The 57671-nt window shown below is 55.9% G+C and carries 54 protein-coding genes (2 of these 54 cut by a window edge); 28 read left to right on the forward strand and 26 right to left on the reverse strand.

The genetic code is table 11. The annotated features are described in order from the left end of the window. Positions 1 to 74, reverse strand: the 5' portion of a protein-coding gene (locus R8G34_09405; protein ID MDW3223083.1) for a MarR family transcriptional regulator. 373 nt of this gene lie to the left of the window's left edge; the window shows 74 of its 447 coding nt (coding positions 1–74); the start codon lies at positions 72 to 74; its stop codon lies beyond the left edge, outside the window. Between the two features lie 85 nt (positions 75 to 159). Here R8G34_09405 and R8G34_09410 point away from each other — a divergent pair, with 85 nt between their 5' ends. Then, complete coding sequence (locus tag R8G34_09410; GenBank protein ID MDW3223084.1) at positions 160 to 588, forward strand: ABA4-like family protein; 429 nt, start codon at positions 160 to 162, stop codon at positions 586 to 588. 7 nt (positions 589 to 595) lie between these two features. On the opposite strand, the gene R8G34_09415 is transcribed toward R8G34_09410, so the two are convergent. Beyond that, a complete protein-coding gene (locus tag R8G34_09415; GenBank protein ID MDW3223085.1) occupies positions 596 to 1498 on the reverse strand; it encodes a LysR family transcriptional regulator in 903 nt (300 codons plus the stop codon). Positions 1499 to 1539: 41 nt separating this feature from the next. On the opposite strand from R8G34_09415, the gene R8G34_09420 reads away from it, so the two are divergent. After that, positions 1540 to 2412: a methyltransferase domain-containing protein gene (locus R8G34_09420; GenBank protein MDW3223086.1), complete on the forward strand. Its 873-nt coding sequence runs from the start codon at positions 1540 to 1542 to the stop codon at positions 2410 to 2412. Continuing rightward, on the forward strand, positions 2409 to 3116 hold the full coding sequence (locus R8G34_09425; GenBank protein MDW3223087.1) for a DUF2306 domain-containing protein: 708 nt from the start codon (positions 2409 to 2411) through the stop codon (positions 3114 to 3116). Before R8G34_09420 ends, R8G34_09425 begins: the two co-directional genes overlap by 4 nt. Positions 3117 to 3541: 425 nt before the next feature. Here the strand turns inward: R8G34_09425 and R8G34_09430 are convergent, their stop codons facing one another. The 4 genes from R8G34_09430 to R8G34_09445 form a co-directional block, all read right to left on the reverse strand. After that, positions 3542 to 6673, reverse strand: coding sequence for a multidrug efflux RND transporter permease subunit (locus R8G34_09430; protein MDW3223088.1), 3132 nt, complete (start codon positions 6671 to 6673; stop codon positions 3542 to 3544). 3 nt (positions 6674 to 6676) lie between these two features. Then, complete coding sequence (locus R8G34_09435) at positions 6677 to 7840, reverse strand: efflux RND transporter periplasmic adaptor subunit (protein ID MDW3223089.1); 1164 nt, start codon at positions 7838 to 7840, stop codon at positions 6677 to 6679. A 359-nt stretch (positions 7841 to 8199) separates the two neighbouring features. Then, entirely contained in the window at positions 8200 to 9726 is a 1527-nt protein-coding gene (locus R8G34_09440; protein ID MDW3223090.1) for a cryptochrome/photolyase family protein, read from the reverse strand. Beyond that, entirely contained in the window at positions 9723 to 10388 is a 666-nt protein-coding gene (locus R8G34_09445) for an SDR family NAD(P)-dependent oxidoreductase (protein MDW3223091.1), read from the reverse strand. The genes R8G34_09440 and R8G34_09445 overlap by 4 nt, the downstream gene beginning before the upstream one ends. Positions 10389 to 10647: 259 nt before the next feature. On the opposite strand from R8G34_09445, the gene R8G34_09450 reads away from it, so the two are divergent. From R8G34_09450 to R8G34_09485, 8 genes are all read left to right on the forward strand, one after another. Continuing rightward, a complete protein-coding gene (locus tag R8G34_09450) occupies positions 10648 to 12216 on the forward strand; it encodes a 2-isopropylmalate synthase (protein ID MDW3223092.1) in 1569 nt (522 codons plus the stop codon). A gap of 144 nt (positions 12217 to 12360) precedes the next feature. Beyond that, the gene (locus R8G34_09455) at positions 12361 to 13200 is read left to right on the forward strand and encodes an amino acid ABC transporter substrate-binding protein (GenBank protein ID MDW3223093.1); all 840 of its coding nucleotides are present in this window, start codon (positions 12361 to 12363) and stop codon (positions 13198 to 13200) included. 178 nt (positions 13201 to 13378) lie between these two features. Then, positions 13379 to 14425: a rod shape-determining protein gene (locus tag R8G34_09460; protein MDW3223094.1), complete on the forward strand. Its 1047-nt coding sequence runs from the start codon at positions 13379 to 13381 to the stop codon at positions 14423 to 14425. Positions 14426 to 14495: 70 nt separating this feature from the next. After that, positions 14496 to 15398: a rod shape-determining protein MreC gene (mreC, locus tag R8G34_09465; protein MDW3223095.1), complete on the forward strand. Its 903-nt coding sequence runs from the start codon at positions 14496 to 14498 to the stop codon at positions 15396 to 15398. Continuing rightward, entirely contained in the window at positions 15395 to 15934 is a 540-nt protein-coding gene (locus R8G34_09470) for a rod shape-determining protein MreD (GenBank protein ID MDW3223096.1), read from the forward strand. The genes mreC and R8G34_09470 overlap by 4 nt, the downstream gene beginning before the upstream one ends. A 32-nt stretch (positions 15935 to 15966) precedes the next feature. Continuing rightward, positions 15967 to 17910: a penicillin-binding protein 2 gene (mrdA, locus tag R8G34_09475; GenBank protein ID MDW3223097.1), complete on the forward strand. Its 1944-nt coding sequence runs from the start codon at positions 15967 to 15969 to the stop codon at positions 17908 to 17910. After that, positions 17907 to 19046: a rod shape-determining protein RodA gene (gene rodA, locus R8G34_09480; GenBank protein ID MDW3223098.1), complete on the forward strand. Its 1140-nt coding sequence runs from the start codon at positions 17907 to 17909 to the stop codon at positions 19044 to 19046. Before mrdA ends, rodA begins: the two co-directional genes overlap by 4 nt. A gap of 6 nt (positions 19047 to 19052) precedes the next feature. Next, entirely contained in the window at positions 19053 to 19985 is a 933-nt protein-coding gene (locus tag R8G34_09485) for a glyoxylate/hydroxypyruvate reductase A (GenBank protein ID MDW3223099.1), read from the forward strand. Here the strand turns inward: R8G34_09485 and R8G34_09490 are convergent. From R8G34_09490 to R8G34_09515, 6 genes are all read right to left on the reverse strand, one after another. Further along, the gene (locus R8G34_09490) at positions 19979 to 21991 is read right to left on the reverse strand and encodes a M3 family metallopeptidase (GenBank protein ID MDW3223100.1); all 2013 of its coding nucleotides are present in this window, start codon (positions 21989 to 21991) and stop codon (positions 19979 to 19981) included. The two genes, R8G34_09485 and R8G34_09490, sit on opposite strands and share 7 nt — an antisense overlap. A gap of 86 nt (positions 21992 to 22077) precedes the next feature. Further along, positions 22078 to 23139: a molybdopterin-synthase adenylyltransferase MoeB gene (gene moeB / locus R8G34_09495; protein ID MDW3223101.1), complete on the reverse strand. Its 1062-nt coding sequence runs from the start codon at positions 23137 to 23139 to the stop codon at positions 22078 to 22080. Continuing rightward, complete coding sequence (gene dut / locus R8G34_09500; protein ID MDW3223102.1) at positions 23139 to 23591, reverse strand: dUTP diphosphatase; 453 nt, start codon at positions 23589 to 23591, stop codon at positions 23139 to 23141. Before dut ends, moeB begins: the two co-directional genes overlap by 1 nt. 23 nt (positions 23592 to 23614) lie before the next feature. Next, complete coding sequence (gene coaBC / locus R8G34_09505; protein MDW3223103.1) at positions 23615 to 24808, reverse strand: bifunctional phosphopantothenoylcysteine decarboxylase/phosphopantothenate--cysteine ligase CoaBC; 1194 nt, start codon at positions 24806 to 24808, stop codon at positions 23615 to 23617. Positions 24809 to 24879: 71 nt separating this feature from the next. Continuing rightward, complete coding sequence (locus tag R8G34_09510; GenBank protein ID MDW3223104.1) at positions 24880 to 25692, reverse strand: ChaN family lipoprotein; 813 nt, start codon at positions 25690 to 25692, stop codon at positions 24880 to 24882. Then, positions 25689 to 26567, reverse strand: coding sequence for an RNA polymerase factor sigma-32 (locus tag R8G34_09515; GenBank protein MDW3223105.1), 879 nt, complete (start codon positions 26565 to 26567; stop codon positions 25689 to 25691). Before R8G34_09515 ends, R8G34_09510 begins: the two co-directional genes overlap by 4 nt. Positions 26568 to 26663: 96 nt before the next feature. On the opposite strand from R8G34_09515, the gene cobU reads away from it, so the two are divergent. The 4 genes from cobU (at position 26664) to R8G34_09535 (ending at position 30088) form a co-directional block, all read left to right on the forward strand. Beyond that, on the forward strand, positions 26664 to 27185 hold the full coding sequence (gene cobU / locus R8G34_09520; GenBank protein MDW3223106.1) for a bifunctional adenosylcobinamide kinase/adenosylcobinamide-phosphate guanylyltransferase: 522 nt from the start codon (positions 26664 to 26666) through the stop codon (positions 27183 to 27185). Beyond that, positions 27182 to 27763 carry a histidine phosphatase family protein gene (locus R8G34_09525; GenBank protein ID MDW3223107.1) on the forward strand — a complete coding sequence of 194 codons (582 nt, stop codon included), beginning with the start codon at positions 27182 to 27184 and terminating at the stop codon, positions 27761 to 27763. The genes cobU and R8G34_09525 overlap by 4 nt, the downstream gene beginning before the upstream one ends. 59 nt (positions 27764 to 27822) lie before the next feature. After that, a complete protein-coding gene (locus R8G34_09530; GenBank protein ID MDW3223108.1) occupies positions 27823 to 28503 on the forward strand; it encodes a glutathione S-transferase in 681 nt (226 codons plus the stop codon). A gap of 70 nt (positions 28504 to 28573) precedes the next feature. Continuing rightward, the gene (locus R8G34_09535; protein ID MDW3223109.1) at positions 28574 to 30088 is read left to right on the forward strand and encodes a YifB family Mg chelatase-like AAA ATPase; all 1515 of its coding nucleotides are present in this window, start codon (positions 28574 to 28576) and stop codon (positions 30086 to 30088) included. Here R8G34_09535 and gshB read toward each other — a convergent pair. From gshB to rsmI, 3 genes are all read right to left on the reverse strand, one after another. Then, positions 30085 to 31020 carry a glutathione synthase gene (gene gshB / locus R8G34_09540; protein ID MDW3223110.1) on the reverse strand — a complete coding sequence of 312 codons (936 nt, stop codon included), beginning with the start codon at positions 31018 to 31020 and terminating at the stop codon, positions 30085 to 30087. The genes R8G34_09535 and gshB overlap by 4 nt on opposite strands. A 71-nt stretch (positions 31021 to 31091) precedes the next feature. Further along, entirely contained in the window at positions 31092 to 31472 is a 381-nt protein-coding gene (locus R8G34_09545; protein ID MDW3223111.1) for a YraN family protein, read from the reverse strand. A 4-nt stretch (positions 31473 to 31476) separates the two neighbouring features. Beyond that, the gene (gene rsmI / locus R8G34_09550; protein MDW3223112.1) at positions 31477 to 32334 is read right to left on the reverse strand and encodes a 16S rRNA (cytidine(1402)-2'-O)-methyltransferase; all 858 of its coding nucleotides are present in this window, start codon (positions 32332 to 32334) and stop codon (positions 31477 to 31479) included. An 84-nt stretch (positions 32335 to 32418) separates the two neighbouring features. On the opposite strand from rsmI, the gene R8G34_09555 reads away from it, so the two are divergent. From R8G34_09555 to murJ, 3 genes are read left to right on the forward strand one after another with little or no spacing between them, the layout of a single operon-like run. Further along, positions 32419 to 33600 carry a penicillin-binding protein activator gene (locus R8G34_09555; protein ID MDW3223113.1) on the forward strand — a complete coding sequence of 394 codons (1182 nt, stop codon included), beginning with the start codon at positions 32419 to 32421 and terminating at the stop codon, positions 33598 to 33600. 9 nt (positions 33601 to 33609) lie between these two features. Beyond that, the gene (locus R8G34_09560; protein ID MDW3223114.1) at positions 33610 to 36387 is read left to right on the forward strand and encodes a [protein-PII] uridylyltransferase; all 2778 of its coding nucleotides are present in this window, start codon (positions 33610 to 33612) and stop codon (positions 36385 to 36387) included. Next, on the forward strand, positions 36384 to 37928 hold the full coding sequence (gene murJ, locus R8G34_09565) for a murein biosynthesis integral membrane protein MurJ (GenBank protein ID MDW3223115.1): 1545 nt from the start codon (positions 36384 to 36386) through the stop codon (positions 37926 to 37928). The genes R8G34_09560 and murJ overlap by 4 nt, the downstream gene beginning before the upstream one ends. 4 nt (positions 37929 to 37932) lie before the next feature. On the opposite strand, the gene R8G34_09570 is transcribed toward murJ, so the two are convergent. Beyond that, positions 37933 to 38619 (reverse strand): rhomboid family intramembrane serine protease, encoded by a 687-nt coding sequence (locus R8G34_09570; GenBank protein ID MDW3223116.1) that lies wholly within the window; start codon positions 38617 to 38619, stop codon positions 37933 to 37935. 77 nt (positions 38620 to 38696) lie between these two features. Here R8G34_09570 and trpS point away from each other — a divergent pair, with 77 nt between their 5' ends. The 5 genes from trpS to R8G34_09595 all read left to right on the forward strand — a co-directional run bounded on the left by trpS (position 38697) and on the right by R8G34_09595 (position 42779). Next, the gene (gene trpS, locus R8G34_09575; protein ID MDW3223117.1) at positions 38697 to 39713 is read left to right on the forward strand and encodes a tryptophan--tRNA ligase; all 1017 of its coding nucleotides are present in this window, start codon (positions 38697 to 38699) and stop codon (positions 39711 to 39713) included. 110 nt (positions 39714 to 39823) lie between these two features. After that, positions 39824 to 40303: a VOC family protein gene (locus R8G34_09580; GenBank protein ID MDW3223118.1), complete on the forward strand. Its 480-nt coding sequence runs from the start codon at positions 39824 to 39826 to the stop codon at positions 40301 to 40303. 81 nt (positions 40304 to 40384) lie between these two features. Beyond that, positions 40385 to 41485 (forward strand): class II histone deacetylase, encoded by a 1101-nt coding sequence (locus R8G34_09585; protein MDW3223119.1) that lies wholly within the window; start codon positions 40385 to 40387, stop codon positions 41483 to 41485. 17 nt (positions 41486 to 41502) lie between these two features. Next, complete coding sequence (locus tag R8G34_09590) at positions 41503 to 42081, forward strand: nitroreductase (GenBank protein ID MDW3223120.1); 579 nt, start codon at positions 41503 to 41505, stop codon at positions 42079 to 42081. Next, positions 42078 to 42779, forward strand: coding sequence for an EI24 domain-containing protein (locus R8G34_09595; protein MDW3223121.1), 702 nt, complete (start codon positions 42078 to 42080; stop codon positions 42777 to 42779). The genes R8G34_09590 and R8G34_09595 overlap by 4 nt, the downstream gene beginning before the upstream one ends. Here R8G34_09595 and R8G34_09600 read toward each other — a convergent pair. Together R8G34_09600 and mce are read right to left on the reverse strand one after the other, a co-directional pair. After that, positions 42733 to 43029, reverse strand: coding sequence for a DUF1467 family protein (locus tag R8G34_09600; GenBank protein MDW3223122.1), 297 nt, complete (start codon positions 43027 to 43029; stop codon positions 42733 to 42735). The two genes, R8G34_09595 and R8G34_09600, sit on opposite strands and share 47 nt — an antisense overlap. Before the next feature lie 15 nt (positions 43030 to 43044). Beyond that, complete coding sequence (gene mce / locus R8G34_09605) at positions 43045 to 43449, reverse strand: methylmalonyl-CoA epimerase (GenBank protein ID MDW3223123.1); 405 nt, start codon at positions 43447 to 43449, stop codon at positions 43045 to 43047. A 158-nt stretch (positions 43450 to 43607) separates the two neighbouring features. On the opposite strand from mce, the gene R8G34_09610 reads away from it, so the two are divergent. Continuing rightward, positions 43608 to 44327, forward strand: coding sequence for a response regulator (locus tag R8G34_09610; protein ID MDW3223124.1), 720 nt, complete (start codon positions 43608 to 43610; stop codon positions 44325 to 44327). On the opposite strand, the gene R8G34_09615 is transcribed toward R8G34_09610, so the two are convergent. From R8G34_09615 to R8G34_09645, 7 genes are all read right to left on the reverse strand, one after another. Next, positions 44324 to 45034 carry a GNAT family protein gene (locus R8G34_09615; GenBank protein MDW3223125.1) on the reverse strand — a complete coding sequence of 237 codons (711 nt, stop codon included), beginning with the start codon at positions 45032 to 45034 and terminating at the stop codon, positions 44324 to 44326. The genes R8G34_09610 and R8G34_09615 overlap by 4 nt on opposite strands. Positions 45035 to 45092: 58 nt before the next feature. Next, a complete protein-coding gene (aspS, locus tag R8G34_09620) occupies positions 45093 to 46868 on the reverse strand; it encodes an aspartate--tRNA ligase (GenBank protein MDW3223126.1) in 1776 nt (591 codons plus the stop codon). Between the two features lie 338 nt (positions 46869 to 47206). Beyond that, the gene (locus tag R8G34_09625; protein ID MDW3223127.1) at positions 47207 to 48055 is read right to left on the reverse strand and encodes a glycosyltransferase family 2 protein; all 849 of its coding nucleotides are present in this window, start codon (positions 48053 to 48055) and stop codon (positions 47207 to 47209) included. Between the two features lie 106 nt (positions 48056 to 48161). After that, positions 48162 to 48833, reverse strand: a complete 672-nt coding sequence (locus tag R8G34_09630; GenBank protein ID MDW3223128.1) for a GntR family transcriptional regulator — start codon at positions 48831 to 48833, stop codon at positions 48162 to 48164. 119 nt (positions 48834 to 48952) lie between these two features. Further along, complete coding sequence (locus R8G34_09635) at positions 48953 to 50368, reverse strand: tetratricopeptide repeat protein (GenBank protein MDW3223129.1); 1416 nt, start codon at positions 50366 to 50368, stop codon at positions 48953 to 48955. Positions 50369 to 50488: 120 nt separating this feature from the next. Continuing rightward, positions 50489 to 51724, reverse strand: a complete 1236-nt coding sequence (gene acdA / locus R8G34_09640; protein MDW3223130.1) for a 3-sulfinopropanoyl-CoA desulfinase — start codon at positions 51722 to 51724, stop codon at positions 50489 to 50491. Between the two features lie 96 nt (positions 51725 to 51820). Next, entirely contained in the window at positions 51821 to 52669 is an 849-nt protein-coding gene (locus R8G34_09645) for a LysR family transcriptional regulator (protein MDW3223131.1), read from the reverse strand. A gap of 199 nt (positions 52670 to 52868) precedes the next feature. Here R8G34_09645 and R8G34_09650 point away from each other — a divergent pair, with 199 nt between their 5' ends. The 4 genes from R8G34_09650 (at position 52869) to R8G34_09665 (ending at position 56731) form a co-directional block, all read left to right on the forward strand. Further along, positions 52869 to 54062, forward strand: coding sequence for a YcaO-like family protein (locus R8G34_09650; GenBank protein MDW3223132.1), 1194 nt, complete (start codon positions 52869 to 52871; stop codon positions 54060 to 54062). Next, a complete protein-coding gene (locus R8G34_09655; GenBank protein ID MDW3223133.1) occupies positions 54059 to 54850 on the forward strand; it encodes a TfuA-like protein in 792 nt (263 codons plus the stop codon). Before R8G34_09650 ends, R8G34_09655 begins: the two co-directional genes overlap by 4 nt. A gap of 183 nt (positions 54851 to 55033) precedes the next feature. Further along, complete coding sequence (locus tag R8G34_09660) at positions 55034 to 56167, forward strand: hypothetical protein (protein ID MDW3223134.1); 1134 nt, start codon at positions 55034 to 55036, stop codon at positions 56165 to 56167. A gap of 75 nt (positions 56168 to 56242) precedes the next feature. Beyond that, positions 56243 to 56731, forward strand: coding sequence for a hypothetical protein (locus R8G34_09665; protein ID MDW3223135.1), 489 nt, complete (start codon positions 56243 to 56245; stop codon positions 56729 to 56731). A gap of 19 nt (positions 56732 to 56750) precedes the next feature. On the opposite strand, the gene R8G34_09670 is transcribed toward R8G34_09665, so the two are convergent. Continuing rightward, positions 56751 to 57671, reverse strand: the 3' portion of a protein-coding gene (locus R8G34_09670) for a tetratricopeptide repeat protein (GenBank protein MDW3223136.1). The gene runs 870 nt beyond the window's last position; only the last 921 of its 1791 coding nucleotides appear in the window; its start codon lies beyond the right edge, outside the window — the gene reads right to left on this strand; the stop codon is at positions 56751 to 56753.

The raw sequence follows: 57671 nt of genomic DNA on the forward strand, positions 1-57671 counted from the left end.
CCTGACAGACGGGCGCGGAATGCGTCAGCGGACTGCAGAAGCCGCAAGGCATTTATACTGGATATATCATTCATGCTGCAGTTATGAACCGAATCGCTTGCATGTGCAAGCAATATGCGTCATGCCACGCAAAACCGCCCTTCTGCTATTGGAGCCATCATGGATTTCGAACTAATTTTTTCTCTTGCCGGAATGACAGCATTTGTCGGCTGGGGCTTTCTGGTGATCTCACCCTGGGCGCCGCTCTGGTCTGATCGCATCGCCGGCATCTTGCTCCCGTCGCTTCTGGCACTTGGATACGCCGTGCTTTTGCTGTTTTTCCCGGCAGAAAGCGGCGGCTTTGGCAGCTTCGCGGAGGTTCAGATGCTGTTCAACAGCGCGAGCGCCCTTATGGCGGGATGGATCCACTTTCTGGCTTTTGACCTTGTTGTAGGGGCCTGGATCTGTCGCGCCGCGCGGCGTCAGGGGATCCCTTTTTGGCTGGTTTTGCCGTGCTTGCCCCTGACCTTCCTGTTTGGACCAGCCGGTTTTCTCGCATTCATGCTGGTGCGTGGCCTGCGATCAAATCTTGCAGTGGCCTCGCACTGAACCGGGATTATGGCGCGGGCTGCGGTGTGCCAAGACAGTCCGCCAAGAGGTCGAACACCAACCGAATTCTGAGGTTTGTCTTCAGTTCCCGGTGCGCGACGAGCCAGGATTCGATTCTCATGGGTTCAAAATCCGGATAGGGGTTCTCCAGTTCGGGATAGGCGGCACCGACCTCGATGGGCAGGATGCCAATCCCCAACCCCTTGCGCATGAGTTCCACGGACATGGTCACACTTGCCGTGGAATAGTTGAACTGCGCGACCGTCAGATCAAGGCCGCGCGATGCCATGAGCCCCAGCATGCGCTCGGGGAACTCAGCCCCGATAAACTGCAGCTTTGCAATATCCGCCGGATCGGTAGGGCGGCCAACGGCATCGAGATAGTCTGAGGCGGCAAAAAGATGCGCCGTGGTGTCTCTCAGGCGTTTGGCGAAAAGATTTGCATCCTGCGGGCGCGCGTGCCGGATCGCAATATCCGCTTCCCGCCGTCGCAAATCGCTCAAGGCGTTGGACGCGATGATTTCGATCTGAAGATCTGGTGCTGCAAGCTGCAGTTTCTTGAGAATCTCGGGGAGGAAATACGTCGCCATGGCATTGGTACAGGCGATTGCCACATGTCCCGTCACCGCTTCGGATTGCCCTGTGGCTGCAATGGAAACACGGTTGGCCGCCTCCCCCATGCTTTGAAAGTGCTCAAGCAACTGCGTGCCGGCCTGGGTCAGCAGCAGCGCGCGTGAGGTTCTTTCAAACAGCGTCACACCCAGCGTTTCTTCAAGACCGGCAACCTGTCGGCTCAGGGTCGGCTGCGTGAGCCCAAGCGCGCGCGCAGCAGCAGAAAGCGACCCTTCTTCCGCCGTGGCAAGAAAGGCCCGCGCCTGATTCCAGTCAAAAGCTGATCTTTTCCACTCCATTATTTACGCATACCAAAAATACGGAAATATGCAATTTTGCAATGCCAACCGACCGATTAGAAGGGCGCGAACAAGACGCAACACTCAAGGGTTCGGTCAAAATGCATATCCTCAAGCCGTCGCCGGGCGCGTCGGTTGATCTATCACATCAGCCGACAATTCCGATGTCCAATTATCGTTTTGGCTCATGGCAGGTTGCGATCAGCCGGCACCCAAGAACGGCACAGGACTTGACGGATCAATACGATGCAGCCTCGCGCAAGTGGCAGAAAGTGGCGCGGCGTTACGGGCTGGACGCTGCATACCGACGACCTTTGCTGGCATCGGGCATGGGCGCGATACTTGAACAGGCCGGACCCGCGGCCAGGGTTCTGGATTGCGGCATCGGGAATGGCGCCCTTGCGGTTGCGCTGCAGCGGAGTTTCCCGAAAACCCCCGCGTTCTGCGGCATTGATCTGTCGCCTGAGATGTTGGTCCGGGCGGATGCTGAACTGCGCCAGGCCGGGGTGACACCGGAACTGAAGCGCGCGGATGTTCTTTCGATACCCTACGCGGATGCCTCCTTTGATGTTGTGATGGCCGCCCACGTCCTTGAACATCTGGCCGAACCGCAACGCGCATTGAAAGAGATGGTGCGGGTGCTGAAACCGGGGGGGATGCTCTTTGTCTGTTTGGTCCGCCGCTCCGGTTTTGGCGCCTTGATCCAGATGCGCTGGCGGACGTGGGCGGTGACCGAACAGCAAGGCCTCGCCTGGCTGAAGGCCTGCCATCTGGAACATCCTGAATTCCAGACAATCCGTCTTGGATCCTGCGCGGGGCATGCCAGCACCGCATTCTGGGCGCGGCGACAGGGCGAGGCGGCACATGCACCCGAACCCGGAACCGCAACGGCCTTAGAGGGGGTCCTGTCGTGAAAACCCTGCGCAAATCCGAGTGGGTGATCCTTGTCGGCCTCCTTGTTTACAGCTTCATACCGACCTTTGGCGGCCTGTTCCGCGTGCTGGAATTGGCCGGCGGACCGACAATCGCGCCAGACAATCCACGCGCGACGGCTATGCCGTTCCCGATTGTTCTGCACATCCTTTGCAGTTTCCTGTTTTGCCTCCTCGGCGCGCTCCAGTTCCTGCCAAGCCTCAGGCGAAACCATCCCCGCGCGCACCGCATCATGGGGCGCATGGTTGCGGTCGCGGGTTGCCTTTCTGCAGGAAGCGGGGTGTGGATGGCTCATTTCTACAGCTTTCCGACAAGCCTCCAGGGGAACATGCTGTATGGCGCGCGGATGATCCTCGGCTGTCTGATGATCGCGTTTATCCTCAGATCCGTGCTTGCCATCCGAGCCCGGAATGTCTTTCGGCACAGCGCTTTTATGCTGCGTGCCTATGCAATCGCTCAGGGCGCATCCACGCAAACCTTCCTCGGCATGGGATGGATGATCCTCCACGGGGAACAGGCCACAGGAATTCCGCGTGACGTCCTGATGGTATTTGCCTGGGGCATCAACCTGTTGGTCGCCGAGGTCTTGATTTGGGCGGTACTGGCACCGAAACGGCTGCCGACCGCCCATGTCCCGCCGCAGGCTATGGCCCGGCGCAGCACGCACAGCGGGTCACTCATGTGACGGTTCGCAATCAGAACCGCGCGCGGCGGACATGGGGACACTGCCCGGTATCTCGGGATTTTGACGGGAACGGATTCATGGTCCACTCCCCTCTATCAGGGCGCTCCCCCTACCGTGAGAACCGGACGCTCCTTGATGGTGAAGCATCGCACATTTTGCCCGTTACGTCGCCAAATCCACGTGAAACGACACCGCTTTACCTCTGAAGGTCAGCCGCAAAAATCTTCGCACAGTCCAGACATGCGGCCGGGCGGGATCAGTCACAATAAGCAAACCCGCGCGGTGCAGATGCCGGGCTCTGCCGTGCCGCAACCGCGCTACGCCCACCATATACGGGAAACAGGGTCGCGTTCGGACATGATCCGGAATGCGCGCGACCTGTTGCCGTCCAAAAAAAACACCGTGCGCTTGCGTGGGCGGGTCTGTCACCCCACCTGCGCCGGGTCCTTGCCAAAGCCACCCTTGACCCGTTCGCGCAACCCTTGCAGCAGCACATAAAGCACCGGCACGATGATCACCCCGATCACTGTGGCGCAGAGCATGCCGCCAAAGACCGCGATCCCGATGGCCTTTTGGCTGGCCGCCCCCGCACCGGAGGCGGCAATCAGCGGCACAACCCCCAGAAGGAACGACAGCGCGGTCATCATCACCGCGCGGAACCTCTGGCGCGCCGCTTCCAGCGCGGCCTCGCGGATGCTCGCCCCCTGAGCGCGTTGCTCCATGGCGAATTCGACAATCAGGATCGCGTTTTTCGAGGCCAGCCCGATCAGCATGATCATCCCGATCTGTGTATAGAGGTTCACATCCCCGGCCGTGACCATGACCGCCGCCAACGCCCCGAAAAGCGCCACCGTCACGGACAACAAAATGCCCACCGGCATGGTCCAGCTTTCATATTGTGCCACCAGAAACAGGTAACCAAAGATCACCGCAGCGGCGAGCACGAAAATCACCGTATTGCCCGCGCTCAACTGCTGTTGCGCGGTGCCGGTCCATTCATAGGCATAGCCGGGCGGCAGGGCGGTGACGGCCTCCTCTTGCAACACATTGATCGCATCACCGGTGGAAAACCCCGGTGCCGGAACAGCCGTGACCGTAGCCGAGCGGAACAGATTGAAGCGGTTGAGCAGCACCGGACCCAGCACCGTTTGCACGTCAATCAAGGTGGACAAGGGCACCATCTCACCGTCCCCGCTGCGCACATAGAGCCGCCCGATGTCATCAATGCTGTCACGGTAATCGCCCTCGGCCTGGATCATTACGCGGTAGACTTTGCCAAAAAGATTGAGGTCATTGACATAAATCGAGCCCAGATGCGCTTGCAATGTCTGGAAAACATCACTTACCGGAATGCCCAGCGTCTGTGATTTCTCGCGGTCCAGATCGACAAAAACCTTGGGCACATTGGCGCTGAAGGTGGTGTAGGCCTGCGCAATCTCGGGGCGCTGATTGGCGGCAAAGACAAGCGATCCAACCGCGGCAGAGAGGTCAGAGGCCTCCCCGCCCCCGGTTTGCTGTACCTTCATTTCAACCCCGGCACTGGTGCCCAGCCCGGTGATGGGCGGTGGGCTGAACGAGATCACCTTGGCTGACACTTCCTGACCGGCGATGCCGAAAATCTGTGCCAGAATGCCATCCGCGCTCAATTCGGGCGTGTTGCGTTCTTCCCAATTGTCCAGATTGACGATGATCATGGCCGAATTGGACCCCTGTCCGTTCAACAGACCATACCCGTTGACCTGCACCGTATTAGCCACACCGGGCAGCGCGCGGATCTGTTCATTGACGCGATCCGACACAACCTCCGTGCGCTCCAGCGCCGCGGCATCAGGCAGTTGAATGTCCACAAAAAGATAGCCGTTGTCTTCCAGCGGCAGGAACCCTTTGGGCAGCGAGCCCATCATCGACCCCGACGCAATTCCCAGCACGATCAGGATCACAAAGCCCAGGATCGGCAGGCTGATCAGGCGGCCAACAATGCCCGCGTAAGCATCGCGCGTCCCACCGATGACTTTCTCAAAGGCGGCCAGCAACCCTTTGGGCGGGCCGGAGCGTGGCTTGAGCACAATCGCGCATAAAGCAGGCGACAAGGTCAAAGCGTTTACGGACGAAATCACCACGGCCACCGAAATCGTCACCGCAAATTGCGAAAACAACTGGCCGGATATGCCCGGCATGAAGGTCACGGGCACAAACACCGCCAGCAACACCAGCGTGGTGGCAATGACCGGTGTGGTGATCTGCGTCATCGCCTTGGCGGTCGCCTCGCGCGGATCAAGCCCCTCATCCGCGATCAGCCGTTCAACGTTTTCCACCACCACAATCGCGTCATCCACCACAATCCCGATGGCCAGTACCAGCGCAAACAGCGAGATCGTGTTCAGCGTCATACCCATCAGCAGCAAGAACGCAAATGTCCCGATCAGGGAGACCGGGATCGCCACCGCCGGGATCAGCGTGGCGCGGAAATTCCCCAAGAATACAAAGACAACCGAGATCACCAGAATGAACGTCAGAATAAGCGTCGAGACCACATCGTTCAGCGACTGCTGCACGAAATCCGTACTGTCAAAGGGCACCTCATAGGTCACGTCCTGTGGAAAGGCGCGCGACAAACGTTCCAGTTCCGCATAAACACCCGCGGCCACGGCCAGCGCGTTTTCACCCGGCGCCTGATAGACCGCCAGCACCGTTGCCGGATTGCCTTCATAACGCCCGGACACCCCGTAATAACTCGACCCCAACTCGACCCGCGCCACGTCGCGCACGCGCAATACACTGCCAGACTCGCCGGTGCGCACGATGATGTTTTCGAACTCCTCAACGCTTGCCAGACGGCCCTGCGCGGTCACGGAATACTGAAACTGCTGCCCGGTTGGCGAGGGCGGTGCGCCGATCTGACCGGCGGATACCGTCACGTTTTGCTGCTGAATGGCGTTGATCACATCCGTCGGTGTCACCCCCAGCCCGGTCATCCGGTCCGGATCCATCCACAACCGCATCGCATAGGCGAAATCGGTCATGACATCGGCCTTGCCCACGCCCGGCACCCGCGCCAGCGCGTCCTTGAGGTTTATCGAGGCATAGTTCGACAGAAACACCTCGTCATAGGTACCCTCGGGCGAAAACAGCGTCATCACCATCAACATGCTGGTCGATGATTTCTCGGTGACAACCCCGGTCGATGTGACCTCCACGGGCAATCCGGATGTGGCCTGCGTCACCCGGTTTTGCACGTTCACCGTGGCGATGGTCGGGTCCGTGCCCACGTCAAACGTGACCGACAAAGTATAATTGCCCGAATCCGAACTGTCCGAGGACATGTAAATCATATCCTCCACGCCGTTCACTTCCGCCTCAATCGGGGCGGCGACGGTTTTCTCAACCGTTTCTGCATCCGCCCCGGTGTAGGTGGCCGTCACATTCACAACCGGCGGCGTGATGTTTGGAAATTGCTCTACCGGCAAAGCCAGATAACCGATCAGACCCATCAGGGTCAGAACAGTGGAAATGACGATGGCCATTTTCGGGCGGTTGATAAAGACGCTGGAGAGCATCGCTTAATTCCCCTCAGCCGTGCCGGCCAGAACGGCATCAACCTCGACGCCGGGGCGCACCTTCTGAAGCCCTTCCACGATCACACTTTCCCCCGCGCGCAGCCCGTCCGTGACAATCACCGCCGTTTCAATCTGCGCGCCCAGTACAACGTAACGCTGCTCCACCAACTGCTGATCCGTGACCACCAGAACGAAATCGCCGCGCTGATCCCGTTGCACCGCGTTTTGCGGGATAAGCACACTCAAGGTCGGTTCCAGCGCTTCGATCACCACGGACACAAAGCTGCCATCCAGGATCATCTGGCGGGTGTTTTCAAATTCGGCCCGTACCGAAATTGTCCCGGTTGAGGGATCAATGCGGTTGTCCAGAAACACGATTTTGCCGGGCTCTTCCAACATCGTGCCGCTGGGCAGGCTGACAAACACATTGGGCGTGTTGTCGTTTTCGATCAGCTCGGTCATCCCCGCATCAAGCCGTTCCAGAACGCGCAGCAACTGCGGTTCAGACAGCGAAAACGTCACATACATCGGCGACTGGCGCACCAGCGTTGAAAGCGCGCCCGTGGTGGGCCCGACCACCGTGCCGAGGCTGATGTTGGATTTACCGATGCGCCCGTCAAAAGGCGCGCGGATTTCGGTGCGTTCCAGATCCAGTTCCGCGCTTTGCAGGGCCGCTTTGGCAGCCCCCATATCCGCCTCCGCGACCTCGGCATTGGCCACCGCGATGTCGAGTTCGGATTCCGCAATGGCGCCGCGGTCCAACAGTTGCTGTTTACGGTCCCGCTCGATATGGGCCAGTGTCAGGTTGGCTTCGGCACGACTGACTGACGCTTGCTGCGCGGCAACGGACGCGGCGTAACTGTCCGGATCAATTCGGTAAATCAGGTCACCTGCGGCGACGCTTGTGCCATCCTCCACAGTAATTTCCGTCACGGTCCCGGTCACCTGAGCCACCAGATCCGTTTTGGCCGAAGCTTCACCGCGTCCCACAAAGGTGGTTTCCAGCGTGATTTCCTCGCTATAGGCGGCGGCGATCAGAACCTTGGGCGCGGCGGGCGTGGCTTGCTGGGCGAGCACGGCAAAACCAAAGGTGACGGCGATAAGAACGAGCCCGATAAAAAGACCCACCTTCTGAACGAAGACTGCTGACTGCTGTGTTTTGACCATCTTGATGTGCCCTGTTGTGACCTGCCTGCTGTCACCTTGACGGGTTTCGTGACGAGTAACAACTGCAAGTGGCCAAAACCGCGCTCGTAACGGCGTCGCATCGGCATTTTCTGCCCGGCCGTCTGGCGTGTCGTCGCCCGGTTCCGCGCCCCTCGCCCGCGTTACCCCGCGATGACCGACCCGCGCGTCAAGTTAATCCGGAGCACCGCACGCCCTGTTCATCCTGCGCCGGGGTGCACGGTCGGTGTACGGGGTGTGTACAGCTTGTGTACGGGTGGTGCATCGCGAATCGCCCTGTTTTTAAGAGCGTTAACCTTTTGAGCGTCAAAGCGCGGTTTTTGGCGTCTGTGCTGCGGGCGTCAGACCCTCTCGCCCGCCTCCAGCCGGTCGAGGAAATCCTGCGCCTCGGACAAAACGGTTTCGCGTTTGTCCCCATCCATCCGGTCCCAGGTGCGGTACATGTTGCCCATGCGCGCATTGCTTTTGAACCGCTCGCGATGCCGGTCCAGAAAGTGCCAATAGAGCAGGTTGAACGGACAGGCCCCCTCGCCCGTCTTCTTGCTCACCTTATAGGCGCAGCCCTTGCAGTAATCCGACATCCGATTGATGTAGGCGCCCGAGGACACATAGGGTTTGGAGGCGATGATCCCGCCATCGGCAAACTGGCTCATCCCCACTGTATTCGGGGCCTCGACCCATTCAAACGCATCCATGTACACGGCGAGATACCATTGATGCACAGCGGTCGGGTCGATCCCCGCCAACAGCGCGAAATTCCCTGTGATCATAAGACGTTGGATGTGATGCGCATAGGCCTCTTGCTGGGTCTGTTCGACCGCTTTGGACAGGCACCGCATATCTGTGTCACCACCCCAGAACAGATCCGGCAGATCGCGCGTATGGCCCAGCGCATTGCGCTCCGGATACTCAGGCCCTTCCAGGAAATAGATGCCGCGCATGTATTCCCGCCAACCGATGATCTGACGGATGAACCCCTCGGCGGCATTGATCGGCACGTCGCCTGCCGCGTGGGCCTCAGCGACCTTCTCGCAGACTTCCAGCGGGTCGAGCAAACCGATGTTGATATAGGCCGAAACCACCGCGTGATAGAGGAACCGGTTGTCCGACAGCATCGCGTCCTGATAGTCCCCGAACTTGGCCAAGGCGTTGGAAACAAAGTGTTCCAGGGCGTCAAGCGCCTGGCTCCGCGTGGTCGCAAACCAGAACGGATCAAGCGTGCCAAAGTGATCGCCAAAGCGCGCTTGCACCAGCGCCAGCACCTGCTGCACCGTCTCATCCGGCTCAAAGCGCAGGGGACCCTCAAAGGCGATATCATCCGGCGCGGGCTTGCGGTTATCGTGATCGAAATTCCACTTGTCGCCGGTGGGTTTATCGTCCTCCATCAGCAGACCAGTCTTGCGCCGCATCTCGCGATAGAAATACTCCATGCGCAGCTGCTTGCGCCCCTCAGCCCAATCCTCAAACTCTTGATGTGACGCGATAAATCTGTCATCGGGCAGGATGTGCACTTTCATCGGCGCGTGTTTGAGTTTGTTGATCAAACGCCATTCACCCGGCTCTGTCGCCAGCACCTCAGAGGCGCCGGTTTCCTCCGCACGGCGCAGCAATTCACCCACGATGGATCCTGCGTTTTCGGTGTCATCCAACTGGGCATACCGCACGTCCCAACCCGCGCATGACAGGCGTGTTGCGAACTGGCGCATGGCCGCCAGCACCAGCGCGATTTTCTTGGGGTGGTGAGTGACATAGGTGGCTTCCTCCACCACCTCCGCCATGACCACGATGTCGCGGTCCTTATCCGCTTCGCGCAGTGCTGAAAGCGCTTCGCTCAACTGATCACCCAGCACCAGAACAAGACGGCTCACCACACCACCTCCTTGCCCGCCCAGTCAAAGAACCCGCCGGTTTGATCCGGGGTTAAATCGCTCATTACGTTCAACAAATTATCAGCCGCCTCATGTGCGGGAACCGCCGGATGCCGCCCCAGGTACTTCTTTGTAAAGGGCGTGGCAACGGTGCCCGGATGCAGCGCCACGCAGGTGGATTGCTTATGCGTACGCGCCAGTTCAATCGCCGTGGTATGCACGATCTGATTCACAGCGGCCTTGGCACTTCGGTAGCTCACCCAACCGCCAATCCGATTGTCCCCGATGGAGCCCACACGGGCCGACAAGACGGCAATGCACGCAGGCCTGTCGCGCGGCAACAAATCACCCGCGTGACGCAGCACAAGCGCAGGCCCAAGCGCATTCACTGCGAACTGATCCATCATCGCTTTGGCGCTGACCGCCTTGATGGATTTCTCCGGTTCCGCACCGTCAATCTCCAACGCACCAGTGGCCACAAACACCAGATCGAACACACCCTCCAAACCGCCCAGATGCGCGGCAACACTGGCCTCATCGGTGATCTCGAACCCATCTGCGCTGCGTGACAGGCCCACCACGTCATCGCCTCGGGCACGGCATGCGGCCGCAACCGCAACGCCGACACCTCCCGAAGCCCCCAATATCAAAACTCTTTTCATCGCCAGCGATCTAGCCGCACAAAACCGTGCTTCAAGCCACCGATAACAATTGTCGCAAAAACTGTCTTTCCATTTGTGCGCGGCGCGGTATAACTGCTCTCATGGCCCAGGCACTACATAATCCCGTTCCGCGCACCCCATTGCGCCCTGCCGCCGCTCTGCTGCTGCTAACCCGCCTCTGAGCGTGCCTTCCGGCGCGCCCGCTCAGGGGAATGTGCAGCGCGCCAAGAAAATCAGCAGATAATCGAAAGAACCAGACATGACAGATCAAGCCAAACAGGACCGTGTCCTGATATTTGACACCACCTTGCGGGACGGCGAACAATCCCCCGGGGCCACCATGACCCATGCCGAAAAACTCGAAATCGCCGGGCTTCTGGATGAGATGGGTGTGGACATTATCGAGGCCGGATTTCCCATCGCCTCAGAGGGCGATTTTGCCGCCGTTTCCGAAATAGCAAAGCTTGCGAAAACCTCCATCATCTGCGGCTTGGCGCGCGCGCAACTGGGGGATATCGACCGTTGCTGGGATGCGGTGAAACACGCAAAACATCCGCGTATTCACACGTTTATCGGCACGTCCCCGCTGCACCGCGCCATCCCAAACCTCGATATGGATCAGATGGCCGAACGGATTGAACAGACCGTCACCCATGCCCGTAACTTGTGTGACAACGTGCAATGGTCCCCCATGGATGCCACCCGCACAGAGGAGGATTACCTGTGCCGCGTGGTGGAAATCGCGATCAAATCCGGGGCGACAACGATCAACATTCCCGACACCGTGGGCTATACGGCACCGCGCGAATCCGCCGCCCTGATCGCGATGCTGCTGGAACGGGTGCCGGGCGCGGATGAGATCATTTTCGCCACCCATTGCCACAATGATCTTGGCATGGCGACCGCCAACAGTCTGGCGGCCGTCGAGGCTGGCGCGCGCCAGATCGAGTGCACAATCAACGGCTTGGGCGAACGTGCCGGCAATACAGCCCTCGAAGAGGTCGTCATGGCCCTCAAGGTGCGCAATGACATCATGCCTTTCCAAACAGGTGTGGACAGCACCAAAATCATGAACATCTCGCGCCGCGTTGCGACCGTTTCCGGCTTTCCGGTGCAGTTCAACAAGGCGATTGTGGGCAAGAACGCCTTTGCGCATGAAAGTGGTATTCATCAGGATGGGATGCTGAAAAACGCCGAAACCTTCGAGATCATGCGCCCCGAAGATGTGGGTTTGTCAGAGACCAATATTGTAATGGGCAAACACTCCGGACGTGCGGCGCTGCGCTCCAAGCTTGAGGATCTTGGCTTTGAATTGGGCGATAACCAGCTCAAGGATGTGTTTGTGCGGTTCAAGGAGTTGGCGGATCGGAAAAAGGAAATCTACGACGATGACCTGATCGCCTTGATGCGCACCTCATCTGATGCGGAAAATGACCGGCTCAAACTGACATCTCTGAGGGTGGTCTGTGGCACGGACGGGCCGCAACAGGCCGATCTGACCATGGAGATTGACGGGCAGGAGCAGCAGACCACCCAGACCGGTGATGGCCCCGTGGATGCGTCCTTCAATGCGATCAAGGCGCTGGTGCCGCATGACGCGAGGCTGCAGCTCTATCAGGTGCATGCGGTGACTGAGGGCACGGACGCACAGGCCACCGTTTCCGTGCGTATGGAAGAGGATGGGCGGATCGTGACCGGGCAATCGGCCAATACCGATACGGTGGTTGCTTCAGCACTTGCCTATATACATGCGCTGAACCGACTTTTGGTCCGGCGGGAAAAAGCCGGTACCGACAAGCGCGAAATCAGCTACAAAGACGTCGGTTGATCAAAAACCGCGCGGGTCCTTTTACCCACATGACCCGCGCGAAACAATCCGGCGAAAACATGCGAATTTAGGGGCGGCGTGAGACAATAACTCTGCTAGACTCTATCCAAGACTTGACCGATGCAAAACGATAGGGAACCCAAAATGCGTTCGTTTCTACTCATACTCATTGCTGCTTTGATCATGCCGTTGGCGCTACAGGCCCAGACCCTCGAGCGCATCAAATCATCTGGCGAAATCAAATTCGGCTATCGCACCGATGCCGCACCACTGTCGTTTGAGAATGACGCAGGCCGCCCGCAGGGGTATTCGCCGATTGTCTGCTTCGCCATGGCGGAGCGGTTGGGGGCTGAACTGGGCCTGGAAGAACTCGATATCGTGTTTGAACGGGTCGATACGTCAAACCGCTTCGACAAAGTCGCGAGTGGAGAGATCGATTTGCTATGCGGTGCCGCAACGATAACGCTAAGCCGTCGCGAACTTGTCGACTTTTCGGTGCCGACCTACGTGGACGGCACCACAGTGTTGCTGCAGCGCGATGGTGTTTCGAGTTTGGCAGAGCTTTCTGGCAAGAAAGTGGGCGTCAGAGGAAATACAACTACTGAAGAAGCGCTCAACAACTCTTTGGCGGCAGACGGGATTGATGCCGAAGTGGTGACATATGACGATCACGCAGACGCCATCACAGCGATGGAGAACCGCGAGATAGATGGCTATTTTGCGGACCAGTCCATCCTGATCAATCTGCTTCTGGCGAGCGAGAAACAAGATCAGTTCAAAGTCTTCGACGGCATTCTGACCGTAGAAAAGCATGGTTTTGCGATGGCGCGGGGCGACACGGACTTCCGATTGGCAGTGGATACTGTGCTTTCAGAGCTTTTTCTTGATGGCTCTATGGCGCGGGCTTTTGAAAAAGCTCTGCCCGGCGCCGAAGCCGGTGGCGCTCTGGAGGCCTTGTTTTTATTGTCGCCTACCCTTCCCTGATGCGGTTTGGCAATTGGGTGGGCAGGTGATTCGTCTCAGGTCAGCAAAATTAACACGACGCGCAACATCATGCTGAGATCATCGTTAACGCCCCTTTCACCATTCCACGCCTAAGCATATAACATGAGCAAAGCCCGCCTTGAAAAAGTGCGGGCTAATACAAAATCGGGCAAGGTTAATTGCAATGTTTGACAAAATTCGCGGGATGTTCTCATCCGATATGGCCATCGACCTCGGCACAGCGAACACATTGGTCTATGTAAAAGGCAAAGGTGTGGTTCTTTCCGAACCTTCAGTCGTTGCCTATCACATCAAGGACGGGGTGAAAAAAGTTCTCGCGGTGGGCGAGGACGCAAAACTCATGCTCGGACGAACCCCAGGCAGCATCGAAGCCATCCGCCCTATGCGGGAAGGGGTCATCGCGGATTTTGATACCGCCGAAGAGATGATCAAACACTTCATTCGCAAAGTGCACAAACGTTCGACTTTTTCCAAACCCAAGATCATCGTCTGTGTCCCGCATGGTGCAACCCCCGTCGAAAAACGCGCCATTCGTCAATCTGTTCTGAGCGCGGGTGCGCGTCGAGCGGGCCTGATTGCAGAACCCATTGCCGCGGCCATTGGGGCGGGCATGCCAATTACGGATCCGACAGGTAATATGGTGGTTGATATTGGTGGCGGGACCACAGAGGTCGCCGTATTGAGCCTTGGCGATATTGTTTATGCGCGCTCTGTGCGGGTTGGTGGTGATCGGATGGACGAAGCCATCATCAGTTATTTGCGACGCCAACAAAACCTCTTGGTCGGTGAAACGACCGCCGAACGGATCAAGACGTCTATCGGTACTGCAAGGATGCCCGATGATGGGCGTGGCACCTCCATGCAAATACGTGGCCGGGATCTGTTGAACGGTGTCCCCAAGGAAATTGAGGTCACCCAAGCCCAAATCGCCGAAGCTCTGGCAGAACCGGTTCAGCAGATTTGCGAAGCCGTTATGACCGCACTGGAAACAACCCCACCGGACCTTGCGGCTGACATTGTCGACAGAGGCGTTATGTTGACGGGAGGTGGTGCTTTGCTGGGTGATCTGGATCTAGCTCTGCGAGAACAGACCGGCCTTGCCGTTTCGATTGCGGATGAATCGCTTAATTGCGTGGCTCTTGGGACCGGCAAGGCTTTGGAATTCGAAAAACAACTACGTCATGCGATCGATTATGATAGCTGAAATGGCATAGTTAACGATCCCGTCAGCGGCAGGTTTGCCCTGCCTGTTCAGGTCAGGAGACGACCAAAACATGGCAAAAGAACAAACAAATGGCAGCGAATATACCGGCCCGGTACGCCGGCTGCTGATTGCTGTTCTTGTTCTTTGTTTATTAAGCACGTTTCTGGTGTGGCGGATCGACAGCCCTCGCGTGGAACGCTTTCGCGCGCAGGTTACGGACCGCTTTGTCCCGGGCCTTGATTGGGCCATGTCCCCTGTTACCGGCATCATCAACCTGCTCAAGGATTTTCAAAGCTATCAGCGTCTGGCTGAGCAAAACGGCGAGCTGCGTTCCGAATTGCGCCGTATGCAAGCATGGAAAGAAGCCGCGCTGCAACTTGAGCAGGAAAACGCGCGGTTGCTTGATCTCAACAAGGTGCGTCTGGATCCGCGCCTGACCTATATCACCGGGGTTGTTCTGGCTGACAGTGGCTCGCCATTTCGCCAGTCAGTGTTGCTGAACGTTGGCGCACGTGACGGCATTATTGATGGCTGGGCAACGATGGATGGGATCGGCGTCGTTGGACGCATTTCCGGCGTAGGCGAAAATACTTCTCGGGTTATCTTGCTGACGGATGCATCCAGTCGCATTCCTGCGCTCATTCAACCATCCGGTCAACGTGTAATCGTCTCTGGTGATAACTCTGCGGCACCGCCGATTGAGTTTCTGGAAGACAGTGATGTGGTGCGCCCCGGACACCGCGTGATCAGTTCAGGCGATGGTGGCGTGTTCCCTGCCGGGCTTCTGATTGGCCAGGTTGCGGCGGACCCGACGGGTAAGCTACGCGTCAGACTGGCAGCCGATTATCAGCGCCTGGAATTTCTACGCGTGTTGCGACACCATGGCACCGATCCGGTTTCCGATACGGCCAATATTATCGGACCACAATTGCCCCAGCCGCCAATAGTCGCACAAGAACAGGTCAACCAATGACGGAACTGCCTCTGACACGGTTGTGGACGATGCGGCTTGGTTTTGCGCTGTTGGTTTGCGTCATTCTGTTCTTTCACCTGCTGCCTTTACAGACTACGCCGCAGCGCTGGGTCGGCCCTGATCTGCTCCTCGCTTTTGCTTTTGCCTGGTCTTCACGACGTCCCGAATACGTGCCTGCCCTCGCGCTGGCCGGTCTGTTTTTGTTGGCCGACCTCTTAATGCAGCGGCCACCCGGGCTTTGGGCAATGCTCGCCCTGTTGGCATGCGAACATCTCAAGGCGCGCGCGCGAGGTCTGCGGGACGCCAACTTTGCCGCAGAGTGGTTGAGTGTTTGTATTTTAATTGCAGCGATCGCCATGGGATATCGCGTTGTTTTGATGGTCACTGCAGTTGATTTGCCACAGTTTAGCTTGACCCTTTTCGAAACGCTTATGACAATGTTGTTCTACCCTGTGATTGTCCCAGTTACGCATGGAATAATGAGAGTACGCAAAGCAACACCAGGCGATCTGGAACCGTCCGGAAGTCGATCATGAGCTGGTCCCAGTACGCTTCAGAAGGTTGAAAGATGAAGAAAACGCGCGCTGAAACAGACTTTAGTCACCGCCTTATTTCGCGGCGGGCTGCGTTGTTGGGTGGGGCACAGTTGCTGTTTATCGGGGGCCTTGCCGCCCGAATGCGGTTTTTGCAGGTCGACCAGGCGGATCAGTTTCGCCTTCTGGCAGAAGAAAACCGGATCAACGTGCGGCTGATCCCACCCTCGCGTGGCGAAGTTTTTGATCGAAATGGCATCCGTCTGGCGCAAAACGCACCGTCGTATCGTATCGTGATTGTGCGCGAGGATGCGGGCGACACGGACGCTGTTCTGGACCGCCTGTCAACGATAGTCGCCTTGGATGCGGAAACCCTTGAGCGGACCAAACTGGAGTTGAAACGGTCCCCATCCTTTTTGCCGGTGACGATCGCCGAGGATGTCAGCTGGGACGATATTAGCCGTGTTTCCGTCAACGCGCCGGCTCTGCCCGGTGTAACGCCAGAAGTCGGGCTCAGCAGAATTTATCCGCAAGGATCTGATTTTGCTCATGTCTTGGGATATGTCGGACCAGTATCAGACTATGACCTGGAAAAAATCGATGATCCGGAACCTGTTTTACGCATTCCTCGCTTTCAGATTGGCAAGGTCGGGGTTGAAACAAAACTGGAACCTATGTTGCGCGGCAAGGCAGGCGCAAAGCGCGTTGAGGTAAACGCAGCAGGTCGGGTGATGCGCGAATTGGACCGGGTCGAGGGGACTCCCGGGTCAGACTTACAACTCACCATTGATGCCACTTTACAGGGATATGTTCAGGCGCGGTTGAGCGAGGAAAGCGCCAGCGCGGTTGTCATTGATTGCGACAATGGCGACGTCGTTGCGTGCTCTTCTGCGCCGACCTACGATCCAAATCTCTTTGTGCGCGGTATTTCTGTTAAGGATTACAACGCACTGACAGGTAATAAATATCGGCCCCTGGCAAGTAAAACCGTACAGGGCCTCTACCCACCGGGCTCAACTTTCAAGATGATGACAGCCATGGCCGCCCTTGAAGCCGGCATGATTGGCCCCGATGAGACTGTCTATTGCCCCGGTCATCTGACAGTATCGGGGCGGCGCTTCCATTGTTGGAAGCGTGCGGGGCATGGCTGGGTTGATTTACAGACCTCGTTGAAACGGTCCTGCGACGTCTATTATTATGATCTGGCGGTCAAGATTGGCATTGAGAAAATCTCCGCCATGGCCAAGCGGTTTGGTTTGGGCGTCAAACACGATGTGCCGATGTCCGCCGTTGCTCAGGGCCTCGCACCGACGATGGACTGGAAATCTTCGACTTACGGGCAAAACTGGCGTGTCGGCGACACGGTCAATGTCTCAATTGGGCAAGGATTTATGCTGGCGTCTCCTATGCAACTGGCGATCATGACAGCACGGCTTGCGACGGGTCGCGCTGTTGAACCAAGGCTGATCAAATCCATTGATGGCGTTGAAACCCCCCAACGGGGTGGCGAGAGCATGGGTATGAACGAGAACAACTTGCGCAAAATGCGGCGCGCCATGAACGCGGTGGTCAATGATCGTCGGGGCACTGCGTATGGTTCGCGCATCATCGATGATACCATGCGCATGGCCGGCAAAACCGGAACCAGCCAGGTGCGCAACATTACGGCCGCTGAACGCCGCGCCGGGGTCATCAGAAACGAGGATCTGCCGTGGGAGCGGAGAGATCATGCACTGTTTGTTAATTTCGCACCTGTTGAAAATCCTAAATACGCCGTTGCCGTCGTTGTGGAGCATGGTGGTGGTGGGTCGAAAGCCGCCGCGCCGATTGCGCGTGACATTACTCTTCAGGCGATGGCTGGCGGTGCGCCTCCGCTAGAAGCCTATCCCGCAAAAGATCGCGAAAAAATCGAGTTACAACAGGAAAAACTGCGGGCCATGCAACCACAGGCGGCGTTTTCAGGGCGGGATCAGGCATGAGCTATCTTGAATATGCCGTAAAATCCGCACCTTCGGGTTTGCGCAAGATATTCTATCTGAACTGGCCCGTCGCCTTGCTGCTCGCGTCTGTTTCCGGGGCCGGCTTCTTGATGCTTTATTCCGTGGCAGGCGGATCATTCACCCCTTGGGCCGAACCGCAGATGAAGCGTTTTGCCATGGGCTTTACTCTGATGATATGCGTCGCGATGGTACCCATCTGGTTCTGGCGCTCGCTGTCCGGCCTCGCGTATTTGGGCACGCTGGCATTGTTGGTGGCCGTAGAACTGTTTGGAACGGTCGGCATGGGCGCGCAGCGCTGGATTGATCTGGGGTTCATGCGCCTGCAACCATCCGAGTTGATGAAAATCACACTGGTGATGTTTCTGGCCGCCTACTACGACTGGTTACCAGCAAAACGTACCTCACATCCGTTTTGGGTGCTGTTGCCAGTATTGATTATTCTGATCCCCACATTTCTGGTGTTGCGCCAACCTGACCTTGGAACATCAATTCTTTTGCTCGCTGCCGGTGGCGGTCTGATGTTTCTGGCTGGGGTTCACTGGGCTTATTTCGCTGCGGTCGTCGCCAGCGCAATAGGATTGATCACGACCGTTTTCCAATCTCGCGGGACGCCATGGCAACTCATAAAAGACTATCAGTTCCGGCGGATTGATACCTTTCTCGACCCCAGTACCGACCCCCTCGGTGCGGGCTATCACATCACTCAGTCTAAAATCGCACTTGGATCCGGTGGCTGGACAGGACGCGGATTCATGCAAGGCACGCAAAGCCGATTGAACTTTCTGCCCGAAAAACACACCGATTTTATCTTTACGACTCTGGCCGAAGAGTTCGGCTTTCTTGGCGGTGTCTGGCTCCTTGGGCTTTATGCGCTCATCATTATCTTTTGCATCTGGTCAGCTCTGATGAACAAGGATCGCTTTTCCTCGCTCCTGACTCTCGGCATCGCATTGAATTTCTTTTTATTCTTTGCAGTAAATATGTCGATGGTCATGGGGATGGCACCGGTTGTCGGTGTTCCGCTGCCGCTGGTCAGCTATGGTGGGTCCGCAATGCTCGTCTTGATGCTGGCTTTTGGGCTCATGCAAAGCGCTCACGTGCATCGACCGAGGTAGTCTTCAATGTCCATCAAAGTCTTGTTTGCTGCTCACTCTGAACGGTGGGATATATACAAACCCGCTTTGGAACAGGCCTTTGCCGCCCTTGCGCTGGATGTTCATCTTGCGACTGACATCCCCTCGAAAGATGTGGACTACATCGTCTACGCGCCCAATTCTCCGCTGCAGGATTTCACGCCATTCACCCGCGCCAAGGCCGTATTGAACCTCTGGGCAGGTGTCGAGGCCGTCACAAATAACGCAACCCTTAGTATCCCGCTCGCTCGGATGGTGGATCCAGGGATGACAAAGTCCATGTGCGAATGGGTCGCCGGGCACGTCATGCGATATCACCTCGGCATGGACCGGCACATTGTGAACCCGGATCAAAAATGGCAGCCTCATACACCACCGTTGGCTTCAGAGCGCTCTGTCTGCATTCTGGGCATGGGCGCACTGGGCACAGCCGTTGCCAAGGTTCTTAACGCGCTTCATTTCAAAGTCAGCGGCTGGAGCAGACGCGAGAAAATAGTTGCTGGCGTGACGATGTATTATGGGGACGACGGATTGAAAGATGCGCTGGCCAATGCCGAGATACTGGTCTTGCTGCTGCCGGATACCAAGGAGACAGCAAACACCCTCAACACCGAGAGCCTCGCCCTACTCCCCAAGGGAGCTTTTGTCATCAACCCCGGCCGCGGTCCTCTGATTGATGATCAAGCTCTCCTGGAAGCACTTGATAACGGACAGGTGGCACAGGCCACTCTGGATGTATTTCGCGTCGAACCCTTGCCGCAGGATCACCCATTCTGGTCCGATCCAAGGGTAACTGTCACGCCGCATATTGCCGCAGAAACCCGCGAACACACGGCGTCACAGGTTATTGCCGAAAACGTACGGCGGGGAGAGGCTGGCGAAGAATTCTTACACCTCGTGGATCGCAAAAGCGGCTATTGAGCCAGTCCGCGCCCCTTCAACAGCGCCTCGACGCCCGGCAACCGCCCCCTGAAAGCAGTATAAAGCTCAGCCGCATCTCGACTGCCGCCCGTGGACAGGATGTGTTCTTCCAGCGCCGCTGCTCGTTCTGGATCAAACGCACCGTTTGCCTCTTCGAAGGCTTCAAACGCATCCGCGTCCATGACTTCTGACCACATGTAACTGTAATACCCACTGGAATACCCGTCCCCGGCAAAGACATGTGCAAACTGCGGGGTGGCATGGCGCATGGTGATGGCCGACGGCATTCCCACGTCTTTTAATACCTCTTCCTGGCGTGCCATAGGGTCTTTGGCCACTGGCCCGTCATGAAAGGACAGATCGACCAACGCGGAAGCCACATATTCTACTGTCTGGAACCCCATATCATAAGTGGCCGCCGCCAGTACTCTTTCCAGCATATCCTGCGGCATTGCGGCCCCGGTTTCCGCATGTGTCGCAAATTCGGACAGCACCTCAGGTACTTCCAGCCAATGTTCATAAAGCTGACTTGGCAGTTCCACAAAATCGCGCGCAACCGACGTCCCGGAGATGCTTTCATAGGTGACGTTTGACAACATCTGGTGCAGGGCGTGACCAAACTCGTGAAACAACGTTCGCGCATCGTCATAAGACAAAAGCGCCGGATCGCCTTTGGCGAAATTGCACACATTGATGACGACAGGCGATTGTTTTTCGGGGAATTTCGCCTGCGAGCGCATGGCCGAACACCAAGCCCCGGAACGTTTTGAGCCGCGCGCAAAGTAATCCCCGATAAAAACGGCCACATGTTCGCCGTTTCGGGTCACTTCCCATGCCCGGCAATCCGGATGGTACAGCGGTACATCCAGCGGTTTGAAAGCCAGCCCGAAAAGCCGGGTGGCACAGGCAAAGGACGCCTCAATCATCCGGTCGAGCTGGAAGTAAGGCTTAAGCGCTGCTTCATCCAAGTCATGTTCCGCTACCCTGCGTTTTTCGGAATAGTACCGCCAATCCCACGGTTCCAACGGGCCATTTACGCCATCTGCCTGCATCATCTTGGTCAGAACCTCAGCATCAGAATTGGCTTGGTTTTTCGCAGGCTCCCACACGGCCATCAAGAGATCACGCACGGCTCCAGGCGTCTTGGCCATTTCGGTTTCAAGCTTGTACTCTGCGAAACTGTCATAACCCAAGAGATGGGCACGCTCTTCGCGCAGAGCCAGCGTCTCGGCTGCAATCGCGCGGTTGTCCGTCTTTCCACCATTGGCGCCTCTTGCTGCCCATGCTTTAAACGCTTTTTCACGCAGGTCGCGACGGGAGGAGAATTGCAAGAACGGAACAATCAAGGAACGCGACAGGGTCACGACAGGCCCGCCTGCCGTTTTTTCTTCGCCCGCGTTTCTTGCAGCGTTCACCACAAAGTCTGGCAATCCCTGCAAATCGTCCTCCTCCAACGGCATGAACCAATCACGCTCGTCCGCCAGCAGATTTTGGGTAAAATCCGTACCCAACACGGCGAGACGCGCTTTGATCTCTTTCATCCGCTGCTCTGGCGCACCATCAAGCGCAGCACCAGCGCGCACGAACCCGCGATGTGTCAGCATCAGCACACGCTCTTGCTCGGAGGACAGATTCCATTGGTCTTTTTGGTCCCATACTTCTGCCACTCGGGCGAAAAGCGCCTTATTCCCGGAAATCTCCGAAAAATGCGCCGCCAACTCAGGTGAAAATTGGCGCTGCAAATCCTCGCGGGCTGGATTGCTATCTGCTCCGGCGACTGTAAAAAACACGCTAAGGACCTTGTCCAACGCTTTCCCGGCTGCTTCCAATGCTTCGATCGTATTGGCAAAACTTGCAGGCTCTTTTGAGGTGGCAATCGCGTCAATCTGATCGCGATGTTGTTTAAGCGCATCCTCCATGGCCGGCGCGAAATCGCCGTCGCTGATCAGATCAAACGGCGCGATCTCAAATGGGGTTTTCCAATCTTGCAGCAACGGGTTGGTCATAGCGGCTCTCCTTTGCATGACAAGCTAGGTTTGCACCGGGGGATGCACAACCGCCGGTGGCACGACAAATAGCATTTTTATCCCGATCAACTGGCTTCCGCGCGCGCCTGACCACATGTCGCGCAATCGGGTCGACGCGCAATGGAAATTGTACGGCTCTCCCCATAAAGCGCGTCGTATATGACCATTTGGCCGCGCAAGACTTGACCCGCACCTGTGATGATCTTGATCGCTTCAGCGGCCATCATCGCCCCGATCACACCCGGAAGCGGGCTCAAGACCCCAGCTTCTGCGCAGGACGGTGCAAGTTCAGGAGCAGGCGCTTGTGGGAAAATGCACCGGTAACAGGGCGCACCGGATTCAGGATCAAAGACGCTCAGCTGCCCTTCCCATTGGCTCAGAGCGCCGGAAATCAGAGGCATGCTTTGCGCTGTTGCGACTTTATTGACCAGATAGCGCGTTTCGAAATTATCTGTCCCATCCAAGACCAGATCATATTCTGAAAACAAATCATCTGCGATATCCTCGCTCAACCGGCGATGATAGGGGCGCACATCCACATAAGGGTTTTGCGCGAGCATTTCAGATTGCGCCGAGAAAACCTTGGGCATGCCGATCGCTTGGTCTTTGTGAATGACCTGACGGGCGAGATTGGCATTCTCGACGACATCATCGTCAATAACACCGATCTGACCAACGCCTGCGGCCGCGAGATATTGTAAGGCTGGCGCGCCCAAGCCTCCCGCACCAATGATCAGAACCCTTGCTTCTTTAAGTTTTTTTTGTCCCGGTCCGCCAATTTCACGCAGCACGATATGTCGGGCGTATCGGTTGAGTTCGGCATCGCTGAAACCCGATCTAGGGGTTTCCTGCGTCTCTGCTTCTTCTTTGCGCGCAGCACGCCTGCGCAAAGCCAACAAGCCGCGCCGATAAGAGAAAATGAGGGCAGCAAATCCACCAAGTAGTAGCCAAGGCGCGGGACTTTCACCTGTCGCCAATCGCAAAGGAGTTCCAGCAGGCAAGGTGAACTGGATGATCAATACACCGACATAGAACACGCCAATCGCCGTTGCGCGTGTTGCGCGGGGAACTCCCATGAAACCGCCCAACCCCCAGACAGCTGCCGCCAAGATGACAACCAACAGCATCAGGTTTTCCCGGTCGAGCCAAACCCGGCGGCGCCACGGTCTGTTTCGCTCAGGCGCTCGGCATACGCGAAATCTGCCTGCAGCACGGGCGCGAGAACCAGCTGAGCAATCCGCATGCCATGCGTCACTTCGAATGCGTCTCGCCCCGCATTTATGACAATGACTCCCACGGGGCCACGGTAATCGCTGTCAATTGTGCCGGGGCTGTTCACCAGCATGAGCCCGTGTTTGAGTGCCAATCCAGAACGCGGGCGCACTTGCATTTCATACCCCAAAGGGATCTCCATCTTCAGACCTGTCGGGATCAATGCGCGCTCCCCGGGCGCAATCGTCAAGGCACCGCAGGGTAGATTTGCCCGGACATCCGCGCCCGCAGCGCCCGACGTCTGATAAAGGGGCAAGTCTACCGTTTGATCGGCATTCTGTGCCCATGTCAGTTTGATCTGAACCAATCTGTTGCCCCTTGGCCTGCGTTTCAAGTTAAGGATTGTACGATGCGGTCCGCCAATCTTTCGGCGACCTCTGCCTTGGTCATTTTGGGCCAGTTCTCCGAACCATTGTCATCGATCACAGTCACAGTGTTCTCGCTGCCCCCCATAACGCCGCTTGATACGGACACATCATTAGCAACAATCCAATCGCACCCTTTACGGTCCCTTTTGGCAGTTGCGTTCCTGATGACATCGTGCGTTTCCGCTGCAAAACCAATCACCAGTTGCGGACGGTTGGTTTCTGCCTGTGCCACCTGTTGCAAGATATCCGGGTTTTCGGTGAATTCCAGGTGCGGCACCCCTTCTTTGGACTTTTTCAGTTTGTGATCAACCGCCCCGGTCACACGCCAATCGGCCACCGCCGCTGCGAACACGCCTGCGTCAACTGGCAAGCTCGCCTCTACGGCCTTCAGCATCTCCTGTGCAGTTTGCACATTGATGACCTCCACGTCTTGCGGCGGTGGAACATCGGCAGGACCGCTCACAAACACCACATGCGCGCCCTGTGCCGCAAGGGCGCGCGCAATGGCTGTACCCTGTGCGCCAGAGGATCTGTTGGCGATGTATCGGACCGGATCGATTGGTTCATGGGTAGGCCCGGACGTGACCAGAATACGTTTTCCATTCAGTGGCCCATTCACCAGGCGTGACTCAATCGCGGCGACGATTTCCAGCGGCTCGGCCATGCGCCCCGGTCCAAATTCACCACAGGCCATGTCTCCTTCATTTGGCCCAATCAGAAAGACCCCGTCTTTTTCGAGTTTCGTAAGGTTGCGCCGCGTCGCGGCATGTTCCCACATGCGCACGTTCATTGCCGGCGCGATCAAGACAGGCGTGTCCGTCGCCAATAGCAATGTACTGGCAAGATCATTTGCAAAACCACCCGCCATTTTTGCCATCAGGTCGGCCGTGGCGGGCGCGACCACGACCAAATCAGCCACGCGGCTGAGCTGAATATGACCCATTTCTGCTTCATCTGTGAGGTCGAATAAATCCCGGTAAACCTTGGCTCCAGCCAAAGCAGACACCGATAACGGCGTCACAAATTCTTCGCCCGCCTTCGTCAAAACCGGTGTGACCGAAGCTCCTCGCTCGCGCAGACGACGGATCAGATCAAGTGACTTGAACGCGGCAATACCACCACCGATGATCAGCAAAATATGTTTTCCAGTCAGCATGATGCGCCTTTGAAGGGGAATACTCCGACCCAACCATAAGCCGAGTGCTGTGTGACTGCCAGCCCCTCAAATCATCTGAAAGCATCACAGGGATCACCACGGTCCACAGTTGGACCGTCCAGCGTAACATTGAAAACACCATCAGGCTCATTTCCAGCTTCACCCTGCCCCAATGCGAAAACGGTGATCTCAGGAGCCGCCTTGGCGACGAGAAACGGCGCGCCCCAATCTGCCCGCGCATGGCCGTTTCCTGTAATCACCAGGACCGGACCGCCGGTTTCATCCAAAGCTTCCAGCGCGGTTCGCGCCAACACGGCATCGCGGAGTCGCTGCACCGAAACCATCATCGGCAGCAGATCCGCAGGCAAAGCATCACAATGGGCCAGGCGTTGCAAATTTTCGCGGGCTGCTTGCTGAGCATCCGACAGCGGCTGATCCAAGCCGAACCGCTGCGCATCCTGTACGTCAAACGCTTCTTCCAAAGGCTTTTCCATCAACTGGCGCACCTGGGCGCGCGGCACTCCGGCCCCGAAAATCTGCGCGGTGGGCGCAGCGGCGAAAATAGGATAGTACATGGCAAAATCAGGCCAGCCGGCGTCCTCCCAGTTCAGCGCAGTCGACAATTCCTGTTCGGACAGGCGATTTAATGGCGTGACAGCCGCAGCCTGATCAGGTGTCAACATTTCAAAAACCAAGGCCGAAGGCGCCAAAGCAACGGCCCATTCTGCCTGCACGGTGTGATGAGCAAGGTTGTCATGTTGTTCGCCAAGGAAGACAATTTGCGCCGAACCAGCCTCTGATGGCAGGCCATTGGCAAACGAAAAGGGAGCGGCCAAAGTGACCACTCCAAACAATAGTGTTGCTGACAACTGACGCTGGATCACATCAGGAAATGGTGCACTTCACGCGATTGGTTTTCCAAAGACTTCCGCATCTTGCCGAAAGCTGCGGCCTCAAGCTGGCGCACCCGCTCCTTACTGAGAGACAATTCCTGTCCCAGGCTTTCAAGGGTGCGGGGCTGGTCGCGCAACTTTCGTTCTCTTACGATAAAGCGCTCGCGATCATTGAGATCGTTCATCGCCTGAAGTAGCCACGCGCGCAACTGCTCTGTGTCGTGGCGATGTTCGACCGCCTCGGCTGCCTGCTCGCTGTCGTCTTCCAGCGCATCGATCCACTCACGCCCCTCATCTTCTGTCGATTGGGTTGCATTGAGAGAGTAGTCGGAGCCAGAAAGCCGCCCTTCCATCATTTCGACGTCATGCAATGGCACACCGATTTCAGTTGAAATCATTTGACGCAATTGATGGCGATCCAGTGTCTCGCCCGCTGCCGCACTTTCTCTTTCAAGCCTCGCCTGAACACGGCGCATGTTGAAAAACAGCGATTTTTGCGATGAAGTCGATCCAGTACGAACCATCGACCAGTTACGCATGACATGGTCTTGGATCGATGCTTTGATCCACCAAACCGCGTATGTCGAAAAGCGAACTCCGCGATCTGGGTCGAATTTGTCCGCGGCCTTCATCAGTCCAAGACCCGCTTCCTGGATCAGATCGTTCATAGGGGCGCCATATCGTTTAAACTTGGAAGCCATTGAAATAGCCAGCCTCATGTAAGCTGTAATCAGACGGTGCAGCGACTTTTCGCAGCGTTCATCACGCCACGCATAAGCGAGACGCAATTCTGTCTCCGCGTCCAATAGTTCCGCTTTCATCGCCTTACGCGACAACGTCATATCTCGTGCAGTATCCAAAGCCATAGCGACATCTCCCAGTCAGATGAAGCACACCTTGCCGTGTACATTGATATAGTTACGCATCATACACGCGTTTGGTTCACTTCAAAGGTTGATAAAATGTTGCCAAAACTGACTTTGGTGCTAGGTGGGGCGGCTTCTGGTAAATCCGTTTGGGCTGAAAACTATTTGTTAAGCAATTGCTTAACGCCTGCTTACCTTGCGACATCACGCGTATTTGACGACGAAATAAAACTGCGTGTGGAGGTCCACAAATCGCGCAGATGTGACCGTTGGACTAATTTTGAGGCAGATTTAGACTTGGCACCAACCTTGTCGCGCCTTGAACCTGACCAAGCTGTATTAATTGACTGCGCCACAATGTGGTTGAGCAATCAAATGTTGGACGAACGGGACATAAGTGCGGCCCAGAATGACCTGTTGAGCGCGCTGTCCCTGTCCAAGGCGCCTGTTGTTATCGTCTCAAACGAAGTCGGTCACGGAATTGTGCCGGATAACGCGCTCGCCCGGCATTTTCGCGAAGCGCAAGGTCGGTTAAACATTGCTTTGGCCGCACAGAGCGACGTGACGGTGATGGTCACCGCAGGCCTACCCATGATATTGAAAGGGACCCTATCATGACCACTTGGCACTGGGTCCGCCATGGTCCCACACATGAAAAAAACTTCGTCGGTTGGCGCGATGTACCCGCAGATTTATCCGATATAGATCAAATTGCGCGCCTCCGGGCGCATTTGCCGCAGACTGGTCTGGTAGTCACGTCCGACTTGATCCGCGCATCTGCAACTGGTGATGTCGTACAAGGGCCCGCGCATACGCGATTGCCGAACACACCTGAAATCCGAGAGTTTAATTTCGGTGTTTGGGATGGCATGCATTTCACCGAGGTCGCCGAACGTGACCCCGATCTAAGCCGCGCCTATTGGGAAAAACCGGGAGATGTATCGCCGCCGGAGGGAGAGAGTTGGAATGCAGCAGCAGCCCGCGTGAATAATTTTGTCGACAAAATCAACGAAACCCACCCTGGCAATCATGTCATTGCCGTTGCGCACATCGGTGTGATCCTGACGCAGGTTCAGCGTGGTTTGGGCGTAAGCGCTTATGAAGCGCTATCCCACAAAATAGACAACCTTTCCGCCACGCGCATCACATGGATGGATGATAAGGCGACCGTGGAACTGATCAATCATTGTCCGTGATATAGAACACCACAATTCATTGTTTGATGCCGAAGCGTCGCGCCAGTTAGCCTAACCACATGACTTATGACCTTTATATCGGCGATCGTACCTTCTCCAGCTGGTCTTTGCGCGGCTGGCTGATGTTGGAAAAATTCGGCCTGCCTTACAGGGCCAATATGGTTGGGCTCTACAATGGCACCATGGCAGAGGAACTCGCCCCGCTCGCCCCTGCGCGTCTCGTACCCGCGCTGAAAACACCCGATGGAGACATCATCGGCGAGTCGCTTGCCATGGCGGAAACGCTGGCCGAGCGTCATCCCGACGTCGGGCTCTGGCCAAAAGACGCGCGTTTGCGCATGCGTGCAAGATGGCTCTGCGCAGAAATGGCCTCTGGATTCATGGCGCTTCGTGCTGCCTGTCCCATGCAATTGCAACATGTAGATGCTGGTTTTGAACCCACACAAGAAGTGCGTGCCGATCTTGAGCGGCTCGAACAGATTTGGGACAGTGCCCGCGATCTAACGGGAGGCGACAGCGTTTGGTTGTTGGGCAACTATTCCTTGGCAGATGTCTTTTACGCCCCAGTGGCTGCACGAATAATCGGTTATGACTTACCTGTTTCGAAAACCACACGCGCCTATTGCCACGCTACAATACAAGACCCAACCTTCAAGGCGTGGCGATCTGAGGGTCTCAAAAAGACCTATGATCCGTTTCCTTATCCGGTTGCCGACGCGCGCGGTGCGTGGCCTGCATAATGCCGCGACATTAACCCTTCATAAAGACCCCTCAAGTACCGATTAACCACAATTGGTGAGAGGGCGAACATTGATTTCATTGGCACATTCCGTTGCGTTCCGTGGTGTCGAAGCTTGTCTCGTTGAGGTGCAATGTTCACTGTCTCCCGGATTGCCGGGCTTCAGCATCGTTGGTCTTCCCGACAAAGCTGTATCTGAAGCCAAGGAACGGGTGCGCGCGGCACTCGCGTGCATGGCAATTGCGTTTCCTTCCAAAAAAGTAACGATCAATCTCAGCCCCGCTGATTTACCCAAAGAAGGCAGCCACTTTGACCTGCCAATTGCCCTCTCGCTTCTGGCAGCATTGGAAATTATTCCCCGCGATATCACACAAACAGTGATCGCCCTGGGAGAACTGTCGCTGGATGGCAAAATTGTGCCCGTGACCGGTGCCTTACCGGCGGCGATGACGGCCGCCTCCGAAGGGTTAGATCTTTTTTGCCCTGAGCCTTGCGGCAAGGAGGCCGCGTGGGTGAGCGATGCCAATGTTATTGCTGCAAAAACACTGGGCGATGTCGTGCGTCACTTTAGTGGCCAAGTGCCGATTCCATCCGCGCACCCCGGCGAAATTCCAGCCTCACCACTCGCCAAAGATCTCAGCGAAGTCAAAGGACAGGAACGCGCCAAACGCGCGCTTGAAATCGCCGCTGCAGGCCGTCACCACCTGATTTTTGTCGGTACGCCCGGGTCCGGCAAGTCCATGCTGGCACAGCGTTTACCCGGTATCCTGCCCCCGATGACCGCAATCGAGGCTTTGGAAACTTCGATGATCCATTCGGTCGCTGGCGAATTGGACGAAGGCGGCATTACGCGAGATCGCCCGTTTCGCGATCCTCATCACACCTCCTCCATGGCGGCTATCATCGGTGGCGGACGCATGGCCAAACCAGGTGAAGTTTCATTGGCGCACAATGGCGTGCTGTTCATGGACGAATTCCCTGAATATCAACGCAATGTGCTTGAAACACTGCGCCAACCTTTGGAAACAGCCGAAGTGATGGTGTCACGCGCCAATGCGCATGTCCGTTACCCCTGCCGTTTTATGTTGGTAGCCGCAGCCAACCCCTGCAAATGCGGCTATCTTTCTGACCCAGAACGCGCCTGCGCCCGCGTGCCTCAATGCGGTGCGGATTACCTCGGTCGAATCTCTGGCCCGTTGATGGACCGTTTTGATCTACGCGTGGACGTACCACCTGTTGCCTACCGCGATCTTGATCTGCCAGCTAACGGTGAAAAGTCCATAACGGTGGCCGCACGGGTTGAAACGGCAAGGGCGGTACAACAGAACCGGTTTGCCGAGCGGGCAGAAATGCGCACAAATGCCGATGCCGAAGGCGAGGCTTTGGAAGAGATTGCATTGCCAGACGCCGAAGGTCGCGATTTGCTGTTACGCGCTGCGGAAAAGTTCAACCTCTCTGCACGCGGATATCACCGGGTCATGCGCGTGGCCCGCACGATCGCCGATCTTGACGGTTCCGAAGCAGTCCATCGCCCTCACATCGCAGAAGCCATCAGCTTCAGGCTTGTTACCCCTGTAGACGCCTAGGCGCGCCGCGCTTCAATGGCCTCCCAAATCTTCGCAGCAATGTTTACCCCGTCAAACCGCTCCAGTTCCTGAATGCCAGTAGGCGATGTAACGTTAATTTCGGTCAGATACTCACCGATAACGTCAATGCCCACAAAAATCTGGCCTTTCTCTTTCAACAAAGGCCCGATCGCGGCGCAAATTTCCAAGTCACGCTCAGACAGGCCAATTTTTTCCGGCCGCCCGCCAACGTGCATGTTGGATCGCGTCTCACCAGCAGCGGGCACTCGGTTGATCGCGCCCACAGGTTCACCATCCACCAAGATCACCCGCTTGTCGCCCTTTGACACATCCGGCAGAAACTTCTGCACAATCAGAGGTTCACGCGAGAAACTGACAAACAATTCGTGGAGCGAACTGAGATTGCGATCATTCACATCCAGGCGGAACACCCCGGCACCACCATTGCCGTAAAGCGGCTTCAGAATGATATCCCCATGCTTCTCTTTGAATGCTTTGATCGTGGTCAGATCACGCGCAATGCTTGTGGGTGGTGTAAGATCCGGAAAATCCAGCACCAGCAGTTTTTCAGGGTAATTTCGCACCCAAAACGGATCATTGACCACCAAAGTGCCCGGCGCAAGACGATCCAAAAGATGCGTGGAGGTGATGTAATGCATGTCAAACGGCGGGTCTTGGCGCAGCCAGACCACATCGAAATCCGCCAGATCAACTTCACGCGCGTGCCCAAGCTGTGCATGATCCCCCTGAACACGCTGCACACGCAGGTCATGGCCGCGCGCAGTAATGCGCCCTTCCTGATACGCCAGATGATCAGGCGAATAGAAGAACAGGTCATGACCACGCGCCTGCGCCTCTTCGGCGAGTCGGAACGAACTGTCTGCATTGATGTCAATGTTCCCAATCGGGTCCATCTGAAAGGCGATCTTCATGGCCACTCCTGCTTTGCTTGCCCTTAAATGGCGCAAGGATGACAAAGGTGCAATGACGTGGCGCGCCAGACCTAAGCTTCGCCGAATGCATTCTCGATAATGTGGACGACACCCTGCCCGTCCACCAGCGCAACATCAAAGCGCGCTTCGGTTAAAGCGCCTCGTGGTTGCAATCCAAGATATTCTTCGGCGGTGGCATAAATTCGTTGCATCTGACGGGGGCTGATGCGCCCGGCTGCACGCGCAATATTTGCAGCGTGTTTTACCTCCACAAAGACCAAGGCAACCCCATCGCTCAGAATCAAATCGATTTCACCACCCGAACCACGCCAACGGCTCTCGACAACGGAACATCCGCAGTTCTGATAATGGCGCGCCACGCCATCTTCCGCTGCATTTCCAGCATGAAAGGATCGTTGCCCTCGCAATGCGCGCTGGTCTTTTACGGCCATGATCTTACCCTTTGGCAAGCTCCAGCGCCAATTGATAGACTTGGCGGCGAGGCAAATTGTGGGCCTTGGATACCATATCGACCGCATCGCGCATCGTTGTGGCCTCCATCGCCCGAACAAGGTCAGTTTTTAGATGATCTTGACTAACAGACTCTGAACGATTGCGATCAATCAGCACCACGACCTCGCCCTTGACCGATTTCTGATCGTATTCTCGCGCCAAATCCGCCAGGCTTCCGCGTCTGACTTCTTCAAATTTTTTGGTGAGTTCCCGACAAACAGCTGCCTTGCGCTCCGCACCCAGAATGGCCTCGGCATCCGATAGCATTGCGCCCAATCGTTTGGGGGATTCATAGAATACTAAGGTCCCGGGCACTTCCCGTAGATCTTCCAGACCAGACCGGCGGGCCGCTTTGGCGTTTGGTAAAAACCCCGCGAAGTGAAATGCATCCGTGGGTAGCCCGGCCAGAACGAGCGCTGTCAGAATAGCAGAAGGGCCCGGTGCACAAGTCACAAGACATCCCGCCTCAGCTGCCGCGCGGCTGAGCTCAAACCCGGGATCGGCAATGAGAGGCATACCCGCCTCCGATGCATAAGCCACCGATTTGCCCGCCGCGACTGCCTCCAGCAGTCGATTGATCACTCCAGCGCCGGAGTGATCATGCAGCGCGACAAGCCGGCGCCCGGCCAGTGGTACACCATGAATGTCCATCAAACGGCGCAGACTGCGCGTGTCTTCAGCCGCCAGAATATCAGCTGAGGCCAGAATATCCAAAGCGCGCAGTGTAATGTCACGCGCTGTTCCAATTGGCACACCTACGAAGTAAAGACCCGCGCCCAAGGGCACCTTTTGGAAATTCAACGCTGGACCCGCCTTTCGTGACGTTTATGATCACACCAACCGCGCCACAGTGCGCATGGACCTTGATGACTGGAGTGTTCACCTATGTTTGCTGTTTTCCCATCTGCCCGCAAGGTATTGCATATGCTAGCGCTGCCGATAATTGCGCTGACACTTGCGGCCTGTGATGCGGTGCCCGGCGGCGGTTTTGGAGGCGGGCCCAGCATCGACACCAGCGAAGCTGTCCCAGTTGCGCTCCTTGTCCCCGGCGGATCAGGTCTGACCACTGACGAACTTTTGGCTCAGAGCCTTGAAAATGCTGCGCGCCTGGCGATGCGTGACTTGAACGGTGCCAGTATCGACCTGCGCGTGTACCAAACCGGGGGCGATGCGAATAGGGCAGCGGCCCGTGCGAAACAAGCCGTCGACGAGGGCGCAAAGATTATCCTTGGCCCGGTCTACGCGGCCTCGGCCAATGCCGTCGGCAATGCTGTGGCAAGCCAGAACATCAGCGTGCTGTCATTTTCCAACAACGCCGCGATCGCAGGGGGGAACGTTTTCGTATTGGGGCCAACCTTCCAGAACACGTCTGATCGGATGATCAGTTACGCGTTGTCACAAGGAAAACAGCGTTTTGTGCTTGTGCATGGGCAGGATTCTGCTGGCATCGCGGGGCGTGACGCCATTAACAGATCAATCCAAACGCAAGGGGCCTCGGTTGTCGGGTCCGTCAGTTATGCCTTGTCTCAGCAGGATGTAATCGCGGCCATTCCTGCGATTAAGACTGCGGTCCAAAGCAACGCAGCTGACGCCGTCTTTATGACAACAGACACCGCAAGCGCGCTGCCCCTGTTGTCGCAGCTCTTGCCCGAGGCCGGTGTGACGTCGGAGACATCACAATTCATGGGACTGACACGTTGGGATATTCCCGCCCAAACGCTCAGCTTACCAGGCGTACAGGGTGGATGGTTCGCTATTCCTGACCCTTCTGCTTCCGCGACTTTCAGTTCACAGTATCAGAACGCCTACGGGAGCGTACCGCATCCCATCGGTGGGCTTGCCTTTGACGGTATCGCAGCCATCGGTGCCCTGGTCAGCCAAGGCCAGTCAAACGCCCTGAGCGGTGCCGCCTTGACACAGGGCGCTGGATTTCGCGGGGCCAGCGGTATCTTCAGGCTGCTGCCGGATGGTTCAAATCAACGCGGTCTAGCTGTGGCGACGATCAACGAGGCACAGGTGTCAATCCTGAGCCCTGCCCCGCAGTCTTTCCGCGGCGTGGGCTTCTGAGGAACACACATGTCGTTTTCCGCAGCGCAGGTCGATGCACCTCTGGCAGAGGCGCTCGTATGCGCGCCCTCGCTGATTTTTGATTCCACCGGATTTGCCGAGGACCTGACCGACGCAACCGCCGGGCTGACTGCGCATAGTGACATCCGCGGCGCTGTTGTGAAACTTCTGCGCGCCCGTCAAAAGGAGGGGCGCGCGCAGATTGCTCAGGCTTTCGCCGAACGCCCGTTTGATGCCCGTCCCATGACACGGGCATATACCTACTTGACCGACAAACTGGTGATATCAGCCCTGCATGTCGCGCAAAACATTTTGCACCCGAAACCCAATCCAACAGCCAGCGAACATCTCGCTGTCATCGCAGTGGGCGGCTATGGGCGGGGTGAGATGGCACCGTTTTCAGATGTCGACCTACTCTTTCTGACGCCCTACAAGATTACCGCCTGGGCGGAGAGCGTGATTGAATCCATGCTCTACATCCTGTGGGACCTCAAGCTGAAGGTTGGCCACGCCAGCCGAACCGTCAAGGAGTGCCTGCGCCTCGGGTCAGAGGATTTTACAATCCGAACAAGCCTGCTCGAACAACGTTTCCTGGTCGGTGATGTCGCCCTGGCCCAAAAGCTTACACAACGCTTGCGCACAGATTTATTTGCAGGTTCGGGTCGACAGTTTGTCGAGGCGAAACTCGGCGAGCGTGAATCCCGCCACAGGAAATACGGACAACGCTATGTTGTCGAACCAAACGTCAAGGAGGGCAAAGGCGGTTTGCGCGATCTGCAATCGCTTTTTTGGATCGCGAAATACATTCACAACGTAAAGGATGCCGCGGATCTGGTGGGACTGGGTGTCTTCACAAGTGAGGAATTCCGCGGTTTTGTCGCAGCCGAAGATTTCTTGTGGGCGGTTCGGGGGCACCTTCATCTGATCAACAACCGCGCATCGGAACAGTTGACATTTGATATGCAGGTCATGGTTGCGGAGGCCATGGGTTATAAGGATACCAAAGGCCGACGTGCGGTTGAGGTTTTCATGCAGGCGTATTTTCTGCATGCAACCGAAGTGGGTGACCTGACGCGGATCTTTCTCACAAAGCTGGAAGCTGATCACGTAAAGGCCGAACCAATACTCGACCGAATTTTCAGACGTCGCCGCAAGGTTAAAGACGGCTACGTCGTTGTTAACAACAGGATTGGGATTGAGGACGACGCAGTTTTTCTGTCCGACAAACTGAACTTGCTCCGCCTTTTCGAGGAGGCCCTCAGAACCGGCATGCTGATCCATCCAGACGCGATGCGCCTTATCAAAGCCAACCTGAATCTGATCGACGAAGAAGTGCGGACCAACCCTGAGGCGAGACGCATTTTCTTTGATCTGCTACTGAAACACGGCAATCCGGAACGCGCTCTGAGGCGGATGAATGAGCTCGGCGTGCTATCTGCCTTCTTGCCGGAATTTGAACCCATCGTCGCAATGATGCAATTCAACATGTATCATAGCTACACGGTTGATGAACACATCATTCAGTGCATCAAGAACCTCAGCCAAATTGAGCGCGGTGAGCTTGAGGAGGATCTGCCGGTTGCCTCCTCCATTCTGAAGCGCGGCGTGGATCGCAAAGTCCTTTATACCGCCCTTTTGCTCCACGATATTGGCAAGGGCCGTCCCGAAGACCATTCAATCCTTGGGGCTCACATGGCGCGCAAAATCGCCCCGCGCCTGGGGCTGAGCCAAGCCGACACCGATACGGTCGAATGGCTGGTGCGCTACCATCTGCTGATGTCGGATATGGCGCAGAAACGTGATATCGCCGACCCCCGAACGGTGCGTGATTTCGCCAAGGCCGTGCAGACCGTGAAACGGCTGGACCTACTGTGTGTGCTGACGGTTTGCGACATTCGGGGCGTTGGACCCACCACGTGGAATAACTGGAAAGCCGTTCTGATCCGGGCACTTTATCGTCAGACCAAACGCGCGCTGGAAACCGGTCTTGAGGATCTCAATCGCGAAAACCGCGGCACAGAAGCGAAACGCGCGCTGCGCGAGGCGCTCAGCGGATGGCCCCGCAAGGATCTGCAAGCCGAAACGGGCCGTCATTACGCACCCTATTGGCAGGCACTGCATCTGACCGCCCATGTTACCTTCGCCAAAATGCTGCGGGATGTGACGGATGAAGACATCCTGATTGACCTGCACCCGGACGAAGAACGCGATGCCACGCGCGCCTGTTTTGTGATGGTGGATCATCCGGGTATTTTTGCCAGGTTATCAGGTGCTTTGGCGCTTGTGGGGGCGAATGTCGTCGATGCCCGAAGCTACACGACCAAAGATGGCATGGTCACGGATGCCTATTGGATACAGGACAGCGATGGAAACCCCTATGACGCCGCGCGTCTGCCACGACTGCGTCAGATGATCGAAAAAACGCTGCGCGGTGAAGTCGTGGCACGTGACGCACTGAAATCCCGTGACAAAGTGAAAAAACGCGAGCGGGCCTTCAAGGTCCCAACGCATATCACCTTCGACAATGAAGGGTCCGAAATCTATACTATCATCGAAGTCGACACGCGCGATCGTCCGGGCTTGCTCTATGATCTTGCGCGCGCACTGGCAGCAGCCAATGTGTACATCGCCAATGCGGTGATCGCGACATATGGTGAACAAGTGGTCGATACCTTCTATGTCAAAGACATGTTCGGGTTGAAATACTACTCTGAAACCAAACAACGCACGCTTGAAAAGAAATTGCGTCAGGCCATTACCGATGGTGTCGAAAGGGCCAAAGAGTGAGGCCCATCCGACTGATGTCCGGTTTTTTCACCGTTGGCGGCTGGACTCTGATGAGCCGCATTCTGGGCTTTGTACGTGACGCGATGATCCTGGCCTACCTTGGAACCGGACCGCTTTATCAAGCCTATGTCGTTGCCTTCCGCCTGCCCAATATGTTCCGACGGTTTTTCGCAGAGGGCGCATTCAACATGGCCTTTGTGCCAATGTTCTCAAAACGCCTTGAGGGGGGTGATGACCCGGATAACTTCGCCTCTGATGCCTTTGCAGGATTAGCCTCGATCCTGATCTTGTTGACGCTGGTGGCAATGGCCGCAATGCCATGGTTGATTTACGGATTGGCTTCCGGATTTGCGGGGCAGGAACAGTTCGATCTATCTGTCGAATTTGGCCGCATAGCGTTCCCCTACATCCTGTTTATCTCACTGGCCGCGCTTCTGTCGGGTATGCTGAACGCAGCGGGACGGTTTGCGGCAGCCGCTGCGGCCCCCGTTCTGCTCAACATTCTTTTGGTCGCTGCGATGGCCGGTGCTGCATGGATGGGCGGCGACGTCGCGCGCGCATTGATTTGGGGCATTCCGATTGCTGGTGTCGTGCAATTTGCGCTGCTTTGGGTCGCGGCACGACGCGCCGGGTTCACGTTGCAACTCAAACGCCCGCGCTTGACGCCCGACATGCGCCGCCTCATTCGCGTGGCGATCCCTGCGGCTTTGGCGGGCGGTGTTGTACAGGTCAATTTGCTCGTCGGCCAACAGGTGGCGAGCTACTTTGACAAGGCCGTGGGGTGGCTTTTTGCGGCGGACAGGTTGTACCAATTGCCGTTGGGTGTGGTTGGCATCGCCGTAGGCATCGTTTTGCTCCCGGACCTGTCTCGCCGTCTTCAGGCGCGTGACGATGAGGGCGCGAAATTTGCCTTGAGCCGCGCCGCAGAAATTTCGCTCGCTCTTACAATACCCGCCGCCGTCGCGTTGATTGTCATCCCTTTCCCGCTTGTCTCAGTGCTTTTTGAACGGGGCGCGGCAACGGTAGATGACACCGCCGCCATTGCGGTTGCCGTGGCGATCTACGGGCTTGGGTTGCCTGCTTTCGTTTTGCAAAAAGTCCTCCAACCGGTCTTCTTTGCTCGCGAGGACACGCGGCGTCCGTTCCATTACGCTTTGATTTCAATGGTTGTGAATGCAGGGCTCGCCATTGGTCTCGCACCGGTGATCGGGTGGATTGCACCCGCCATTGCGACGACATTGGCAGCCTGGGTCATGGTGGCGTCGCTCGGCATTGGCATCCGGCGTTTTGGGGACGTCGCGCGCTTTGATCGACGCTTTCACGGACGCATCTGGCGGATGGTTTTTGCTTCGGCAGTGATGGGCGTGGCACTTTGGTGGGGCACGGTCGCGCTCAGCCCGTTTTTGGGTCTGCCGTGGTGGCGCGCTTTGGCCTTGGGTGTGCTCATTTCCATCGGTGTCGTAAGCTATTTTGGGGCCGCCCATATGATCGGCGCGATCAAAGTATCAGAAATCCGTCAGGCTTTGGGGCGCGCGCGCTAGATTTTCAGTCGCGGCGCAGCGACGCAATCACCCGTGCGATGCCCCCGGGCACCAACGCCGCTGACGCGCCAAACCCAAAAACAAAACCCACGAGATCAGCGACCCAGCCGTTGCCGACGTCGAAAAACACTCCCCATATCAATTGCAGCCCCATAAGCACTGCGATGAGGCTGAAAGCGCGAAGCTGTTGTTCACCGCGCGCGCCGAGGCTTTGCCACATCACAAAGGAATACCCACCAATGAGCCCATAAACCGCCGGAAATCCGCCCACGAGCCAATTGGGATCATTCAGCAATAGCCCATAGATCAAGGCCCCGGAGATCGCGCCGCCAAAGAATAGAACCAACACTGCAAGTTGACCTAAAACCTCGCCAACCAGTTTACCCAAAGCCAGCAGGAAAACGGCAGCAAACAGCGTGGACGTAAAGCTGATGTGCACAAACGAATACGTCACAAAGCGCAGTAGATGTTCCGGCATCCAGCGTGAGTTGGCCACCATCCAGTCAAAAATATCGCCCGAAAACCCATAGGCTTGCACGGCCGCAAGACGCCAGCCGACGGCCTCCGCACCACCAATCACCCCTCTCGCGCCGAGGCTGAAAAGCACCTCGGGCAAGATCATCGCCAGAAAGAGGATAATCACCACGGGAGGCAGTGGATTTACGGGTGACGCTTCTTTGTGATCCTGCATAGGGTCATTCCTTGACGATGCTCGGGACCATGGGTAAGCCAGCGCAACCCGCTTTTCCAGCCTGAACGGAGCTCGCAATGACCAATACAGATTTTACGCCGCGCGTCTTTTCCGGCATTCAACCCTCGGGCGGGTTAACATTGGGTAACTACCTCGGCGCAATTAAGCGTTTTGTGCAGATGCAGGAAGAAGGTATCCAAACTGTCTACTGCATGGTCGATCTGCATGCGATCACCGTTTGGCAAGACCCTGCCGACCTGCGGCGCAATACACGTGAATTGGCAGCCGGGTTCATTGCGAGCGGTATCAGCCCGGAAAAGTCCATTCTGATCAACCAAAGCCAGGTGCCCGAACACGCGCAACTGGGTTGGGTATTTTCTTGTGTCGCCCGCATGGGCTGGATGCAGCGGATGACGCAATTCAAGGACAAGGCGGGCAAGAACGCCCAGAATGTCTCCTTGGGGCTTTTTGGATATCCGGCTCTTATGGCAGCAGACATCTTGGTCTATCACGCAACGCATGTACCCGTAGGAGAAGATCAAAAGCAGCATCTTGAACTCACGCGGGATATCGCAGCCAAATTCAATCATGACTACGGTGTGGATTTTTTCCCGATCACAGAGCCCGTAATTGAGGGCGCTGCGACGCGGGTTATGTCCCTGCGCGATGGGTCAAAAAAGATGTCTAAATCTGACCCCTCTGATGCGTCTCGCATCAATATGACGGACGATGCAGACACCATCGCGAAAAAAATTCGCAAGGCCAAGACCGATCCTGATGCGTTACCTTCCGAGGCCGCAGGCCTTACCAATCGGCCAGAGGCGCAGAATCTCGTCAATATTTATGCGGCGTTAAGCGAGCAATCGATTGATGAAGTCCTGAGCGACGTCGGTGGTCAGCAATTTGGCGCGTTCAAACCGCAGTTGGCAGAACTGGCGGTGGCGAAACTCTCGCCCATATCGGGGGAAATGGCGCGCCTGATGTCTGATCCCACCGAGATTGATAAGATACTTGCGCATGGCGCCACTCAGGCCCGTGAAATTACGGTGCCGATTCTGGAACGCACTTATGAGATCATGGGCATGATCCGCTAAAGCAATCCGCGCCGTGCGGGACCGCCCAGAGCCTGTGCATCCGCGCATATAGCAGATGCACAGTCTTGTGGTTATTTTCATGCCATCCCAGAAAACGGAAAGCCGCGAAAATGTCTCAAACTCCTCATGCCAGCGTTGGCCATGTGCACCTCAAGGTCGCAGACCTTGATCGCGCGATCGCATTTTACAGCGATGTTCTCGGGTTTGATCTGACGCAACGCTTCGGGGACTCTGCAGCCTTCTTGGGGGCTGGCGGCTATCACCATCACATTGGTTTGAATACGTGGCACAGCAAAGATGGCACGCCGCCGCCGGACGGTCACACCGGACTTTATCATGCCGCTTTTCTCTATGCAGATCGCGCATCGCTGGCGCGCGTACTAAAGCGTGTTGGCAACGCGGGCATTGAGCTGGACGGGGCAGCAGATCACGGCGTCAGCGAGGCGGTCTATTTGCGTGACCCAGATGGCAACGGCGTCGAACTATATTGGGACCGCGCACCCAAAGACTGGCCGCGCCAAGCCAACGGCGATTTGGCCATGGTCAATGATCGCCTGGATGTGACCGCTTTGCTGGCGGAAGCTGATTGAGCAATCACACCTACGCCCTGCATGGACAATCGGGCTGTACTACGGCAATTTCTGATCGAACAGATCAGGGTGAGAACAAACATGGCGACTGGATTTTTCTGGGACGAAAAGTGCTTTTGGCATGCTGGTGGCAATTATTCTTATACCCTTCCAATTGGTGGCCATGTTCAACCCCTCGCCGCTGGCGGTTTGCCTGAAAATCCGGAAACGAAACGCCGGTTGAAGAACCTCATGGATGTTACAGGTATTTCCAACGATCTGGACATGCGTTCAGCCCCAATGGCGCGCGACGAGGATCTGCTGCGGGTGCATCCTCAATCCTATCTTACGGAATTCAAACGTCTTTCAGACGCGGGCGGTGGAGAGTTGGGTCGTCGCACCCCCTTCGCAACAGGCGGCTATGAAATCGCGGCGCTCTCAGCCGGGCTTGCTGTAGCCGCCGTGGATGCCGTGATGACCGGAGAATTGGAAAACGCTTACGCGCTGTCGCGTCCGCCCGGTCACCATTGCCTACCCGATTTTCCAAATGGCTTCTGCCTTCTGGCCAATATCGCAATCGCCATCGAAGCGGCCCAATCCAAAGGGCTGGCGGGGCGCGTGGTCGTGCTGGACTGGGACGTGCATCATGGCAATGGCACCGAGGCTATATACTATGATCGCGATGACGTTCTGACCATTTCGCTGCATCAAGAGGGGAATTACCCACTTGATACAGGTGCCATTACGGACCGGGGAAAGGGCGCAGGCGTTGGGTATAACGTAAACCTGCCCCTGCACGCGGGGGCCGGACACACTGCCTATTTGCACGCGATGGACACAATTGTTTTGCCGCAGATCGAAAAGTTCAATCCCGACATCATCATTGTCGCTTGCGGCTTTGACGCCAGCGCGATTGATCCACTGGCGCGCATGCTGGCCACGGCGGAAACCTTCCGGCAAATGACCCTGCGGGTTAAGAAAGCTGCTGAAAACATATGTGACGGACGCCTCGTGCTTGTGCATGAAGGGGGTTATTCCGAAGTCTACGTACCGTTTTGTGGCCACGCGACGTTAGAAGCGCTTTCCGGCAGCGCTGTTACAGCCCCCGACCCTCTCGGCCCAGCCCTCGAAATTCGACAGCCAGGTCCCCGGTTTGATAAGTTTCTTAGAGACGAAATCGACCACCTTGCCCAACAACTTTGACGACTGGATCCATCCTTATGCCTACTGCGAACCCGCAAGCCCTCGACTTTCTGCTGACCCGAAGATCTCGGCCTGCCAAAACCCTTACAACGCCTGTTCCTTCAGAAGCAGAGTTGAAACCTTTGTTGCAAGCAGCCGCCCGCACGCCGGATCATGGCAAGCTCGAACCCTGGCGTTTCATCGTAATCGAAAAACCGGCAATGGCGCGACTGGCCGAAGTTGCAGAAACACGCGGGCGCGCACTTGGACTGGACGCGGAGCAGGTCACCAAAGGACGCGGTCAATTCGATCAGGGGCATTTGGCCGTTGCTGTCATCGAAGTTCAAAGACCTACCGAAAAGATCCCCGCACTTGAGCAAACCTATTCTGCGGGCGCCGTATGCCTAGCGCTTTTGAACGCAGCACTTACATCGGGCTGGGGCGCAAATTGGCTGAGCGGATGGCCAAGCCATGACCGGGATTTCATGCAAGACGCTCTGGGTCTGCAACTGAATGAAAGAATCGCAGGCTTTATCCACATTGGAACAGAGACTTCAACACCGCCGGATCGACCACGGCCAGATCTGGACAGCATCACGACCTGGGTGACAGAATGATCTTCAATGCTTTCTTTGCCGCTCTGGGGCAAATGACCGACCCGCGGTTTCGCCGCGTTCTACTTCTTGGCATTGCGCTGACGTTGGCGCTCCTGATCGCGGTTTCGACCGTTTTCATTTGGCTTGTGGGCAGCATGGTCGGGGATCAGACGTCGCTTCCGTTCATCGGCGAAGTCACGTGGTTGAACGATTTGGTGGGCTGGGGATCCGCGTTACTGTTGGCCGTTCTCTCGACCTTTCTTATGGTGCCCGTTGCTTCGGCGATCACCTCCATGTTTCTCGACACAGTCGCTCAGGCGGTGGAAGACGAACACTACCCGAACTTGCCAAAAGCAAATTCCGTTCCTTTCGGCGACGCGCTGCGCGACACGGTGAACTTTCTAGGAGTGCTACTTGGCGCCAATATTCTGGCGTTGGTGTTGTATCTGGTTTTTGCGCCAGCCGCACCTTTGATCTTTTGGGGCCTGAATGGCTTTCTGCTGGGTCGGGAATACTTCACGCTTGCTGCCATGCGTCGCGTGGGTCGCGCAGAGGCGAAAACCTTACGCTCCCGTCACATGTTGAAAATATGGATGGCAGGTTTCCTGATGGCGATCCCGCTGTCCGTGCCGCTGCTGAATCTGGTGATCCCTATTTTAGGTGCCGCGACTTTTACCCACTTGTTTCATTTGCTGACGCAGCAGGCGCCCCGCGGTTGAACCAATCCAGATCGCGCACTGTGATGACTTCAAAAATGATAATGGACGAAATCATGACCCATAAAACCACACTAATCGCCGTCGTGATCCACGCTTTTTTCCGCAGGTTGTGAACTTCTGGCGCGCCCGCATGTGTGCCCGGGACAATTTCGCCCAAATCCCCTTGTGTCTGCACGCGAATGGGCAACACGATGAGAAAAGTCATCGACCAGATCACCGCAAACAACACCATCGCTGACGTAATTCCCATGATTTTGCTCCCTCTTCAGACCTGTTCCAACTCAACCAGACAACCGTTGAAATCTTTGGGGTGCAAAAATAACACCGGCTTGCCATGAGCACCGATCTTGGGCTCGCCAGACCCCAAAACGCGCGCACCTGTCGCCACCAAATGATCCCGGGCGGCCAGAATATCGTCAACCTCATAACACACGTGGTGCATGCCACCGGAAGGGTTTTTGTCCAGAAAAGCCTGAATTGGGCTGTTCTCGCCCAAGGGGTAAAGCAGTTCGATCTTGGTATTGGGCAATTCGATGAATACTACAGTGACGCCATGATCCGGTTCATCTTGCGGAGCACCGACATTGGCACCCAGGGCGTGGCGGTACTGATCCGCCGCGGCCTTCAGATCCGGCACGGCCATTGCAACGTGATTCAATCTGCCAATCATGAGACGAACTCCCCTGTTGTATCTGTTGCGGCGCTTATGCTTGTGCTGCTCTCTGGATGCAAGGGACGCACTACCGCAGTTCTATGGCAGCAATTAACGCGCTGTTAGCCATATGTACGCCATGTTGAGTCGAAACCCGAGTCACCCCGGAGTCGATCATGGATAAGACGGATCCTTTTGCCGCCACAGTACCTGCGCCCACCGCAACACGTCCTCTTTTGGGCCTGACGGTTTTGGTGATTGAAGACAGCCGTTTTGCCTGTGAAGCGATGCGATTGTTATGCCTGCGCAGCGGAGCCCGCATTCGTCGGGCTGATTGTCTACGTTCTGCGCGACGGCATTTGCAAGTGTATCGCCCGTCCGTGGTGATTGTGGATCTTGGCTTGCCGGACGGGAGCGGTGTCGACCTGATTACAGAGCTCACGCAGACTGAACCACGTGTTGACGTCGTATTGGGCACATCCGGCGATTTGGATGGCCATGCAGTGACCATGGGAGCAGGCGCAGACGGGTTTTTGGAAAAACCGATAACATCGCTTGCCGCGTTTCAGCAGGAGGTCTTGTCTAATCTGCCTGCAGATCGCCAACCCAGTGGTTTGCGTCAGCTTTCTGACGAAGTGATCCAGCCTGATCGTATGGCGTTCCAGGATGACATGGCGCATATCGCCGACGTCCTGCAAGATCCTGCAGATGAGCAGGCCTTGGACTACGTAGCGCAGTTCGTGGGTGGTGTCGCGCGCTCTGCCCATGATCACATCTTGGAAAAAGCGGCTACTGACCTCGCTCAAAAACGGGCGTCCGGTGAACCCAGCAGCAACGAAGCTGCTGCAATTGCCGGGTTGATCCAAGAGCGGCTAACACAAAAACTCGCGATCTAAAGCGCCGGATCACTGGCGACGCGTACCGAACGTGTCAGATCGCCCAAGCGCTTGCGCTGGACGCCATTTGCATCAAAATTCTGAGGCGCGAGCCATGTTTCGAATGCTGTTTTCAGGGCGGGCCACTCGCTGTCAATCACGGCAAACCAGGCGGTGTCACGATTATGACCCTTGGCGATTGTGGCCTGCCGGAACACGCCTTCAAAGCTGAACCCATATCTTTGTGCAGCACGGCGCGATCCCAGATTGAGCGCATTGCATTTCCACTCATAACGCCGATAGCCTTGGGAAAAGCTCCATTGCATCATCAGAAACATCGCCTCTGTCGCGGCTCGCGTGCGCTGGAGTGACGGGCTGTAATTGATATGCCCCACTTCGATGGAACCGTTTCTTGGATCTATGCGCAGAAAACTTGCAACGCCTTCCCAATTTCCGGACTCAAGATTTCGGACAGCGTAGAAAACAGTGGATTTGTCCTGTACCGTCTCGTGGACCCAGTGACGGTAAAGCTCGAATGACGCAAACGGGCCATAGGGCAAGTAATCCCAAACAGTGTCTTGCTTTTCAAAGGATTGGTAAAGCGATACGGAATGCAAATCTGCATCCAGCTTTTCTAACTGGGCATATTGCCCGCGCATCGGCGCGCCTACCGGTTCACAAGGGGGCGTCCAGTCGGGAACCGGCATACCAAGATCTATCGATTTCATATGCACACGTTAGAATCTAATGCTCCTCACGCCAACCAATTCCATCATGAATTGACACTTAGTCTTGCGGGATGACGCGCAACCCAAGATCCATCAATTGGTCACTACTCGGGTCTGACGGAGCGGACATCATCAAGTCTTCTGCGCGTTGGTTCATTGGAAACAGGATCACTTCGCGAATATTACTTTCGTCAGCGAGCAACATGACGATCCGGTCAATTCCAGCGGCACATCCACCATGCGGGGGTGCGCCATATTGAAATGCGTTGACCATGCCACCGAAACGCTTGCGCACTTCGTCCTCGCCGTATCCTGCTATTTCGAAGGCCTTGAACATGATTTCCGGCTTGTGGTTCCGGATCGCACCGGACACCAACTCGTATCCATTGCACGCCAGATCATATTGGTACCCGAGTACATCCAGTGGATCACCTTCCAATGCGGCCATCCCCCCTTGTGGCATAGAAAACGGGTTGTGCTCAAAATCGATCTTGCCGGTTTCGGCGTCTTTTTCATAGATCGGGAAATCAACAATCCATGCAAAGGCAAACCTGTTTTCATCGGTCAAGCCCAGCTCTGCGCCAATCGCATTTCGCGCCTTTCCTGCGATCGTTTCAAATGTCTTTGGCTTTCCACCCAGAAAGAACGCTGCATCGCCAATGCCCAGACCGAGTTGGAGGCGAATGGCCTCGGTACGTTCGGGCCCGATATTTTTTGCCAAAGGACCGGCGGCTTCCATACCATTGCCCTGGTCGCGCCAGAAAATGTAACCCATCCCCGGTAAGCCTTCTTTTTGCGCAAACGCATTCATCCGGTCACAAAACTTGCGGCTGCCGCCTGTTGGCGCAGGAATGGCTCGAATTTCGGTGCCCTCTTGCTCCAGCAGCTTGGCGAAAATCGCGAAACCGGAGCCCGCAAAATGCTCCGACACAACTTGCATCTTTATAGGATTTCGCAAATCGGGTTTGTCCGAACCGTACCAAAGAGCAGCATCCTTGTACGAAATCTGTGGCCAGTCCTGATCAACGCTCTTGCCGCCGCCAAATTCCTCAAAAATTCCAGTCATCACCGGTTGGATGGTGTCAAATACGTCCTGTTGTTCAACAAAACTCATTTCCAGATCGAGCTGATAAAAATCGGTAGGGGAACGGTCCGCACGCGGATCCTCATCCCGGAAACAGGGGGCGATCTGGAAATACTTATCGAAGCCAGAAACCATCAAAAGCTGTTTGAATTGCTGAGGTGCCTGCGGCAATGCGTAGAACTTGCCCGGATGCAACCGGGACGGGACCAGAAAATCGCGCGCGCCTTCCGGACTTGAAGCGGTAATGATCGGCGTCTGGAATTCTCGGAAGTCTTTTTCCCACATTCGACGGCGAATCGAGGATACGACATCCGATCGCAACGCCATATTGGCCTGCATTTTTTCCCGGCGCAGGTCGAGGTAGCGGTAGCGCAGGCGCGTTTCTTCGGGGTATTCCTGATCGCCAAAAACTTGCAGGGGCAGTTCAGCAGCTGCACCCAAAATTTCAATATCCCGAACATAGACCTCAATAGCGCCGGTCGGAATTTTCGCGTTCACCAAGGAAGCATCGCGAGCTTTGACTTCGCCATCGATGCGAATGCACCATTCTGCGCGCACTTTCTCAACCTGCGTAAACACTTCACTATCAGGGTCGCAAAGCACTTGCGTCATGCCATAGTGATCACGCAAATCAATGAACAGAACGCCACCATGATCTCGAACCCTGTGTACCCATCCGGACAAACGTACTTTCTCGCCAACATCGTTCGCGTTCAGATCGGCGCAGGAGTGGCTGCGATAGGCATGCATGGGCGTATCCCTTCAGGGTCAGATTTCGCGCCAGATACACCTTTTGAGCAAGGGGAAGTCAAGGTATCCGCGAAGAGATTTCCACTCTGTCCGTTGACCGCTTCCTCGATCCTGGTGCAAGCAGGCTTCCAGTAAGGGCAGCTTGATTACGACTCGGTTGATTGCATGCCAGTTTTGCCACGTCGCGTAAGCAGATTTAGAAATCAAGAAGTCGAAAGGACCGCGATCTTCTGAAAACCACGGCAACCCCTAAGAATTCAAGATCTCTAGCGGTATTAGAACACCTAGGCGCACTATCAAACCGGCCATTGCTAACCGACTGATCCCGAGAATGGGTGTCAAGGCATGTAGTCGCCTTTTTGATACCGGTTCATGTCAAATCGCAATGTGCCTTTGAAGTAGGCCTGTGCCTGCGCTCGCTTGCGCGCAGAAATCAAATTGAGAGGCGACAGCAACTTGCTGACGGCCCTGAACCACGCCCGTGGCGCCGGCATGGAAATGCCGTGCTTTTGCTCCACGTACATTCTTGATTGCGCGATAAAAAACGCCTTGAGCGCGGCCCCTTCTGCCGCACTACCCGATGACTTTCCGCCCAGATGAGTCACCGTAGCGCCATGTTCAATTCGCAACGTCCAACCCGCTTGACGCATCCGAAAAACCAGGTCGTCATCTTCATGATAAAGAAAGATTTTTTCGTCAAACCCAGCCACGTCCTCAAAAGCGGATTGTCGGCAAAAGAGAGCAGCGCCCGTCAGGATATTCACCTGCACGCTGTCTTTGTTCCCGGGCGCCGCATACCGCCGGTCTGTATACTCAGCACGCGAAATGAGAGCGGATCTGCGATCAAGTCTCAGTTTGCTCTTGCTATTCAGGATCGCCGGGTTCATCGCGCCCGCTTGCGGATGTATTTCTGCCGCTCCGATCAAAGACTTGCAACAGTCCGGGGTCAGCGTAGAGTCCGGATTGCAAAAGAAAACGAACTCTTTCTTGTTGCCTGCCGCACCGCGATTGCAAGCCGTTCCAAACCCCATATTGCGCGGCAATGCGACCACTGTTGCTCCCAGTTGCTCCGCAATCTCGCGAGATGAATCACTACTGTTGTTATCAACGACGATTACTTCGATGCCCTTCGGAACCGACGACAAAAACGCCCCTATGACCTCAGCACTATTGTAGGTAACAGACACGATTCTGAGACGGTCATGCATAAATGCCTGCGTGGTTAAGGGTTGACCAAGACACTCAAACTAGCGGGAAAACCCAACAGGTGCCAGACCATAAGGAACCAAAAACCTAGAGCGCATGCAACCTGTGACGCTCTAACAACTCGACAAGCATCTCGCGCGCCTGTTGGCGATGCGCGCGGTGGGCTGCGCGCGCCATGTTGGCGTCGCCCTGCTCAATGGCCTGGTAAACACGGCGATGAGCTTCATTTGACCTCAACGGCACGGGACGCATGAACAGGGTCGTTGCGCGGGCGCGGCGCACCTGATCCTGCATCATCATGACAATCGTCTCTATGCGACTGTTTTGACCCAAGCGCACCAGTTCCGTGTGGAAGCGGTCATCTGCTTTCGACCAGTCTTCAAGACTATTGGACGCCACGGCGATCTCCATATCTTCGATGGCGCGCGCCAAGTCTTGCAACTCCTCCGAACCGTAGCCTTTTTGCGCGGCCCGCTCTGCTGCAAGGCTCTCCAGTTCGGTCAGGACATCGTAAATCTCGCGCATGTCGTCAGGCGAAACCGGTAAAATCCGTACGCCCTTGCGCGGGCGCAGCTCAAGCAATCCCTGTGCTTCCAGCATGAGAACAGCTTCGCGCACAGGCGTGCGGGACATCTCAAGCAGCTGCGCGAGTTCGGATTCCAAATGATTTGATCCGGCGGCCAGTTGTCCCGAGAACACCATCTCTCTTAACGCATTTAACGCGCGTTGTGCATGGGATGGGGATTTGGTTTCGATCAAGAACGCTCCAGTTTGATACTGAGGCTTGCAGTCGCCTCGCAGTACTCAATGAAGGCCCGAAACGGTGCAAAAATGCAAGCGGCCTCATCGCCGGCGTATGCTAGCGACGACAAAGCATCCTAAGCTGCGATCAGGGATTGGGCTTTTGCGGTGGCACGGTCTGCCTGACCTTGATCGCCGAGACCTTTGAAAGCCCGCGCTACAGCACGCCAGTTTTGCGCCGAAGTCGGTTTTGTCCCGGTACGTTCGTTTGCCAGTGCAAGTGCCAGATCGAACCGCTTCGCCCGCAAAGCCGCCTCAAGCAATGTCCATCCAATGATATCACGTTGCGCAAAACTGCCCCCAAGGCGGTGGGTCATGTACCGGACCGGCAACAGGCGATCCACGCACATGCCATAATCTTCGCGTTTGAAATCCTGCATCGCCATACAAAATGGCAACCCGATTTCACGCGTCATCGCAACATTGGCATCCGACGCGCTCTCGACGTAACGCTCGTTTGCGGAGAGCAAAGCTTTCTGGGCGTCCACCCGGTCATCGGACACAAAGGTCAGCATCGCGTGCACGTCGTTAAAGGCATATAACGTGTCTTGGGCGGCAGGCTCCCACTTGTTGGCCAGATGGGTCCAGCGATCACCCCCCTCTTGCCCGACCAGATTCATGCGCCACAAAAGGGCAGCTGCATCCAGTTCTTCATACTTGTGACCATCCTTATTACGGGAATCGAGATGGGTATCGAAAATATTGAACACTTCATCATATTGTTCGAGATCAAGATGATAGAGCCCCGTGTGCCACCAAAGATGGTTGGCAAAATTGGAAGTCCCCCACATACCCGCGTGTTCGCGCATGAAACGGATTCCACCTGCTTGCCGGCCTCGCATTTCCATCACGTGGCTAACCGTGTGGACTGCATAGGGATTATCCGGACGAATCGACAAGGCGTGACGCGCCAGCTCTTCTGCACGGGCAAAATCGCGATTCTCTTCGAGCCCGAATGAGTAGAAACCGAGCACGAATTCGTAGCCCGGGATGCTCTCGTCCCAAAGGTTGAACACACGCGCCACAACATCGCGCTGCCCCGGCACATCGCCCAGCAAAACCATCGTGTAGTGGATCAATTCTAGAGCGAGAAGATCCATCGGATACTGGGTTAGAACCGCTTCCCATTTTTGCACGGCGCCAAAGAAGTCGCCTTGCACCCATGCGCGGACCGCCTCGTAATGGCCACGTTCGCGATCATTCGCCCCGGCAAGCAACCTCTCTGCCTGCGCGAGACTTTCAACCATCAGATCGTAAATCCGGGTTTCCATCGCCTGAGTCAGCCAACCGGCCTTGAACAGCCATCCCATCAGAAAATCCGGATGTTCGGCCAGTATCTCGTCTATCTCGGCGATTGCATCCCCGCGAAAGGACAATGACATGACGACTGCCCGCTCAAGACCACCAATGGCGGCGCGGTCGCGGTACGAGACTGGGACGCCTCTTACATCAACACAAGGCAATGGCTTGTTGGCAGCTGTTTGAACGATCATCAGGCGCGGTCCTTAACAATTCGGTTTAACCGCAAAATAGTCGCTTGACCCGAAATTGCACTCAGGATCGACACACTCACGAAAAATCTATCGTTTTGTCAGCTGGCGAGAGCGCGATTGTTAGTCGGCTTGGCGGTGAAGTGCCGCATAACCATCCCGTGTTTGTGGGGTTTTTATGTTCAAAACCTTGCCCGCAATCAGGTTACGCAGCATCTGCGCAGTTCCGCCACCGATGGTGAACATCCGCGCATCCCGCACCATGCGCTCGATCGGATTGTTACGGGAATAGCCGCCAGCACCGTGCAATTGCAATGCATCATTCGTAACTTTAACGGCCATTTCCGATGCAAAAACCTTCGCCTGAGCGGCAAGCATCGGTTCAGGGAAACCTGATTCCTGATATTCGGCACTTTTGGCAGCGCGCCAAATCATCATGCGCGCGGCATCGATTTGGATCGACATATCTGCCAACATCCATTGAAGACCCTGAAATTCGGCGATGGGTCTGCCAAACTGCTCACGCTGTTTGACATGCTCACAGGCTGCTTCGAAAGCCCCCTGCGCAATGCCAAGCGCCACCGTCGCCGCCCCAACACGCTGGGCATTATAGGCGTTCATCAATCCCGCAAATCCCCGTTCGATGCCTTCAGGTGGTGTGATCAGCCGGTCAAATGGAAGAGTCAGGTCGTTAAAATGAACGGCGGTTTCCGGAATGCCACGCAGCCCCATCGTCGGTTCACGCGCGCCAATGTCGAGGCCTGCCTCACCCAGGAACGCCATAAAACCGCCAATCCCTTTGAAAACGCCGTCCTCAATAACGCGGGCAAAAATCAAGTGCAGGCGCGACACTCCACCGCCCGTAATCCAGTGTTTGGAACCGTTAAGCACCCATTTATCGCCATTTCGAACAGCAGTCGTTGTCATTTCTGTCGCGGCACTTCCCGCGCCTGGCTCGGTAATGCAAATCGCGGGTTTGTCGCCAGACAGCACATGCTCGGCGGCTGTCTTGCGCTGTTTCGCGGTGCCATAGGCCAAAATAGCGCCCACCGCACCCATGTTTCCCTCCACGACAATACGACCAGAAACGCCACAGCAGCGGGCAAGTTCCTCCACAACCAAAGCGACCTCAAAACAGGATAGCTGCTGCCCTCCAAGGTCCTTGGGAACAGACATTCCCATGAAACCGGCTTGGCTGAGCGCAGTCACGACCTGCCTCGGATAGGCTTCTGTTCGGTCTGTTTCAAAAGCTGAGGGCCTTGCCACCTGTTCGGCCAAGGCGCGTGCACGCTGCTTCAATTCGGCTTGATCATCGGTCAGAAAATGCAGCGGATCGTCTTGAACAAATCTGTCGAACATCACGAAACTCCGATTGGGGAACTGCTGATATACTACATCATTTGCATTCTTAACGGTAACGAGTTTTTCGATTTATTTTCGTAAGTTTTTCCAATGTTAAAGGGCATTCAGAAAGGTTTGTATCAATGCATCCGTAGCGGCACCGTTCATTACCAGAGCACCAATATCCCGCATGTGCGGAGGATCACCAAACGGTACTGATCTTAACCCAGGCCAAACACCTGATTGTCCACGGCATACCGGAACAATGGCCACACCCAATCCTTCGCGCACCATGACCCGAATGGCATCCAGTGAGTCAATTTCCATTGTCGCATTGACCGAGATCTCGCGCGACTTCAAATGTGCCTCGATATCACTGCCAGCCCATGTCTTGCGATTGAACCAGATAAAGGGTTGGCACGTCAGCAGCGCATTTGCGTCGCCAGTGGCGTCTTGGGGCGCTATGACGACCAGCGGTTCATGCGCGATGTGGTGCCATTCGAGCCCTGGCACAGGATGCGGTGGTTTAGTGCAAACAACAACATCCAACCCACCCTGAGATAATTGCTTGGCAAGGTTATCGGAACTGCCGCTACGCACATCAAAGGACAATTCCGGGTGCAGGGCTTTTAGTTCGGCCAAGGCACCGGGTAGAAAACTGCTCAATACCGTCGGAACGGCACCAACGATCAGACGTCCGCGAACCAATTGGCCTTGAACCACGTCATGCGAGGAATCAAAGAGAGCCACGACTTTGCGCGCGTGGTCCACCAAGGCACGCGCCTTGAGCGTCGGTATCGGAGGCCGGGCAGTACGATCAAAAAGGACAACGCCCAATTCATCCTCTAATCCCTTGATCTGAAGACTTATTGCCGAATGAGAACGGCCTATTGCCTTTCCCGCCGACGCAAAAGATCCGGTGTCAACCACGGCAATCAAGATGCGCATCTGAAGAATGTTCATGGAACCAATAGCCAATACCTTTTAGCGCGCCCTGGACAATTTCATGCAATACTAAATGACCACGTCCCGCGGGTCCATCGGATCGGGTCGGCCAGCACAAAACGCCATTCCAGATCAGTCGCAATTATGATTTGAATACAGATGAACAACAGAGAGCAGAAACGTGATGGACCTAGAGGGATGCCCCGAAAAGCAAATAATGCAAGCATCACATCGGGTATGTTCCGTAGAAGAGACACTGGCACGCATCCTGCCCATGAAGCATGAGTTTGGCATCACACGCATCGCCAATGTAACCGGTCTGGATCGAGTCAATATTCCCGTCGCGATCGCAATCCGACCCAATGCGCGATCTATTGCAATCTCGCAAGGCAAGGGGCGAACCTATGCTCACGCCAAAACATCCGCCCTTATGGAGGCCATCGAGATCTGGCACGCTGAGCATTTCGAAGGCGAGGTTTACTACGCCAGCGCCGCAGATCTTTCGCGAACACATCAAATGATCGATCTATCCCGACTGCCGCGAACGCCGGGACCAGATTTGCCCATGACGATGCGAATGCATTGGGTCAAAGCTCTGGATCTGATGAGCGAAACGGAAAAACTGGTGCCCCTGGAGATGGTCCACGCAGATTACACACACCCGGTTTCGGGCGATTGCGGATTCTTCCCGGCAAGCACAAACGGTTTGGCCTCGGGCAACCATTTCCTCGAAGCGACCTGCCATGCGATTTGCGAGGTGATTGAACGGGACGCCTTGTCCGTGTGGTATCACTTGCCCGTCGATGCACGGCGCGCAACCCGGCTTGATCCGGGATCGCTCACCGCTGCAGGGCATGTCGCGACCCTTGAAAAATACTCAAACGCCGGACTGACCTGTGCAATGTGGGATGTCACAAGTGATGTTGGTGTGCCAACTGTACTCTGCCTGATTTATGAAAACGACACCGCGGCGGGGCATATTGGCCTTGGTTCAGGCACGCATCCGGATCCGGAAACGGCATTGCACCGTGCCATGAACGAAGCCGCACAAACCCGGTTGAATTATATCACCGGGGCACGGGAGGACTTGTTTCACGACGAATACAGTCTGCAAGGACGTCAGCACAAAAACGATTCCTTTGCCGACTTGCTGATCGAGCATCCACAGATGCGCAAAATCAGTGCAATGACCGGAGTCGTCAATAGAACCCTGCAGGCCGATCTTGAGTGGCTTAAGGCAAAACTCGGCGCGGCGGGCATTGAAGAAATTACCGTTGTCGACCTGACGCGCAGGGAATTCGGGATCCCGGTGGTGCGGGTGGTCATTCCGGGTCTGGAAGCGCCCCACGACGATGCCACGTACATTTTGGGTGACAGGGCAAAGAGCGCAAGGGGTCGGATCACGATATGATAATCGTCCTCGCGGGCCCGTCCATTGCAACGCTCAAACCGCCCTGCATGGGTAAGATCGAGATACGCCCCCCCGCTCAACAAGGGGATATCTATCTGGCCGCTTTGGAAAAACCGGATGCGATTGGTGTTATTGACGGGTATTTCGAAGGTGTTCCTGCGTTGTGGCACAAGGAAATCTTATGGGCCATGGCGCAAGGCATTCCCGTCATGGGCGCTTCCAGTATGGGGGCGCTTCGGGCGGCAGAGCTGGAAGCCTTTGGCATGATCGGTGTCGGCGCGATCTTCGAAGACTACCGTGACGAAAAGCTGGAGGATGACGATGAAGTTGCGCTTTTGCACGGCCCGCAGGAAGTTGGATACCCCGCGCTAAGTCTTGCAATGGTAAACGTGCGTGCGACGCTCAAGGCTGCGCGCGAGGCCAAAAGCATAACGCATTCTCAAACAGAACAGATTCTGAAGTTGGCGAAATCAGAGTTCTACAAAACCCGGACCTGGGACAGCGTCTTTGGCGCAGTAGACTCCAGTATTCTGTCAGAGCGAGAGGCTCATGATCTGCGCAACTGGATCAAAACCCACGGCATTGACCAAAAGAAGTTAGACGCGATGGCGCTTATTGATCGACTTGAGAACGGTCAGTTCGAACTCCCCCAGCCAAATTATCATTTTGAGGAAACCGATCTTTGGCTCAATGCCACAAAGGTCTGGCGCCAACGAGAGAGATCCAAACCCAACATTGAGGAAGACGGGTATCGGCTGCTTGGGTCCATAACCGCATTGGACGAATAGACGGAAGCTCTTTTTTGCGTTAGCCATGGGGGAGCAACGGCAACTGGAGAACACCGTATCATGGCCGGAACGCGGTTCAAATTGTTCCCCCAACCCCGATTTTTGGACGATTATCGAGAGCCTGAGATTGTTGAGGTTTCTTCACCCGCCGGCAGCCTTGCGCCGGGTCCTTCTGATGATCGTATGTACACTATTTTTCCCATTGGGAAAGAAGATCCCTACGGCATTGCGCCTGATGGTTCCGCAGTCCTCGCACCACCATGGCAAGGCGCAATAGAACCAATGGCAATGCCGGATGCGGAAGGTCACTTTGACTATCTGGAACCTGGCACGCCTCAGTTTGAAACAGCGCATCTGTTTGGTACCGTGCGCTTTGTGATGGACATCTGGGAGGATTATTTTGATCGCCCGATCCCGTGGCAAAGCGACAAGACACATGATCGCCTTGAGCTCACCATTCTGCACTCGCTGGAGAACGCCTATTCCGGGTATGGTTTCATTGAAATGGGTGTGGATCTCTCGACGGGCATTCTGAAACCTTTCAGTTTGAACTTCGATGTAATCGCACATGAACTAGGTCACGCGATCATCTATTCCGAGATCGGCGTGCCAGATCCGAACAATGTCACAGGCGAATACTTCGGGTTCCACGAAAGTGCCGCCGATCTTGTCGCGTTGTTATCCTCACTGCATTTCAATTCCCTGGTGGACCTGCTGCTGGAGAATACCAGCGGCAATCTTTACATGCTGAACGCCGTGAACCGGATGGCGGAACTTTCAGAAAACAAGCAGATCAGGATCGCGGCAAATGACAAACGGCTGAGCGAATTTGCCCAGGGCTGGGTCAAGGAACACCACCTTTCGCAACCTTTGACCGGGGCATTCTTTGATATTCTAGTCGATCTTTTTCACGAAATGCTGCTGGATTACGATGCCATTTCACCCGAAATGGAGGATCTGTCAGATCAGCTTCTGGCGACATCGCAATATGCCCCAGTAATGCAGGACCTGTTTGACGAAGCCTACGCCGCCAATCCGGATAAGTTCAAAATGGCGCTGCTGGATGCGCGTGATATTCTGGGTACATATTTGGCTGATACCTGGCAAAGACTGAGCCGACAGGACCTGAATTTCGTTGATGTCGCTGATGTTTTTCTCGACGTTGACCGCGCGCATACCGGCGGGCGGTTTGAACGCCTCATAGAAGGAAATTTTAAACTGCGCGATATTGGCTATGTCGAAGTTGGCCCGCAACTGGAACCTTTAGGCAAGGATAGTCACGCAAATTCGGTACGTACGATTGTTCCATTGGACTGAAAAACGAGAATACGCTAAGTATTGAATAGAACCGGCTAAACGGGAGTAATTTTCGCTCCTGAAAGGAAAAAAGTTATGTCAGAATCAATCTTTGCATCTTCATCCATTGTCTTGTTCGGCCGCGAGGTTGATGATCTGGCGGTGATCAAAAAAGCCGCGGCCACGGCGACAACTTTCAGCAAGGACAAGAACCAGTTCGCTCGAATTTATGGATTTACATATGACGGGACGTACTATGAGATTCCCACGCCTGTATTGTTCATGACGAGCAGCAAGGGGGTCAAGGCGTCGACTGTCGATGTACCCGGGCCGAACCCGAAGGAAAAGAAGTTCTTCGAAAGCCTGCTGGCATGGACCGTAAGCCAAAAGGATGAGACCGTGCGTCTCGATGTAGACCAGGGCAAATTTGAAGACGTCTTGCTCGCAGTTGGGATCGATGGGATGGGCACAGGTGTTGGTGCAAACCGTGTATCGGGCGCCAAAGTTTCGGGCGCCAAGGTCTCCGGGGCCAAGGTTTCTGGTGCAAAAGTATCCGGAGCTCGGATTTCAGGCGCGCGCGATTAGAAAAGGCTAGCGTCGCGCCTCAAAGCCCTGCGCGTTTCATGCCATCATAAAAGTGCTGAGTATCCTCTGCGAACTTGTCCGGCTGTACCGACGCCCAGCGTTCAACAGAGAAATTGGGATGCGCTTTGCGCACCAAATCTGCCTGCGCCCGAGCTTCATCGAGACGATCCAGATAGGCATAGCTCGCCGCGAGGATACGACGACCTTCGGTGGGATTCTGCATTGTTTGAATTGCGTTTATTGCGTCTTCATATTGCTCGAGCGCGAAATAAGCGCCACCCAGATGCCAGATGTATTGGTCGGGGTAAAACGGGTTTAGGCGCATGGCTTTTTGAAGCATTTCGACAGCTTCTTCGGAACGTCCCATGTGCACCAATGCATCTGCCATGTCTGACATGACATCGGCGTCGTTTGGATTTAGCTTCAAAGCCCGCTCATAAGAGTTAATCGCCGGATCGTGCTCTTTGCGGTAAAGATGCGCAAAACCAAGTTCGCCAAAACCACGCGCGTCGGCCTCGTCCAGATCAATCGCCTGGCGTGCAAAAATCAATGCATCATCCAATGCAGCTTCTGGGTTGTCAGCCCAATCATAGCGCCAGTCCAGGTTGAAAGTACGGGATTTTGCCGCATAGGCACGTGAATACCGTGAATCACTGGTAATGGCGTTCTCGTACAGCCCACGTGCCTGACGTACTTCCGGTTGCGTATATTTGTGCACGTGTCGATGACCTTTGAGTACAAACCCGTAGGCCATCAGATTGGCTGGCGGCAACAAGCGCATACGATCCCGTTCAGTCGCTTCAATCCGCGCGGCTGTCGCGCTGACAATGATCTGCGTGATCTCATCCTGCAGATCAAAGATATCTTCGACGTTACGGTTGTATTGTTCACCCCAAATGGTTCGGTCTTGCAAGGCGTCCAGGAGTTGTAGAGTGATACG

The organism is Paracoccaceae bacterium, assembly GCA_033344815.1.
Lineage (GTDB): Bacteria > Pseudomonadota > Alphaproteobacteria > Rhodobacterales > Rhodobacteraceae > Roseobacter.

Excerpts from the sequence above, each read along its gene's own strand:
- R8G34_09410 (MDW3223084.1), top strand. The coding sequence starts at position 160 with ATGGATTTCGAACTAATTTTTTCTCTTGCCGGAATGACAGCATTTGTC.
- R8G34_09415 (MDW3223085.1), bottom strand. The coding sequence starts at position 1,498 with ATGGAGTGGAAAAGATCAGCTTTTGACTGGAATCAGGCGCGGGCCTTT.
- R8G34_09420 (MDW3223086.1), top strand. The coding sequence starts at position 1,540 with ATGCCAACCGACCGATTAGAAGGGCGCGAACAAGACGCAACACTCAAG.
- R8G34_09430 (MDW3223088.1), bottom strand. The coding sequence starts at position 6,673 with ATGCTCTCCAGCGTCTTTATCAACCGCCCGAAAATGGCCATCGTCATT.
- R8G34_09435 (MDW3223089.1), bottom strand. The coding sequence starts at position 7,840 with ATGGTCAAAACACAGCAGTCAGCAGTCTTCGTTCAGAAGGTGGGTCTT.
- R8G34_09445 (MDW3223091.1), bottom strand. The coding sequence starts at position 10,388 with ATGAAAAGAGTTTTGATATTGGGGGCTTCGGGAGGTGTCGGCGTTGCG.
- R8G34_09450 (MDW3223092.1), top strand. The coding sequence starts at position 10,648 with ATGACAGATCAAGCCAAACAGGACCGTGTCCTGATATTTGACACCACC.
- R8G34_09455 (MDW3223093.1), top strand. The coding sequence starts at position 12,361 with ATGCGTTCGTTTCTACTCATACTCATTGCTGCTTTGATCATGCCGTTG.
- mreC (MDW3223095.1), top strand. The coding sequence starts at position 14,496 with ATGGCAAAAGAACAAACAAATGGCAGCGAATATACCGGCCCGGTACGC.
- R8G34_09470 (MDW3223096.1), top strand. The coding sequence starts at position 15,395 with ATGACGGAACTGCCTCTGACACGGTTGTGGACGATGCGGCTTGGTTTT.
- mrdA (MDW3223097.1), top strand. The coding sequence starts at position 15,967 with ATGAAGAAAACGCGCGCTGAAACAGACTTTAGTCACCGCCTTATTTCG.
- rodA (MDW3223098.1), top strand. The coding sequence starts at position 17,907 with ATGAGCTATCTTGAATATGCCGTAAAATCCGCACCTTCGGGTTTGCGC.
- R8G34_09485 (MDW3223099.1), top strand. The coding sequence starts at position 19,053 with ATGTCCATCAAAGTCTTGTTTGCTGCTCACTCTGAACGGTGGGATATA.
- R8G34_09490 (MDW3223100.1), bottom strand. The coding sequence starts at position 21,991 with ATGACCAACCCGTTGCTGCAAGATTGGAAAACCCCATTTGAGATCGCG.
- moeB (MDW3223101.1), bottom strand. The coding sequence starts at position 23,139 with ATGCTGTTGGTTGTCATCTTGGCGGCAGCTGTCTGGGGGTTGGGCGGT.
- coaBC (MDW3223103.1), bottom strand. The coding sequence starts at position 24,808 with ATGCTGACTGGAAAACATATTTTGCTGATCATCGGTGGTGGTATTGCC.
- R8G34_09515 (MDW3223105.1), bottom strand. The coding sequence starts at position 26,567 with ATGGCTTTGGATACTGCACGAGATATGACGTTGTCGCGTAAGGCGATG.
- cobU (MDW3223106.1), top strand. The coding sequence starts at position 26,664 with ATGTTGCCAAAACTGACTTTGGTGCTAGGTGGGGCGGCTTCTGGTAAA.
- R8G34_09525 (MDW3223107.1), top strand. The coding sequence starts at position 27,182 with ATGACCACTTGGCACTGGGTCCGCCATGGTCCCACACATGAAAAAAAC.
- R8G34_09530 (MDW3223108.1), top strand. The coding sequence starts at position 27,823 with ATGACTTATGACCTTTATATCGGCGATCGTACCTTCTCCAGCTGGTCT.
- gshB (MDW3223110.1), bottom strand. The coding sequence starts at position 31,020 with ATGAAGATCGCCTTTCAGATGGACCCGATTGGGAACATTGACATCAAT.
- R8G34_09545 (MDW3223111.1), bottom strand. The coding sequence starts at position 31,472 with ATGGCCGTAAAAGACCAGCGCGCATTGCGAGGGCAACGATCCTTTCAT.
- R8G34_09555 (MDW3223113.1), top strand. The coding sequence starts at position 32,419 with ATGTTTGCTGTTTTCCCATCTGCCCGCAAGGTATTGCATATGCTAGCG.
- R8G34_09560 (MDW3223114.1), top strand. The coding sequence starts at position 33,610 with ATGTCGTTTTCCGCAGCGCAGGTCGATGCACCTCTGGCAGAGGCGCTC.
- R8G34_09570 (MDW3223116.1), bottom strand. The coding sequence starts at position 38,619 with ATGCAGGATCACAAAGAAGCGTCACCCGTAAATCCACTGCCTCCCGTG.
- trpS (MDW3223117.1), top strand. The coding sequence starts at position 38,697 with ATGACCAATACAGATTTTACGCCGCGCGTCTTTTCCGGCATTCAACCC.
- R8G34_09580 (MDW3223118.1), top strand. The coding sequence starts at position 39,824 with ATGTCTCAAACTCCTCATGCCAGCGTTGGCCATGTGCACCTCAAGGTC.
- R8G34_09585 (MDW3223119.1), top strand. The coding sequence starts at position 40,385 with ATGGCGACTGGATTTTTCTGGGACGAAAAGTGCTTTTGGCATGCTGGT.
- R8G34_09590 (MDW3223120.1), top strand. The coding sequence starts at position 41,503 with ATGCCTACTGCGAACCCGCAAGCCCTCGACTTTCTGCTGACCCGAAGA.
- R8G34_09595 (MDW3223121.1), top strand. The coding sequence starts at position 42,078 with ATGATCTTCAATGCTTTCTTTGCCGCTCTGGGGCAAATGACCGACCCG.
- R8G34_09600 (MDW3223122.1), bottom strand. The coding sequence starts at position 43,029 with ATGGGAATTACGTCAGCGATGGTGTTGTTTGCGGTGATCTGGTCGATG.
- mce (MDW3223123.1), bottom strand. The coding sequence starts at position 43,449 with ATGATTGGCAGATTGAATCACGTTGCAATGGCCGTGCCGGATCTGAAG.
- R8G34_09610 (MDW3223124.1), top strand. The coding sequence starts at position 43,608 with ATGGATAAGACGGATCCTTTTGCCGCCACAGTACCTGCGCCCACCGCA.
- R8G34_09615 (MDW3223125.1), bottom strand. The coding sequence starts at position 45,034 with ATGAAATCGATAGATCTTGGTATGCCGGTTCCCGACTGGACGCCCCCT.
- aspS (MDW3223126.1), bottom strand. The coding sequence starts at position 46,868 with ATGCATGCCTATCGCAGCCACTCCTGCGCCGATCTGAACGCGAACGAT.
- R8G34_09635 (MDW3223129.1), bottom strand. The coding sequence starts at position 50,368 with ATGATCGTTCAAACAGCTGCCAACAAGCCATTGCCTTGTGTTGATGTA.
- acdA (MDW3223130.1), bottom strand. The coding sequence starts at position 51,724 with ATGTTCGACAGATTTGTTCAAGACGATCCGCTGCATTTTCTGACCGAT.
- R8G34_09645 (MDW3223131.1), bottom strand. The coding sequence starts at position 52,669 with ATGAACATTCTTCAGATGCGCATCTTGATTGCCGTGGTTGACACCGGA.
- R8G34_09650 (MDW3223132.1), top strand. The coding sequence starts at position 52,869 with ATGCAAGCATCACATCGGGTATGTTCCGTAGAAGAGACACTGGCACGC.
- R8G34_09655 (MDW3223133.1), top strand. The coding sequence starts at position 54,059 with ATGATAATCGTCCTCGCGGGCCCGTCCATTGCAACGCTCAAACCGCCC.
- R8G34_09660 (MDW3223134.1), top strand. The coding sequence starts at position 55,034 with ATGTACACTATTTTTCCCATTGGGAAAGAAGATCCCTACGGCATTGCG.
- R8G34_09665 (MDW3223135.1), top strand. The coding sequence starts at position 56,243 with ATGTCAGAATCAATCTTTGCATCTTCATCCATTGTCTTGTTCGGCCGC.